We start from the raw sequence: 48,379 nt of genomic DNA, 5'->3' as shown, positions 1-48,379 counted from the left end.
CCTTCAGTACCGCCCCCACACCCTCGACGGCTTCATAGCCGGCACCGGCCTCACCCTCGACGAATCGACGTCACCCTAACGAGCCGAAGTCAGTAACGCTGGTCGGAGAGTCGGAGCGCCCCGGCCCGCATCCGTCCCCTGCCGGGTGGATCCGTCCTGCGGCACGCAACCAGGTGGCCGCGACGCGCATAGTGCCAGGCCTGATGCCGATCACCGAAGCGGATGTCGCACAGCCAGGGCTGGTGGTCGTGCAGCCCGCGTGACTGAGTCGTCGAGAGCAGCGGGACGCCTGCTGGGTCGCCGGCGCCGTAGTTCTCGTGGATCGAGCTGTCGCAGACGGTCTTCTTCGGGGTGCCGGTGGAAGCGGTGGTCGTGCAGCCTGCGTGACTGGTTCGTCGAGAGCAGGCGTTGGCGCAGTAGGACGCCTTCCAGACCCCGGTCGCGCACGGCGTGGCCGCGACGGCGTCGGTGGCGGGCAGCGCGAGGCTGGCGGCAGCGGTGCCGGGCGCGAGCGCCGCAGCACCCGCCCGGTCTGTGTGAACCTGTGAAAGATCCCCTCCGTTGCGGAGGATCCTGGCCCGTGGACATGTAGAACGGACGTGCTTTCGAGGCGTGTCTGGGAGAACCCGACACTCCGTCCCGACGCTTCTCCGACCTCCGATCCCGCGTCATTCACCCACACCGGTCGTCGGCCGACTGTCCCTCTCTAGCGTCTCGGTGTACACGCGGACAGGGCGGCTCGTCCCCACGCCTCCCGTCGGCGTTCTGAGCGATCAGGAGGCGGACGGATGGCGTCGGTCGAGGCGGGCCATGAGCAAGTTCTTCGTGTCGGGCCAGTCAGGGCCGGTGATGCTGTAGAGCGCGGAGTCACGGACCCAGCCGTCACGCATGACCATGTGCTGGCGCAGGACCCCCTCATGGGTGGCTCCGAGACGAGCGATGGCGGCCCGCGAGGCGTTGTTTCGGACGTCCGTGAGGAACTCGACGCGATTCATCCCAAGCGTCTCGAAGGCGTGGGTGAGCATCAGCAGCTTGGCCTCGGTGTTGACCGCCGTACGCTGCCAGGACCGACCGAGGAAGGTGAAGCCGATCTCCAGCCTGCGATTCGGCAGGTTGACCGCCATGAACCGGGTTGATCCGGCGATGCGCCCCGTGGCCAGGTCGATGGTCGCGAACGCGAGCTGGCTGCCGGCCGCATGAGCGGCGAGTGCGTCGTCTATGAACGCCCCCACGTCGCGGGGATGGGGGACGAGCGTTACGTTCAGCGTCCACAACTCACCGTCTTGGACCGCCTCGCACAGGCCACGGTGGTGCCCTGGTGCGAGCGGTTCCAGCCGTACGTGTGTGCCCGCCAGCTCCACGGCTTCCAGATCCATACCCAACCCCCGGTGATCAGTCCGTGCTGGGACGCTAGCGGCGCGGGCCGACTGGGTGCCGCGTCGACCAGAATGCGGGCACAGCTCACGGGAGAGCATGCCTCAGGCGGCTCGGGGTTCAGCTGGTGGCGGCGTCGCATCGGCCACGCACTCTCAGTCTCAACAGCGCAACTGTGCCCCCAACCACGGCTTTTGCCCTCGTCTACCGCCACACCAGGACTGCCGTCACCAACGAGGACCGCGCTTTGCTCCACCAACTGCACGCGGAAGATACCGCTTTGGCGACATGGTTCGCAGTGTCTGGTCGAGCCGCTCTGGCGAACGGAGACAGGCGTGGAGAGGCTCCGGCGACTCTCTACCGACGGGCGGGTGACAGGCTTCGATGTGCAGTGTGACCGTTCCGATGGGGCGGTGGCCGATCCACCAACAGCCTCTGGGAATGCTGTTGTTGCGTTCGGCGAGTTCGGTGAACACGTCCCAGGTCAAGGCGTTCAGCCGACGGGCGGTGTAGCCCACGGTCATGGCGCCGTTCGGTCAGTGTCCGGTTGCCACTGCTCCGAGGAGACGGGCGAGTTCGGCCGGCTTGGTGAACATCGGCCAGTGGCCGGAGTCGATGTCGACGAACTCGACCTGCTTGGCCCTGGCGAGCTCCGGCGCGTCGCCGGCGGCGATCCATTCGCGGGCCTGCTCCGGGGTGAACTCCGGGCAGACCACCACGACCGGAACGTCGTAGCGGCGCTCGTCCGACAGCCGGACCACACCCCTGGCCACCTGCTCGGGGACAGGGACGGCATCGGCTTCGATGCGCCGGCGCAGTTCCTCGTCGAGGTCGGCGCTGTCCGCGCCCTCGAAAGGGCCCCAGCCGGGGAAGTGCATGGCGCCGTCGCGCATCTCGAAGAAGTCGGCGTACGTCCGGCCGTCCGCCTTGGGGAAGCCGCCGATCAGCGCCAGCCCGGCCACCCGGTCCGGGCGCGCGTCGGCGGCCATCCAGCCGAGGGCGCAGGCGGCCGAGTGCGCCACGAGCAGGGGCTTCTCCGCAGTTGCGTCGATGGCGGCGAGGACCGTCGCCAACTGCTCGTCGAGCGTCGCGGAGGAGCGTCCGTCGCCCTGGCCCGGAAGGGTCACCGGCCGCGGGCGGTGACCGAGCTTCTCAAGGGGCGGTGTCACCGCGTCCCATGCGGTGCCGTCCAGCCACAGACCACCGATGAGCAGGATTTCCATAGTGAGGTCAACTTTCCGTCGAGGTTGCAGGCGGAGACAGCAGCCGAACGCCGAGTGGACGCGGCCGTGCGCGAGCGGGCGTTGCCATGCTAGGAGGGGTTCAGGACGATCTGCTTCCTGATTGCCGGGAAGCCGCCTACGCTGTCCGGGGTGGAGACCGGAACGAGCCCCACCGCCCGCGCACTGCGCACCCTGGAGATCCTGCAGACCCGTCCCGGCACGACGGCCGAGCAGCTCGCGGAGCGGCTCGGGGTGACCGATCGCGCCGCACGCCGCTACGTCGCGATCCTCCGGGAGGCCGGCATCCCCGTGGATTCCGTGCGCGGCCCGCACGGCGGCTACCAGCTGCGGCGCGGGACCAGGCTGCCGCCGGTGAGCTTCACCCAGACCGAGGCGCTCAGCCTGGTCATGGCCGTGCTCGACGGCCGGCCCGCCGCCACCGACCCAGGGGACCTCGTCGGTTCCGCCCTCGGCAAGGTCATCCACGCGCTGCCCGAGGGGATCGGGCGTCAGGCGGCCGCGCTGCGCGAGCACGCAGCCGCCGCGCCCGATCCGGGTGCGGCCTACGCCGATCCCGCCGTCACCAGCGCCCTGGTGGACGCGATCGCGTCCCGGCGGCGCGTGGTGATCACCTATCGCAGCGAGGCCGGCAACCAGTGGCAGGCGGAGGTGGACCCGTGGGCGGTCGTCGTACGCCGGGCCCGCTGGTACCTGCTCTGTCATTCCCATCGCGCGGACGCCGTGCGCACCTACCGGGTCGACCGGGTCCTGGCGGCCGAGGAGAGCGCGGTCGGGTTCCGCATGCCGGAGGACCTCGACCCGGTCACGGTGCTGGAGGAGAACCTCGGCACCGGATGGGCCTATCCCACACGGGTGCTCTTCGACGCACCGGTGGAGCGGGTCGCCCCGTGGGCCGGGCCGCCGATGGGACGGCTCGAACCCGTCGGGGCGGCGGGAGAGCAATGCGTGCTCGTCGGCACTACCCGCAACCCGGCGATGTACGCGTCGGAGTGGCTGGCGGCGGTCCCGTTCGCCTTCCACGTCGAGGGCGGGACGGAGCTTCGGGATGCGGTCGCCGACCTGGCGTCCCGCCTCGGCGCGGCCGTGTCCCGACCGGCCTCTGAAGGGGGTTGACCGCTCACCTTGCCTTTGTTGCGGAGCTGCGGCCCGTGCAGCTGGCACCGGTCGAGCGGGGTGATCCGATGTCGCCGTTACTGTGAACGGTGAAGTCGACCCGCACTCTTGCGCAGGAGCTGGCTCGGGCCGGCGCCGCGTCAGTCTTCCGGCAAGGGCACGTCGACGAAGCAACTGACGACGAGTCCGGTGTCCACGCCGATCGTGCCGGCCTATTTCGGGACCACCGCCACCCATCAAGCTCAACTCACAGTAAGGACACCGCTCGCGTCTCAGGATCCACAGCCACCCTGTGCGTCGGTTCGTCCCCCGATCCACTGGACGGCCAGAAGCCGAACACCCAGCGTTCACGCTTGCCTGACGGCGAGGCCACAGACTCGCGCGAAGGTCCGTGCATCTTCCACTGGGCAGCATCGGCTTCCTGTGACAGCAGGAACTCCACGGCCAGATCACGCGCTTCGTCATCATCCATGGGTGAACGATCCCCAACACCGCTGAGACCGGTCCATGGTGTGGTGAGCCACCGCGGTATCGACTGCCGTACGGTTCCCGCAGAGAACCCAATCCGCTGGCGGCGTAGGGGCGAACACAGTGCAACGGGTCAGTTCGGGCGCGGCCACCAGCTGCGATCTGACAACCGGGTTCGAGCAGGCGTGTTTCAGCGGCGAGACGACCATCGACCGCATCGATTGTGTGGGTGTCCGGCGTCGCTCGCCCGGTCATGCCGGTACGGCGCGATCTGGCACTCCTCAGCCCTTTGGACTCCGGCGGCGAGGAGAACACCCGGCTCGACAGCGAACGGTGCCTGTGCGCCCTCGACCGCGCCACCGGCCGGATCGACCGCTGGCTGGTGCCCCCGTGGCCCGACGGCCCGGGGTTCGGGCTCGCCCCGCACGCTCAGGCCGTCCAGGCGATCGCGGTGGAGGGTGCGCCCGGCGGCGACGCCTAACCCGTGATCGCCGTGCGCTTCTCCGACGGACACGCCGCGGTCTGCCGGCTCCCGCAGGAGCCCGACAGGCTGAGCCGCCGGGAGCGACGCCGACACCGCGCCGAGCAGGTGCGCCTGCGGCCCCGCCACCGCGCACCGCCCGCCTCGTGGCCGTCCTGGGCAGCGGTGACGCCCTCGACGCCGTACACCTCGCTCGGCACCGGATGGAACCAGTACGACGTGCTGACCTCGCCGGGTGACGTCAACGGCGACCGGCGGCCGGACCTGATCGCCCGGCAGGCCTCGACAGGTGACGTCTATCTCTACAGGGGCACCAGCACCGGCAGGCTCGCGGCGCGCCTGAAGATCGGCTCCCGCTGGACCGGCTACAAGAAGCCCGTCGGCGTCGGCGGCCTCAACGGCGACGGCCGCGGTGCCCTCCTCGCCCAGGACCGGTCCAACGAGCTGTGGCGCCTCGACGCCACTGCCACGAGCACCGGCGGGTTCGAGGCCAGGGTGAAGGTCTTCACCGACTGGGGCGCCTCCTGCAACGCGGTCGTCGGCGCGGGCGACTTCACCGGCGACGGCCGTACGGACATGGTGGTCCGGGACACCTCCGGCAGCTTGTGGCGCCTCAACGGCAACGGCAAGGGCTCCTTCGGCAGCCGCGTCAGGATCGCGACGGGCTGGCAGGTGTACCGGGCGGTCGGGTAGGGCACGCCCCGTTACCTTTCCGTGGGCCCGCAACGGGACGCCTCGAACGGGAGCGGGCTGTACCCGACGAGCCGGAGTCCGCAGCGCTCCAATGGCCGGGCGTAGCGGTCCGCGGTGCGCTCACGTCCACCGGTGTCGCACATCATGTGCGGGTCCGGCGCGGGCACCCGTCGGCGCCCTGCGTCATTGCGCTCCCCCGATGCAGACTCGGACGCCGAAGGCCCCGGTGCCGCCTGCTCGACCACTCGGGGGAATCCCGTGCGGATCAACCCCGCGACACCTCGCACGTCCGACACGAGCGGCCGGCTCCAGGCAATACTCAACGGCCTCGAAGCGGAGCAGCAGGCAGAGCGCTTCGGCATCGACACGGCGCCGAACGCCGTCCTCCTCTGCACCGCCGAGTGGCCGTCAGCACTCCCGCCGTCCGCAAGCGATCAGCACCGTCTTCGTCTCGGCCACCTCCGCCGACAGACGCCCCGACGCCCGGCGTCGAAGTCTGCCCGACCCGCCTCTTCGCCGCCGCAGGGAGCCCCTCATGTGCCCCTCTCCCGCAACGACAGCCACCGCACCGGCCACCGCAGGAACCCCACCGTGGGCGGATCTGACCCTCGACGCCCGCCTCGCTCTCATCGACGCGGCGATGACCGTGCGGCTCGACGCAGCGAAGGTCGCCTACGAGGTCAACACCGCCCACATCGAGACCGAACCCGTCAACCTGGCGGACGTCATCACCGGCCCCCTCGACACCGGACCCGTCCTCGTCCCGCAGCTGTACCCGACACCGGTAGCGGCCCTGCTGCAGCGCGCCCACCAGCGGCTGCTCACCGACGGCTGGTGCTCCGGCACGCTCGTCGACGAGAACGGCGCCGTCTGCATGCTCGGAGCCATCCGCGCCGAGGCAGGGGGCGACCGCGGACTGGAGGCCGACGCGGCCGCCGTGCTCCTGGACGCGATCCGCAGACGCTTCGCCAACGTCGACACGGTGCCGTCCTTCAACGACGCGCACGGATCGGGCCGCGTCCCGATCCGCATGGTCGACCAGGCCGCCGGCCTCGCCGACGCCTACGGCATGTGACGTCTCCAGAAGCCTCAGCCGAACATGAGGGGCGCTCGCAGCCGCGCCTGGGACCCGGCAGAGAAGAACCCCTCCGGATCCGCCAGAGACCGCACGTGCTTTTGATCTTGTGACAAGATCACGGGATGCTACGACTCACCGACTTCATCATCGACTGCCCGGACACGATGAAGCTGGCAGCCTTCTACTCCGACGTGCTGGGACTCCCGGTCAAGGAGGGCAGCAACGAGAACTGGGCCGGTATCCAGGTCGGCGAGATCGAACTGGCCTTCATCCAGGTGGATGACTACCGCGCCCCGCAATGGCCCGACAGCGAGCACCCCAAGCAGTTCCACCTCGACTTCGAAGTCGACGACATCGAGGCCGAACAGCGCCGTGTCCTGGCCCTCGGCGCGACCCTGCAGCGGGACTGCGTCGACCCCGACGGCTACGGCTTCCGTGTCTACGCCGACCCAATCGGCCACCCCTTCTGCCTGTGCCGCAACAAGGGTGTCATCTGGACCGATCAGGGCCTCGTCTGGCCCGAGCGCGGCTAGCAGGGCGGTTTCGAAGCAGGTGAAGCCCTTCACCGATGGCGTGATGCCGACGGTGACCAGACAGCGGGCGGCGGGCTTGCCGAACCGGGGCTACCACCCGGTGGCGTGAGAGGCGGTTGATGCCGCACCCCATGGCACGCTGGCCGCGGTATTCGACCGGGTCGGTCAGCTCACTCCCTCCCCACCAGGACACGCCACCGCTCAGCTCGCACGTGCGGGTGTCTCCTGATGAGGTGGGATCAGCGGGCGGAGACGGTGGTGAAGGTCTCGCGGACCGTCGCTCCGTCGGTGCCCTGGGCATGCAGAGCGCGCAGGAGGAGCCGCGCCTGGTACGGGCTGAGGTCTCCGGCGCCTACTCGCAGCACGACCGCGCCACAGGCTTCTGGCACCTGCGGGCCGAGAAACGAACCGGAATCAGCCACTCCGGCATCGGGACCGCACCCGCGCCGGTCTCGAGCATCCGCATGCGGAGCACCGCCGACACCTATCCCCTGAAGGACCTGGATCACCGCTTCGTCAGCATCGACGCCAGCGAGGTGTTCGCACGCGGAGGCGGACCTGCCGGAGCTCATTCCGGCCATGTACGGCCGGAGACGGCACATCTTCTCCTCACCCTGGCCGATCACTCGCGCTGACAGGGCCACCTTCATGGCGCGAGCGGGCAGCATAGAGCGCGGACACGGCCCGAAGACCCCCTTCCTGGTGTGGATCAGGAACCAGACCCAGGGGCCCCGAGAAGAGAAAGCAAGCATCGTGAACGAGCCCGCACGCACGCCAACTGCGCTGGTACTCGCTCAGTATCACCTCTTCGAGATCACCGACCCGGAAGGGCCCGTGGCCGACGACCTCTGCGCATCCCGCACCGGGCTCGTCTCCGCCACCGGCGGCGCCGTTGAGGTGATCACCGGGATCCACACCGGCGACGTCCACGTCACCGTCGAACCGCACTCCCGGCCGCCCGAGCCCTCCCCGGGCTGGGAAGAGATCGCCGAGATCTCATGCCACTCCCTCTCCGGGGGCATCCTCGTCACCCCCTACATGGACGACCCCGCAGACCTGCCGAGCCTGGCGTCGCAGGGCCCGGGCAGCTACCGGCTACGCGTCCACGCACGAGGCAGAGACCTCGCCACCGGACTGACCGTGGACAAGGCAGCCGAGTCGTACCTGATCCAGGCCTGGCCGGCCGAACACCGGGACGCCCTCGTGGTGAAGGCATCCGACGTCTACGGCGCCTACCGGCGCGCCAAGCCGACCCGCGACACCATCGTCGTCGACCACGAGGACTCCCCCGACGACCAGAGCGGCCGGGAACGCGACATCCTGCGCCGCGCCGAGCGAGGCGACTACTCCTGACCCACCCGCGCGGATCGGCGTCAGGCGGCTCCAGAACAGCCGCTCCCATCGACAAACGCTGGGTGCCGCCCGCTCGAGGCGCGCCAGCGCTCGCTTGGGAGAAGGAGCGCCGGAAGCGTCGTCTCTCGGTCAACGGCGAATGCCGGGAGGTGAGCATCGTTGTCGTACGGTTCCGGCGGTGTTCCGTGTGGTTACACCGCACCTGCGCCGTGTACTTCACCAGGGCGCCGTCTCCGGACGGCAGCGCCGTGTCGGGCAGGTGTGCGATGGGCACTGCTCGTTCACGGGCCCGGGGTGCCGTCGGCACGGCCATGTACGGGTGTCAGCCGTCCGCTTGTCGACAGGCTGTCCACAGACAGCCCCCGCCTCGCGCGCTTCTCGCGGGGCGGGGGCCTTTTGGTGCGACCGGGGCGGCCCTGACCCGGGGCGTCCCGGTTATTCGGTGCCGGTTTCGGCCGTGCTGAGCGCCTGGGCCAGCAGCAGGGCGCCTGTGGCCACCGCCCCCACCGCTCCCGCGGCCAGGAGACTGCGAGAGGAACGCCAGGAGAGCACCGACCACCGGGACTGCGCGGAAAGCAGCGATCCTGTGCTCAGCCAGGACCCGACGGAGATCAGCGACTGGGAGGAACCGATCGAGCCGACCGACAGGACGGAGCCGACGGACCCCACGGACAGCACCGATCCCACGGAGCCGATCGACAGCACGGAGTCCTGCGACCACAGCGACGGTACTGACCCCGTGGAGTCACGGCGGACCGACCGTGCGGAAAGTTTTGTCATGAGGCCATCCTGCCCGCTGGTCGCGCTGTGTCGCGAGATGCCGAAAGGCCCTGGCTCATGGTTGCCCGGCCTGGCCCGGTTCGTCATCTTGCCGTAGGTGAAGTCCTCCGTCCGGAAGCGGCGATCTGACTCGATACGCCCTTGATGACGGCTTCCAGCGGGGCTTGTCGGCTCTTGGCGTTGCCCCATTCAGGAGGTAGGCGTTCTCAGCGGATGCAGCGCCGCTCGGCCAGGTCTCCCCGCCTCCGACGGAACGCGATGGCCGGGCAGGTACTGCGACGCCCAGCCGGCAGCCAGTGCGAGGAAGCCATTCAGGTCAACCTCGGCGCCGTCGACCAAGCGGCGCAGCTCGGTGACGGACAGCCCGATCACCGGGCTGTCGTGCTGCTCGGCGTCGACGTTCAGCCGGACGGTGCCGTCCAGGCGCCCGGCGAGCGGATCGGGGTCCGGCCGAAGGAGGTGCGGCGGTTCCGGCGAGCGGATTCGACCGCGCTGATCGGCCAGCGGCCCGTGCCGTCTCAGACGCCTGTCCACGCCTGCTGGCGGCACGCCGAGGCCCTCGAGTGGTGGCATCGTGCGGTCTCTGTGGACCACCCCGATTCCGGCATCTGATTCCAGTAACCAGATCCCTCGCACGGAACGGGCAGCTGTCAGAGGCACTCGTGCGGTGCTGTTCCGCCGGGCCGGCAGGGTGAGAAGCGGCCGTGACCCGGCGGGTCGCCCCGGAACAGCGTGGCAGTCGGAGGCAGGATCTCCCACGCGTTTCCTGCTCATCACAGCTTTCGGGAGGCCCGATGAATGCGGCGGAACTGACGGGGACCTACACCTACCGGAGTTTCCTCAACCGGCAGGAGATGGTCGAGGACTTCAACAAACTCCGGTTCGCGGAACTGGAGCTGAGGCTCGCCACCGATCAGACAGGGGCGATCAGCGGTGAGCTGGTCTTCCCCGGCTCCTCGGACAGTGAGCCCCTGGCCATGGACATCGTCGGCCGTGTGTCGGCGTCGTCGCCACTGGCTTTCACCGTGACGGGCAAGGGCCGCACGGGTACGCCCATCGCCGATTTCCACTACGAGTACGACGGATTCGTCCTGCGCCGCTGGGAGTCGGGCGTCAACCAGCGCATGACACTCGCCGGGACCGTGCTGCGCGCCAAGGACCACGGCAGTGGTGGGACCCTGGCCCGGGCAGGTCAGACCGCCAGCTTCCTCGCGGTGAAGCGGGACGGCTGACCCCCCGGTTCGCCGAGCGATCCCTGGCACCGAGACTGCTCACAGGTCGGCGAGGACGGGGAAGCGGGCCCGTTCGCGGACGCCTGCCCGCTTGAGGTACTCGACCGTCGTCTCCAGGGCCTCCCGGCGCGTGGTGAGGCTGTCGGCCTCGCTGCTTCCCGGCCGGGCTCGCAGGATGAGTCCCGCCACGGGGTGATGGTGGTGGTGTCCGGCCGGACCGCTCCAGGGCGGGTCGAAACTCCAAGGGACCTCGCCCGTCAGGGCGTTGGCCGCCATCCAGTCGTCGAGTCGCGCGTCCACCCAGCCGTGGAGCTTCCAGAAGATCGGGCTCACATGGGCGGAGTAGGTGTCGGCGAGCCAGTTGTAGCTGGCGTCGTCGAACCGGGGGTCGACGTCGATGTCATCGTCGAGCCGGTACTCGGGCAACTGAGCCGACCAGCGCAGATGGAGCCGGTTGTGGATACTGAACTCGATCCGGGCGCCGAACTGCCGCAGTGTCCACTGACGCAGCCGATCAGGATTCGTGAAGTCGGCCTCCCACGCGCGGATCTGATGGAGCGATGCCTCGGTCTTTGCGCTCCGGATGGCGTTGGCGAACCCCGGGGCTCCGGGGATGTCGAACGGGTCCGGGACCGGGTAGTCATCGTCGTCCGGTGCAGGAATGGTGGGCCAGCCCTCGACGCGCGGGTGCTGGGGGTCGCCCAAGTCGGCAAGGATCTCGTTCACGGAGGCGATCATCTGCCGGTGCATGTAGAGGAAGTCCTCGCCCGATCCGTTGTCGAGTTCGACGGCAGGTGTTCCGGTCGGGTCCGGCGCTGTCAGGGACGGGCGCGGCGGCTCCCAGCCGTTCTGCCGGAGCGCGTCCTGCTCCTCGGGGGTCAGGACCGCCCAGTTGTCCCGGGCGTAGTGCCACAGCATGTGGTGCAGGCGCATAGCGCGGTCCGCCATGGCATCGATCACGGGCTTGGGGAAGCTGTTGTTCATCGCACTTCGGCCTTCCTGCAGCGCAGGGTGTACGGGCGGTGTGCTCAGGGTCGGCCATGGGGGCCAGGCGGCTGGGCTCGCACGGCAAGAGAAGGGTGCACGGCTCCGGCCACGTAGGAGACAGATGCTCTGCGGACGGCGGGCGGATCGCCGTCGTGGCACCGGCCCGGAGACGCGGAGCGGACGTTGTGCAGTTCGGCGCTCCTCAAGCACCATGGTGGCGCACGTGACCCGCAGGCGCATCCGGGCCCTGCCGCAGCAACCCTCCCGACCTGGGCCCGCCCCGCGGCCGCTTTCCCGCACCCGGACCCCGCCGGACGGTCCGGTCCGTCCTCCGATACGGCCGTGAGTACGACCTGAGCAGGGCGAGGGAGGCCGTCGTCGGGCCACAGCGGACATCCCGCTCCGCTCGCGCCAGATGCCTACCGACCTCGACCAGGACCTCGACCGCTGCAGCGGCAGCTCCTGGAGCGGCTTGCCGGAAGCGGGAACGCTCCGCGCGAACTCCTGAACACCTCCGCCCTTGCCGGCCGGACACGGTCGCCGATCACCTTACGCCCCCCGACACGCCGGTCTGCGGATCACGGGCTACCACCGAATACGTCGTCGATGTCCCCTCAGCCGACGCAGCACGGTGCCAGCCGTCTGATCCCAGCCACAATGCGCCGATCTCAAGTGGTGACCATCAGGCTCCGCAGACCTCGCTTGTGGAACGAGGAATGCCACTGCGGTTCCCCGTCCCGTGCGTCCAGTTCCAGGGCGGGGAACCGGTCGAGGAGAGCACGAAGAGCTACCTCGGCCTCCAACCGTGCAAGGGGGGCACCGAGGCAATAGTGGATTCCGTGGCCCAACGCCAGGTGTGAGGAACCACGGCCGACGTCGAAATCATGAGGGCGCTGGAACTCCCGCTCGTCCCGGTTCGCAGACGCGATCGAGACCCAGACACGGCCACCGGCGGGGATGACCGCTTCGCCGATGACGACGTCCTCGACGGCGAAGGGGCGCACCCCGAGCGGGAAGGGCGGGTTCCAGCGGAGAGTCTCCTCAATCACCTGCATCGCGGGGGTGGTGAACGCCTCGGCCACCATGCTCAGTCGTGCGCCTTCCTTGTCGAGGTCGCCCTTGGCGGTGCCGCCGAGGACCGTCGGCCGCCCGCCCGGCACATCCTGGCCAGCAGCGTGGACCGCAGAGCTGCGGCGACCGCTTGTTCAGCCGCCGCTGCGGCCCACCCTGCCCGGTGAGCTGCAGCCCTTCCCGACCCGTGCCCGCTCCAACAGCATCGCGGTCAGTCGATCGCCGGACGCGGGGCCGGACCGGTCGGCCCTGCGAGCCCTCCACGAGCTCAGCGGTCTTCAACTCTATTGAGATTATGGTCACTTGACGTTCTTCCCATGTCCTCCGGATCCACCGTTAGATTTACGATCCCCATGTTCGTTCACTCCAAGTACCTTCTCGTGGAAGGGAACTACGCGAGCCAGCCGGACACCAGGTGGACCTTCACCGGCTCCCACAACCTCGACCTGTCCTCGCTGTGTGAGAACGACGAGGCGCTGCTGCGCATAGCCGGCAACAACGTCCACGACGTGTACCGCGCCAACCACTACGCCATGCGGACGCACGCCACCCTGTCGTCCTGAACCCGTACACCCCGCCCGCCGCGGTGAACGGCGAAGAGGCCGCGGCGGGCGGGGTGTACGGGAGACGCGGCCTCGACGCCCGCGGACTTCGACCAGGCCGGATCGGGTCTACTCCACCAGACCGCGAGGAACGTTCCAACAGCGCACCAGGTCGGGCGAATGGGCAGATCGCTCACCATCTCGACGTCAGCGAAAGTCGATCCGCGTCAGGCGCCGTCAGCACCTCGGCGACTCCGTGCGGCGGAGCAAAGGGGGGCATGAAGGACACGGCCGCCCTGGAGCCCGTCGGTGGAGGACCGGGTCCTGGCGGCCCTCGCGTCCTGGCGGGGCGGGTGGCCGGTCGGGGCTCGCACCGCGCTTTGCGCCATCCGGTGCCGGATTTCCACTCGTTTCACGTCGGTTGCGACCGGTGGTGTGGCATTGATCACGGCTGACATGCTTCCGATTGAGGTGCCGGCAGATCGATTCTGACCGGACGAGAACTCGCTTCAGAGTCGAGCCCTTCTGCACGCCGTCGACGGCCAGAGCAGCGAACGGAGAACTTCGTGATTGTCGGAGCCCTCAAGGAAGCGCGGGCGGGTGAGAGTCGCGTTTCGGCCACCCCGGCCACGATCGAACAGATCCGCAAACTGGGGTACGAGGTCGTCGTCGACCCGGGCGCGGGTGTCGCGGCCGGCTTCACCGATGACGCCTACGAGGCCGCCGGCGCGACCGTCGGCGACGCGGCGGCCGCAGACGTGGTGCTGGGGGTCAATGCCCCCGGTCCGTCCCAGCTGGACCGGATCCGGCCGGAGGCGACAGTCATCGCCCTGTTCGCACCGGCCTTCGACCCGGACATGGTCGAGGATCTGGGCCGGCGCCCCTTCACCGCGCTCTCGATGGACGCCGTGCCCCGCATCAGCCGCGCGCAGTCGATGGACGTGCTGTCGTCCATGGCCAACATCGCCGGGTACCGGGCCGTCATCGAGGCCGCGCACGAGTTCGGGCGGTTCTTCACCGGGCAGGTGACCGCCGCGGGCAAGGTTGCGCCGGCGAAGGTGCTCGTCGCGGGCGCCGGCGTCGCCGGTCTGGCGGCGATCGGTGCTTCGGGCTCGCTCGGCGCGGTCGTACGGGCGACCGACCCGCGACCGGAGGTGGCCGACCAGGTCCGCTCGCTCGGCGGCGAGTACCTGTCGATCGCGTCCCCGGAGGTCGAGGTCTCGAAGACCGGCTACGCCAAGGAGATGGGCGACGACTACAAGGCGCGCGAGGCCGAGCTCTACGCCGCGCAGTGCCGCGACGTCGACATCGTCATCACCACCGCGCTGATCCCCGGGCGCCCCGCGCCGACGCTGATCACGGCGGAGATGGTCGCGAGCATGAAGCCGGGTTCGGTGATCGTCGACATGGCGGCCGCCAACGGCGGCAACGTCGTGGGCACCGTGAAGGGCGAGAAGGTCGTCACCCAGAACGGCGTGACGATCATCGGCTACACCGACCTGGCGGGCAGGCTGCCCGCACAGGCGTCGCAGCTGTACGGCACGAACCTGGTGAACCTGCTGAAGCTGATGACGCCGGACAAGGACGGCAGCCTGGTCCTCGACTGGGACGACCCGGTGCAGCGCTCGATCACCGTCGTACGCAAGGGCGAGTCGGCATGGCCGCCTCCCCCGGTCCAGGTCTCCGCGGCCCCGGCCGCGCCCACGGCTCCCGCGACGGAGCCTGCGCCGAAGAAGCCGCCGATGACGGCGAAGCAGAAGTTCGGCGGCGTGGCCCTGGGCGCGCTGGCGCTCTTCCTCACCGCCGGGTTCGCACCGGCGGCACTGCTGCCGCACGTGACCGTCTTCGTCCTCGCGATCGTGATCGGCTACTACGTGATCGGGCATGTGCACCACGCGCTGCACACGCCGCTGATGTCGGTGACGAACGCGATCTCCGGGATCATCGTCGTCGGAGCGCTCCTGCAGATCGGCCACTCGAACGCGGCGGTCACCGTGCTGTCGTCCGTGGCGATCCTTCTCGCCAGTATCAACATCTTCGGCGGCTTCGCGGTGACGCGTCGCATGCTCGCCATGTTCAACCGGAGCTGACATGTCTGCGACCCTCGCCGCACAAGCGGCCTACCTTGTTGCCGCGCTGCTGTTCATCCTGGCGCTGGCAGGACTCTCCAAGCACGAGTCGGCACGGCTCGGCAACGCGTTCGGCATGCTCGGCATGGGCGTCGCGCTCGTCGCGACGGTGGTGCTCGCGGTGGACGGCGACATCAGCACCGCCGGTCTCGCCCTGATGGCGATCGCGATGGTCGTCGGAGCACTGATCGGCCTGCAGCGGGCCCGCGGCGTCGAGATGACCGGCATGCCCGAACTCATCGCGCTGCTGCACTCCTTCGTCGGCCTGGCCGCCGTACTGGTCAGCTGGAACGGCTACCTGAACGTCGAGCACGACCCCGACGGCCACGAGGCCAGAGCCCTGGACGCACTCGGCACACTGGGCATTCACCACGCCGAGGTGTTCATCGGCCTGTTCATCGGCGCGGTGACGTTCACCGGCTCAATCGTGGCGTACCTGAAGCTCGCGGCGAAGATCGACTCCAAGCCGCTGGTGCTGCCGGGCAAGAACGCCCTGAACCTCGGCCTGCTGGTCCTGTTCGTCGCGCTGACCGTATGGTTCGTGATCACGCCGGAGCTGTGGCTCCTGATCACCGTGACCGTCCTGGCGCTCGCCCTCGGCTGGCACCTGGTCGCCTCCATCGGCGGCGGCGACATGCCGGTCGTCGTCTCCATGCTCAACAGCTACTCCGGCTGGGCCGCGGCCGCCTCCGGCTTCCTGCTCGGCAACGACCTGCTGATCATCACCGGCGCGCTGGTCGGCTCCTCCGGTGCCTACCTCTCGTACATCATGTGCAAGGCGATGAACCGCTCGTTCCTCTCCGTCATCGCCGGCGGCTTCGGCCTCGAGGCACCCTCGGGATCGGACGTCGACTACGGCGAGCACACCGAGATCACCGCCCAGAGCGCCGCCGAACTCCTGGGCTCGGCCCGGTCGGTGGTCATCACGCCCGGCTACGGCATGGCGGTCGCGCAGGCCCAGTACCCGGTCGCGGAGCTCACGTCGAAGCTGCGCGCCAAGGGCATCGACGTACGGTTCGGCATCCACCCGGTGGCCGGCCGTCTGCCCGGCCACATGAACGTCCTGCTGGCCGAGGCCAAGGTGCCGTACGACATCGTGCTCGAAATGGACGAGATCAACGAGGACTTCACCAAGACCGACGTCGTCCTCGTGATCGGCGCCAACGACACCGTCAACCCGGCCGGAGCCGAGGACCCCGGCAGCCCGCTCGCCGGCATGCCCGTCCTCACCGTGTGGGAGGCGGAGAAGGTCATCGTGTTCAAGCGCTCGATGGCCTCCGGATACGCGGGCGTCCAGAACCCGCTGTTCTTCAAGGAGAACACCTCGATGCTCTTCGGCGACGCGAAGGCTCGCGTCGAGGACATCGTCGGCGCGCTCTGACGCGCCGGTAGCTCCTGGGATCGGGGTCCGTCTTCAGGCGGGCTTTGCCCCGGGCAGGACGGAATTACCGGACCGCCGCCTCGCGGAAGGCGGCGGTCCGGTCGTTTGAACTGAACCGGAGCGGCACGCAAGAAGAAAAGCAAGTGCCATGCAGGCAAGATGCCTTCATACCCACCGAAGTCGGCTGGATGACCGAGTATCGGCCAGGCGCCCGCCTCTGGGGCCCCGACGACGAGGACTCCGTGTGGCAGGCCGCCATCGACCTTGTCCTGCTCGAAGGGAGGGGAGAACTTCAATCGTCGATGAGCACGCCGAGGTGGTCGGCGACTGCGGTCAGGGCCGTTCCGAGCGGGAGTTCGACGCGCGTCAGGGCGTGCTGATCGCCCCGGGTCGGGTCCCTGTTGACGATGAGCACCGGTGTGCCGGCCTGGGCGGCCTGCCGGACGAACCGGAGCCCTGACATCACGGTCAGCGAAGACCCCAGGACCAGCAGCGACGTCGCTTCACGGACCTTCTGACGGCACTGCTCCACCCGCTGTGCGGGCACGGATTCGCCGAAGAAGACCACGTCCGGCTTGAGGATGCCGTCACAGACCACGCACGCCATCACACGGAAGCCCCCGACCTGCTCGTCGCTCAGGTCGGCGTCACCGTCGGGGTTGATCCCCGCAGCCACCGGCTCGAAGCCCGCGTTGGCCTCCTCCAGGCGTTCAGCGAGTTCACGGCGCGAGCTGACAGCGCCGCAGGACAGGCACACCACCCGGGCCAGGCTGCCGTGAAGCTCGACGACGTCCTCGCTGCCGGCCGACTGGTGCAGGCCGTCGACGTTCTGGGTGATCACGCCCGAGAGCAGCCCCTCCCGCTCGAACGCGGCCACGGCCCGGTGCCCGGCGTTGGGGCGGGCACGGCCGAAGGTGCGCCAGCCGAGGTGGCTGCGCGCCCAGTACCGGCGCCTGGCCCGGGCACTCGCGGTGAAGTCTTGGTACGTCATCGGAGTGTGCCGGCCGAGGCTCCCGCCCTCGCCCCGGTAGTCAGGGATGCCTGACTCCGTGGAGATGCCCGCTCCGCTGAGCACCAGCACACCGCCCGCGCTCAGGGCATCGGTGACCGGGGCCAGATCCGTGGTGCCCGGCGGCAGGTCCTCGGTCGGGGTCCAGCTCAGGGTGGGCCGCATGCGCATGGGGCCAGGGTACGGAATCGGGCGGCGTCGCGGCCGTCCCCAAGGTGGGTGGAGGCCGCCGGGAGGCGCTGTTCGGATGTAGCGGCGGTCCTTCGGCGGTGTCGCGCCACCTCTGCGGCGGCGGTGCCGGATGCCGTCGGTGATGGGGATGCCGGCGGGACGTGACCGCTCCGCCCGTGTTGCGCCTGAGCTGGGCATCACGTCACGTGGACGTACCGTGACACCGCGGTTCGCTCGTCCTGACCGTGATCGTCGCGCGTCCCGCCGGCCCGGGGGTTCTGTCCCGCGGGTCCCGCCCAGGCCGAATATGTGATGCACGCCGCGTCCGCCCACCGCTAGGGTCGCGCCCGTGACGACGACCGCCTCGGCCCTGTCCGCCTATCCCCCGTTGAACGTGCGGGTGCACACACCGCGCCTGTCCCTGCTGGGGGCGACGGACGAACTCCTGGAACGCCTGGTCCCGACGGTGCGCAAGGGAGTGGCCACGGGCCCTCCGTGGCCCTTCGACGATCCGATGTCCCTCTATGAGGACAGCCCGGAACGCGAGTGGCGCTGGCTTCGGGGGGTGTGGTCCGGGCGGGGCCGGGTCAGCGCCGGCTCCTGGCGGCTGTACTTCGTCGTGGTCGTCGACGGGAAGCCGGTAGGCATGCAGGACCTGATCGGCGTCGACTTCGACAGGTTCAGAACCGTCACCACGTTCTCCTGGCTGAGTCCTGATGTGCGCGGCGACGGGTTCGGGAAGGAGATGCGCCAGGCGGTGCTGCACCTGGCCTTCCAGGGGCTGGGGGTCGGTGAGGCCGGCAGTGACGCGTTCGTCGACAACCACGCCTCGAACCGTGTCTCCGAGGCTCTGGGGTACGTGCCGAACGGTGTCTCCTGGGACACCCGGCGGGGCGAGCAGGCACAGATCCAATGTTGGCGGCTGACCCGCGAGGAGTGGACCAAGCGGCGGCGTGACGACATCCGACTTGTCGGTGTTGCGGAGTGTCTGCCTGTGCTCGGGATCGAGTCACCGCCGCAGAACTGATCAACAAGCCTGTTGCATACGGCCTGAGGGACGCGCTGGCCAAGTCCACGTCGGTGGCGGCTTGAACGGGGCGCTCCAGGACGTTTGTCACGGCCTTCGTTGATGGCTACTGGCGCTCAGTTGCGCGGCACCACCAGTGGCCTGAGCACCAGTGGTGTCACCCTCTTCGGCCCCAGGGAGTACGGCATCGCCGCAGGCTCCGAGATCGGCGCCACTCTGCTCGACTGAGGTCCGGCCCCGGACACGGACCGGCCTCAGCGTGTCCGGGACTGGCGGACTCCCGGCCTCGGCGCTCTTCACGCCGTGGCCGACAAGCGGTCGACGGAACGGTTGAGGCCGATGCGTAGCGGTCCTGCGTAAAGGCTTCACGATCCGCCGCGCCCGGCCGGGTCACCTGCCGCTGCGCAGCCCGGTCAGGTGGGGTGCCGCCGCCTCGGTGCGGCCCGTCAGGAGCAGCAGCAGGGCACCGATCGGGCCGGTGATCTCCTCGCCCCGGCCTCGGCTCCAGTCGATGTCGGTGGCGACGAGTCGGGCACGGGGCAGTGGCCAGGGGCGTGGCGGGATCCGCATGGTGCAGACGCGGTCGGCGGCGTCACGGGCCGGGGCCAGCGGCATCGGGCGGTCGCGGCCGAGGGCGAGGGCGATGTCCTGGCCGTGGACGAGCAGGTCAAGGAGTGGTTCGCGCGGGGTCGTGGTGGGGGCGAGGCGGCGGGATCCGATGATCGAGCGCAGGTCTGCGACGGTCTCGGCGACCGGGCGGCCGCCGTCGCGGACTCCCGTGTCGTGGATCATCCGGTTCCAGTTGCCGCGGGCGCGGATCATCTCCCGGACGACGTCACGGCGGCTGAAGCGGGCCGCCACGGTCAGATGGGCCGCGACGTCCCGCACCCGCCAGTCGCCGCATTGCGTGGGCCTGTCCCACTCCTCGGGCGCGAGTCCCTCCAGGAGGTCGGCCAGGCCGGCCCGCTCGCGGTCGACGGCCTGCCAGCAGGCCTCCTCGTCGAGCACGACTCCCACGGGAATCACCCGCCTACTAGAGTGGTCAGTGTCTCTGACCAAAGTAGTCAGAGAAACTGACCATCGTCAAGGAGGGCGGCCGAGCATGCCGGAGGGAGTGTCCTCGATGGAGGCGGAGGACGAACCGAACACGGGTGTGCTGCTGTTCCTCCCGTACCGGGCCCTGGAGAGCCGGGTGTTCGCCGCGCTCGCCGAGGCAGGGTTCGACGACTTCACCCCGGCCCAGGCCAGGGTCCTGCAGCGCGTCGGGCCGCACGGCACACGCCTCACCGAACTGGCCGCGCAGGCGCAGATCACCAAGCAGACCGCCGGGTTCCTCGTCGACCAACTGGAGAAGGCCGGCTACGTGACCCGCGTGCCGGACCCGCACGACAAGCGGGCACGGCTGGTGTGCGGGGCAGAGCGGGCCCGGGCGGCCAAGGAGGTCGCCGACGCCGTCGTCGCCGAGGTGGAGCGGGAGTGGGCCGCGCACCTGGGCGCCCACCGGATGAGGCAGCTGCGGGAGGCGCTGACACTGCTGCGGGAGATCACCGATCCGTGGGCGTGAGCACCGTCGGGTCGGCCCCCTCGACGGAACCCGCCCTTCACGTCCGCGTCAATCGTGAAGGGGCGCGACCAACCGGAACGCGGAGTCTGCCCGATAGAGCTCGGAATCCTCAAATGGATGCAACTTGAGCTGGAAGTTCTGGTGGCGCAGGAAGCGGCCAGGATAATTGACGGACTCCAGCATGACGGCTTGCGGGTGGATGGACGGACGTATACAGAAAGTGGCGTCCTGCCTGAAAAGTGGCGTGTTGTCGTTGCGTTCGGAGCGGAGAAGGAAATCACGGTGGCGCAGGTAGAAGCCGTCGCCGGTGGTGAAGGAAAGACACTCGTGATCCGCCAGTCCAGGAACCACAGCGAAGCCGAGGTAGGCCCGCGTCTTCGGCCCGTCGGGGGCTTCCAGCTTTACGAGGCCGTCAGAGATCCGCCAGTAGCGATCCGGGTAATTGACCGACCGGATCGAGCGGTACTCAGTAGCAGGAGCGGGCCGCGGCGTCGCGGAAGCGGGCTGAGACGGCTGCGCGGACACGGAGGCGGAGGCAATCGGCGCAGGACGGGGGGAAGCGTGGAGCACCTTGCGGTTTCTGCTGTCCGGTGAGGCAGACCCCCTCACCGGGTCCCGCCTCCCTTCTCCCGTCTTTACGTCGAGGGTCGGGGACGGCGCGTCGAGAACATCCAGATCGGGGCCGCTGTCCCTTACCGTCGCCGACGAGACCGGCTGACCCGAAATCCCGTCATCCGCGGCGAGGCCCACCGCCATCGCGAATACGGTCACCACGATCATCCCGCTCGCAAACCACAGTCTGCGTGTTCCAGGAACTCTGCCGTCCGCCTCGACATACCAGGCTTGATCCCAGCCCTCCTCGGATGACCGCGGCTCTTTGCCCGCCATGCAAACTCCCCCAGAAATATCGCAGTATCGGTCTGAAATTTGAAATACAAGCACTGAAACGCCCACGACTGGAGCGAGCACCAGAGAGTCCGCCCGTCTTCACGCCGGACACGCTGGACACTATCGACAGGAGCATGACAGCCGGTAGGGCGGTGTCGCGGGCGTTCCGCCGTGGCGGCTACGCCGAGGCCCGCATGCCGAGCACCACGCTGACGGCGAGCGCCACGACCAGGACGGCCAGGGCGACGTGTAAGGCCGGGGCTCGTCGGCGCGTGGCGGAGTGCCTGTTAGCGGGATCCTGCCCGCCTGCCGGAGGGTGTACGGGGACGACCCGTTCGGCGTACCTCAGACCGGAGTAGCCGATGAGAGCCGGGACGAGGGCGACGCGGGGAGCTGTGTACAGGGTGCTCAACTCGATCAGAGCGTGTTCGCAGCGCACACAGGCGCTGAGGTGGGCGTCGAGCTCAGGGCTCACCCCTTCCGGCCGGGCACTGCGCGCCTGCGCGTCCAGTATCCGCAGGTAACCACGGCATTCCGGCTCGTCGCAGCTGGCCCCGTACGTCTGCAGATAGCTGCGGAGCAGAGCGCGCAGTGCGTGATCGCGTTCGTAGGCGAGGTCGGTTTCCGCGATGCCCGCGTAGACCGCCGCGAGTTCCGTACCGCCTGGTTCGACCTCTGTGTACCAGAGGATCTCCTGCTCGTGCTGAGGCAGGTGCCAGAACGCCCGGAGCAGGTGCTTGCCGACGGCTGCGTGCCCTGCGCCACCGTGGCCGGTCTCGAAGAGCCAGCGGATGAACGCCGGTTCGAGGCGCTGCCGGCGTTCGTCGTCCGCCCATTCCGCCGCGTGCTGTTGGAGCAGAAGCACCAGGCTGTGCCGGACGCCTCCCGGCCGGACGCGGCCGGCCGCGGCGGTCCGGACAGCCGTGGACAGCGTCTGATGACAGAGCTGAGCCGCGTAGCGTTCCTCCGAAACACACAGTCGGGCGTAGTCGAGGAGGGCCGGCATGTGACGTCCCCTGAGCACCTGCAGCGACTCGAGGGCGACTGAACCGCCCACGGCGAGTCCGGCCACCAACTCCGCCTCCGAGGTCGTGGACAGGCGAGGTGTCCAGCGGTGGGTCTCATGGTGCTGGGTCATGTGCTCTCCCGCGATGACTGAAGGTGCGTATGAGGCAGCGACAGAATGGTCACCCCGCATCACGCTGCGGTGCCGGGACACTATGGCATCAAGTCAGCCACGAAAGACCCCTGTTGACGTGCGCCTTTGCCGCCACAGGGCGGCCGGTAGAGCTCGTCCGAACATGTCGGCCGACTGCGCTTCCGTATTTGCTGCGAACGGGTGCGCCTATGCTCGCTGAGCCGACAGGACGACACGGCATGGGCTGTGAACAGCGTGACGGTGACCGGCACTACGTAGGGACGAGTCAGTCGCTTTCGTGAACGGCGACGGCCAGGCAAGGCAAGTCCGGCTCGGCCTCGCGTCGATGCGTCCGGCGCGACGCCTACTGCCGCTACACCACCGCTCTCCTCGGCACTTGCATGGTGGCCGGAATGAGATACCCCTGGGCGACACCTCGAGCGGGCGGCCACCATGCCGGTACAGCAGGCTGCGACTCTTCGTCGCCCGCCCGACGGTTCCGGCCCAGCGGTCGTTCGTGGCCGTCGACGTCCTCAGAAGTGCTCGCACCCCGGACCGCCAGCCGCCACCTGCCACATCGCGTTCCCTCCGCCTCCGACGCCAGGAGCCGACATGACCGATCTTGATCCACGCGGCAACACCTACGGCCGGCCCCAGGCCTTAGGGCTCGGTGGGGCGCACACCAAGTACGGGACGTCCCACGCCTGGTCCTACCGCCGCGGCGGGGACGCGCGGCCTCGGCCGTCCGCGTTCGTATCGGCGCTCGCGCGAGGCGACTCCTGCGTGGACTGCAATCTGGCCGTCGGCCGGCATCTGCATCTGCACGTGGCCGCCGCCCCGGGGGAGGTGCGCCGGGTACGCACGGCCGTGCAGGGGGTTCTTTCGCGGTGGAACTGCCCGTTCGGCGTCATCGACGACAGTGTGCTGCTCGTCAGCGAAATGGTCACCAATGCCGTTCTGCACGGGGCCGACACGGCGATCACGGTCGATCTGGTGCACCTGGGGGACCGTCTCCTGGTGGAGGTCACCGACGCCTCCCCCGCGCGCCCCGTCGTCCGCCGGACTGGTGCGGACGACGAGCACGGACGCGGTATGCAGCTGGTGGAGTGCATCGCCACGGCCTGGGGTTCCCGACGCGACCGCGACCGGGGCAAGACCACGTGGTGCACGCTGGCGCTCGACTGCGGCGGCACCTCGCGCGGCGCCCGCTGACCGTCCAGGCCGGCCCATGCGGCCTGCGCTCGACCGTCCAGGCCGACCCGCCCGGCCTGCGCTTACCGCCGGTATACCGCTGCTCTTCCCGTCACCGGCACAGTGACGGGGTCATCGCCGCCCCCACGGCGGTCCCAGGGAGGAACAGTGACCGGTGCGACGAACGAACAGCAGCGCCAGGCCCCGCCCGGCCCGCACGACGACAGCGTCTACCGCTGGGACATCCACCATGTTTCCGCGAGCCGCCACCAGCACGGCCCCTGCGGCACCTGTGTGAGCGAGGACAGCGCCCGCGCCTGCATCGAGGCAGCGCTGTCCGCGGCCGCCGACGGGGACGGGTACGCCTGGGGTCTGCTCAGCCGCGTCCCCGCCGCCACCGCCGAGAGGCCGCACCGCACACCCCTGGCGTGGGCCGCGGCCGGGCCCGACGGCAGGATCAGCTGGCTTCCCCACGGCAGCCGGCCTTACGGCGACGTCGACCCGATGCCGCCGCAGCGGAACGAAAGCGTCTGGACGCTGCTCGAGCGATACGGCGGCGAACTGAACCGGCACCGGCTCAACGCGGGCCGCACCCAGGCGGAGCTGGCCCTGGGCACGGGCTGGCCGAAGGCGACCGTCGCGTGCGTCGAGCGCGCCCGGTGCATGCCGTCGTACGACTTCACCCGGCAGGCGGATCGTTTCCTCGGCGCCGACGGCGCACTGGTACGGCTGTGGCCGTCGCTCATCCGGCCCGCCTACCCGGACTGGTTCTGGCATGTGATCGAACTGGAGCGGCAGGCGGCGTTCATCCAGGAGTTCGAGTCCGTGGCCGTTCCGGGTCTGCTGCAGACACCGGCGTACGCGCGGGCGATCTCCACGGCGGCCCACCCGGTCGCCCCCGAACTGGAGATCCAGCAGCTCGTGGCCGCCCGCGTCGACCGGCAGCGCATCCTCGCACGCCGTGAACCGCCGCACATCGTGGTGACACTCGACGAAGCGGTCCTGAAGCGCAGCATCGGCGGGAGCCGGGTGATGAGCGAACAACTCGCGCACCTCCTGGACATCGGCGCCCGGCCCCGCGTCCACCTCCAGGTGATCCCGTTCAAGGTCAGAGAACACCCGGGCGGCATGACTCCGTTCCGTCTCATGGGGTTCCGGGACGGCCCGGACGTGCTCTACGGAGAGACGTTCACCGGAGGGCAGACCACCGTCGACGCGGCGCCGGTCCAGCAGCACAAGCTCGCCTTCAGCCTGATCCAGTCCAAGGCGCTCTCCCCGGACGACTCCCGGCTGCTGATCCGTTCGGTGAAGGAGGAACTGGACCGTGCGAGGGACTGAACCGGTCACGCCGGCCCCGCGCCATGCGCCGTCCGGGGTGAGGCGGACGAAGGCACAGAGCGGGCCGGTGTGGCACCGCAGCAGCCACAGCATGGGCAACGGCGGCAACTGCGTCGAGGTCGCGCTCGTCCGGAGCCCCCAGGTCCTGGTGCGTGACAGCAAGGATCCCGGCGGGCCGCGACTCCGGTTCGCACGGCGGGCATGGCGGGACTTCCTCGGCAGCGTGGCGGGCTGATGAGGCTACAGCCTTGTCCTCAGGGCGAATCACCGCCGACAATGCCTCATTTCCCGCTTGCGGGCGACGGCTTACGGAACGGGACATGAGGTATCGGATACTCGGACCGCTCGGACTCTGGCGCGACGACGAAGAAGTCGACGTGATGCCCGCCAAGTGGCGCATGCTGCTGGCCGTCCTGCTGTGCGAGGCGGGGCAGGTGGTCTCCACCGACCGGCTCGTGGAGGAGCTGTGGGGCGCGGGGCCCCCGCAGAGCGTGCAGAAACTGCTGCAGGGCTACGTCTCACGGCTCAGGCGCGCGCTGGGCGACGAAGCCGGTGAACTGCTCGTCACCCATGTGCACGGCTACCGCGCCCACGGCTACCGGCTCGTCGTCGCACCGGGCGAGGTCGACGCGCACCGCTTCGTCGACCTCGTCAGACAGGCTGCGCGGGATCTGGAGCGCAGCGGCCCCGAGTCGGCCGTCGAGAGGCTGACCGAGGCGCTCGGCCTGTGGGGGGACGTCCCGTTCGCCGATGTGCCGCCGACTCCCGCGGTGGAGGCCGAGGCGACCCGGCTGACGGCCACGTGGACGCAGGCGCGCGAGCTGCTCATCGAGGCGCGACTGAGGCTGGGCCGCCATGAGGCCGTTCTCGACGAGGTCGAGGCTCTGGCCGCCGAGCACCCGTTGCGTGAATCGCTGCGCGGGCAGCTGATGCTGGCGCTGTACCGGTCCGGGAGGCAGGCCGACGCGCTGGCCGCCTACCGGGATCTGCGCCGTCGGCTCGCCGAGGAGCTGGGTATCGAGCCCGGCCCGCCCGTACAGCAGCTCCATCAGCGGATCCTCACCGCCGACAGGTCGCTGCTCGTCGAGCCCGCGCCTCCCGCCGACCCGGTACCGCGACCGCCGGTGGCGACGGCGCGCGTGCCGAGAGAACTGCCGCACAGCGGGACCGCGTTCCTCGGCCGCGCGAGCGAGTGCTCGGTGCTGGAGGAGGTGCTCTGCCGCTCCGGCGAGCAGCGCACCGCGATCGCCGCGATCGACGGAACCGGCGGCATAGGCAAGTCGGCCCTGGCGCTGCACATCGCGCACCGGCTGGCCGACCGGTTCCCCGACGGCCAGTTCTACGTCGATCTGCACGGTGCGACGGCAGGGCTCACCCCGCTCGAGCCGGGCGAGGTGCTGGGGAGGTTCCTCAGCACCCTCGGAGTGCCGCACGTGTCGGTGCCCGCCGACACCGACGAGGCCGCAGCGGCCTTCCGCTCGCTCGTCGCCGATCGCCGCATCCTGCTCGTGCTCGACAACGCTGCCGGCGTGGACCAGGTCCGTCCGCTGCTGCCGGCGGGTGCGGGCTGTGCCGTCCTCGTCACCAGCCGGGAGATGCTCACCACCCTCGAAGGCGCCGCCCATCTGCATCTCGGTGTGCTGTTCCACGACCAGGCGACGGCACTGCTGGAACGCGCCCTCGGCACCGAGCGGGTCGCCGCCGAGCCCGAGGCCGCGGACGCGATCATCCGGATGTGCGGCGGCCTGCCCCTGGCCCTCCGGATCGTCGGGGCGCGCCTGGCCGCCCGCCCGAGCTGGCCCCTGAGCTCCTTCGTCGACCGGCTCACCCACACCCAGAACCGCCTCGACGAGATCCGGGTCGGCGACGTCTCGGTCAGAGCCAGCTTCGACGCCGGATATCACGCCGTCTGCCAGGGCGACCCGGCCGCCGCCCTGGCCTTCCGGCTCCTCGGGATCGTGCCCGGCCCGACCATCAGCCTGCACGCCGCCGCGGCGCTGCTGGGCGGACGTGCCCCGGACGTCGAGGACGCCCTCGAACGTCTCGTGGACGCCCACCTGCTGGGCAGCCCCGCCCCGGCCCGCTACCAGATGCACGACCTGCTGCGGCTGTTCGCACGCGAGGTGAGCGCCGAGGAGCCCGTCGCGCACCGGGACCAGGCCCTGGAACGTGTCCTGCGGTTCTACCTCGCCACCACCCGGCTGGCCGTGACGCACCTCGAGGTGCCACCGCACGTCGCCCGAGGGACCGACCGGCCACAGGCCCAAGGAACCGCCGCCCCCGGCGCTCCGACTGCCGTGCGCATCAAGGACCGTGCTCAGGCGGAGGCCTGGTTGGAAGCGGAACGGGCGAACCTGATCGCCGCGGTCCTCCACGCCTTCACCCGTTCCGCCACCACGGCGCGTCTCGGGCTGCGGCTGACGGGCCTGCTGCAGTGGTACCTGTATCCCCGCGCCCGTGCCCGCGAGTTGTGGACCCTCGGCGAAGCGGCCGTCCGCACGGCACGGCGGCTCGGCGACCGCGCCGCCGAGGCCTGGGCACTGCACAACCTCTCCGCCGTGTACTGGCTGCACCGCGGGTTCGACGGCATGCGGCAGTGTCTCGAGGCCGCGCTCGGGATCTGGCGGCAGATCGGCCACGGTGGCGGGGAACGCCGCTCGCTGTACTACCTCGCGGACGCGCTCGCCGAACTGGAGCTGTACGACGAGTCGATGACCGTGCAGAGCGCCCATCTGGAGCTGGCGCGAGAGGCCGGGGACCAGGTGGCCGTCGTGGCCGGTCTCGGCAACCTCGGCAGGGTCAACAGCGGACTGGGCCGTGCTCAGGACGCCTTGGCGTGTTTCGAGGAGGGCTTCAAGGCCGCGGAGGCGATGGGCGACAGGACCCTGCAGAGCTTCGCGCTGCACGAGATCGCCCAGGTCCACTTCGGCCAAGGGCGCAGCGAGGAAGCGTACCGGCAGATGCGGCTGGCGGGTGAGTTGGAGAACGACGCGAGCAGATACGTCAGTTGGCGTGACCACGCGTGGAGCGCCTACTTTCCCGCGGTCCTGAGCCTGCGGATCGGACCCCAGGCCCCCGGACCCCCGCCCGTATGAGCCGCGGCGGCGTCAATCTACCGCCGCTATACCGATCGCCCCCACAGTGGCGCAGGCTCCTGGTCCGGTCCGCGGTCTCCGGGAAACCCGGTACCACCTCGGCCACAGGGGCTTCCCTGAGCACCCCGCCCCCTCTAGGGTCGGGCGCCTCTGCAGCAGCAGTCCACCCATCCGACTCATAGGCGGTAGGCCACATGGACGCCCATCCATCCGGCGACGGGGGCACTCTGATCGTCACCCGCACCGTTGACCCGCCCGGACTGCGCCTGGAGGGAGAGCTGGACGCCGCACGGCACGCTGAGCTCTCCGAGGCGCTCACGGCCCTGGACGGCACAGGCGGTGACGTCCGGCTCGACCTGGCCGGCCTGCACTTCATCGACCTCGGCTCGCTGAGCCTCCTGTCCGGCTTCGGGAACGGACGCCGAGTCGTCCTCGACGGGCTGTCGCCCACGGTGGCCCGTGTGATCGAAACCCTGGGGCGGGAACGGCTGCCGGGCCTGGTCCGGGGTACGGAGGCAACGTCATGACCATCGACGCGACCAGCAGCCAGAACACCGCTGCGCACCCGGGGGACGAGCACCCGGGCGTCCGCCACGAGGCCTATCTCTACCGAGACGACGAGGAGTTCCTCGCCGGCACCATGCCTCATCTGCGCAAGGGCATGGAGTCCGGCGCCCCGACCTTCGTGGTGACACCCGAGCACGAGGCCGGCCTGCTGCGTGACGCCCTCGGCGCGGAGGTCCCCGCGGTCCAGTTCCTCGATCCCGCGGACCTGTACACGAACCCGGTGCGGGCCATGGCCGCGCTCACGGCCGTTGCCCGAACCCTGAACACCACACCCGCCTGGGTGGTGGCCTCCGACGACTGGAGCCGCTACCCGGACGAACTCGAATGGGTGCGCTACGACGCGGTGTTCAACCTGAGCTTCGCCCACATCCCCTTCCGCACCCTGTGCTGCTACGACACCGAGGCGCTGCGGCCCGAGACGATCGCCCTCGTGCGCCAGACCCATCCCAGGCTTCTGGAGGGGTCACAGATCGTGGACAACCCCGCCTACCGCAAGCCCGGGGACTTCGTGGCCGACCTGGACCGACGGCCCCTTGCCGCGTCCCCGCACTCGGCCGCCACCATGCAGATCCTTCCCGCCGACCTGCACGCCGTACGGCAGTTCGTCGCCGAGCAGGCCAGACGGTGCGGTGTGACGGCCGACGCGCTGCACAACCTGCTGGTGGCCGTCACCGAGGTGGCCACCAACGCCATCCGCCACGGAAAGGCACCGGTGACCCTGCGCACCTGGCCCGACAACGGGCTGATCTGCGAGGTCACCGACTCCGGTCACTGGCAGCCGGACGAGTTCATCACCTGGAGCCCGCCGGAGTCCTCGGCCGACTCGGGATTCGGGCTGTGGAGCGTGGGGATGCTCTGCGACACGGTCCAGGTACGCACCGGCGCCACGGGCACGACGGTGCGGCTGCGGACCTGCGCGGCGTAACCCGCGGGGCACACGCCTCGGCTCGAGGCCGAACGCGAAGGCCGGCTCGGTGAGTTCGAAGGACCCCGGGCCAGCCGGGGCATGTCGGAAAGCGCCGGCACGTCCCGTCCGGGGGCACCGCGCCCTCCCGAGTCCGCCACGGCAGGCGGTCTGTGGGCCTGGCCGGAGGGCGGCCCGTTCACCGAGCGTCCGGACGAGAGGCGCGACAAGAGGCGGCGGGGGGCACCGACACTCCCCCGCGCGGAGGCAGGCGCCCCGATCGACCGTCACCCTGGTACTCGGGCTCAGAGTTCACCAGCCGACTTCACACGGATCGACGATCTGGCTGTCCGGGGATCGCGGGCGGCATAGGCTCGCATCGCACAGGTAGGCAGCAGTGGAGGGGCCGCGATGCGGAAGGGCAGTGTCGAGTACGAGCAGGCGTTGGACGCCATGGTCGGGATCCTGCGGGATCGGGCACGCCGGGGGGCGGAAACCGTGCAGTACGGCCGGCTCAGCGCCGAGCTCGCACGCCTCGGCCACCAGGTTCCGCCCCACGAGGGGCCTATGCCCTACCTGTTGGAGGACGCGTCCGCCGAGGGAAACCCGGACGGATCGCTCGGCCTGCTCTCCGCCCTCGTGGTCCTGAAGGAGACGGGTCGGCCGTCGGCGGGCTTCTTCCGGCTGGCCCGCCGGGCCCCGTATCATCGCCCCGGCGACGACACGGAACTGTGGATCAGCGAACTGAGGACTCTGGCACGGCAGCACGCCGACCGGTAGCGCCGGCCTGCTCGAAGCACCTGCGCCCGGTTCGCCCCGGTGCGCTGCCATGCCCGCCGACGCAGCCCGCCGGCACTCTGCTCGATCGACTGCGGCGATCGTGATCACTCGCCCGGTCCGCGGACATCCCACCCCATGCGAACGGCTGCCGCCCGGCCTGCCCGTCCCACTGTTCAAGGAAGTACTCGTGAGCGCAATCGGCTCCGGCGGGAGAGTCCAGCCGGCTCGTCCCGGCGATCCCTCCCGTATAGGCCCCTACGTCATCATCGGCCGTCTCGGCGCGGGTGGTATGGGCACCGTCCACGCGGGAGTCGCCTCCGACGGGCTGCGCGTGGCGGTCAAGGTCATCCATCCCGAGCAGGCTCAGGACCCGGAGTTCAGGGCACGGTTCCGGCGCGAGGTGGAGGTGTCCTCCCGGGTCACCGGACCGCACGTGGTCCCGCTGCTCGCCGCCGACCCGGACGCGCAGACCCCGTGGCTGGCGACGGCCTACGTGCCGGGGCCGACGCTGAACGAGCACGTGCGCGCGCACGGGCCGCTCACGGAGGGAAGTCTCCACGCCTTCGCCGCCGCCACGGCGCACGCGCTGGCCTCCATTCATGCAGCGGGAGTGGTGCACCGTGACGTGAAGCCGCAGAACGTCCTGCTCACGCCCGCCGGTCCCCGCGTGCTGGACTTCGGCATCGCACACGCCGCCGACGGCACCAGCGTCACCCGGACCGGGGTGACGACCGGTACTCCTGGCTGGATCAGCCCCGAGCAGTACCGGCAGGGCAGTGCGGGTCCGGCGGGTGACCTGTTCGCGTGGGGAGCGCTCGTGGCGTACGCGGCCACCGGCCGGCTGCCCTTCGGGACCGGCGCGCCCGATGTGGTGGCGTTCCGTGTGATGTCGGGCGAGGCCGACCTGGACGGTGTCCCAGCCCCGCTGCGCCGGACCGTGGAGAAGGCGCTGGCCCAGGATCCGGATGCCCGCCCGTCGGCCGCCGAAGCCGCCGCGGAGTGCACGGCGCTGCTGGCCACTCAGGTCACGCAGGTGGCGCCGGCCGACACGACCCCGGCAACCGCCGTGGACCTGGTCACGGCCGTCTGGGAGGTGCCGGCCACCGAGGATCCCGCCTGGCACCTGCCCACCGGCCGAAGCCGGGGGAAGAAGCGGCTGGCCGGTGCCGTCGTTCTCACGGCCGGTGTCATCGGCGGACTGGCAGGAGGTCTGGCGGCTCTGCTGCCCGGCGACACCGGGGGCGGCCGTCACACGCCCACGTCCGCTGCCTCGTCATCGGCGTCGGCCGCGACCGGAAGCAATCGGTCCTCGACCGACACCGTGCAGCAGGACAAGGCAGGGGAACCGCAGGCCTCGACCGGCGACGCGGCGAGTGTGGCGAGCTGGCGGCAGGCGCGAGCGGCACAGGGCGCGGGCGAGCACGACGTGGCACGCGCCGTCCTGCACGACGAGGGTGTCACGGCGCAGGATCTCAGCGGCGGCGCCGACTTCGTCCCGGACACCGTGCGGTTCCACGACTCACGCGGGGAGGTCTACCTCTCGTACCGGCTGACCTCCGACGAACAAGGGGCGATGTACGCGGAGACGGAGATCGCCAGGTCGATGTGTCTGACGCTGCGGGACGTCGTCCTGCGCCTGCACCCGGACCTGCCGTACCGCACCTACGTCATGGTGAGAGAGGAACAGGGGCAGGACCCCCAGGTGACCTGGCAGGAGGACTTCGTCACCGACCCCACATGCCAGTCGGCCGCCGACGACAACCCGGGGCAGGACACGGACGTCGCTCAGGACTGGCAGCCGGACGAGGAGGGTCTGGGCCAGGCGATGATCCCCAGCACCGACAGCGCGGAGATCCGAGTGGCGGACGGCGCCGCCAGGAAGATCATCGCGGAGACCAACGCGATGCGCCAGACACTCGGAACCGACCGTGAACTCGGCAACGCGCACATCAAGGTCGGCTTCGACCCCGTCGACTCGGCGATGTACGTCTGGTCGGAGTACCTGCTGTGGAACGAGCAGCAGGTCGACACCTGGGCGGAAACGGCCGCAGGTGAGGCCTGCCGGGCCCTGGTCAGCGAGCAGGAGAGCGCGGGCAGCGCCTGGCCCTACCACCGCTACGCCGTGGCGGAGATCGGCGGGTCCGGCTACCTGATCATCCGTTCGGGCACGGCCACCTCGCAGGCCGACTGCCCGGCCTAGGTCCTGTCGTCGGACTCCCGTCGTCGCCCGGAGGGCGGCCCTGCGGCGTCAGGTGCGTGCTCTGGGGGTCCCCCCTCTGGGGGAGTGCCGGGTGCAAGCCCTCGTACTGGACGTACAAGGACACAGGTGGTGGTGCCCCTTCCGCTCGCCGACGCGATCCGGGCGCTGCTGACCGGCGAGGCTCCCGTGCGGCTCACGGTGGGCGGTGACCACGTCACGTTGGAGAGCGAGGCCGGCCAGACATACGGCCGGAGCCTCGGCCACGACTTCCCCGACTACCGACGCCTCGTCGACCTCCCCGCCGGTCGCCGGGCCCGCGTCGACACGGCGACCTTCCGCCACGCCCTGGAGACCGGCCCGGTCAGCGCGGGCGAGACGCGGGAGCAGGACGGCGGGACCTACGACCTGAGCGTGCTCCGGGTGGCGGAGAACGGGTCCGTGATCGTGTGCGACGACGCCGACAACGACCAGAACGACGTGGCCGTCAACCGCGAGTTCCTGCTCCACGCGCTCACCGCCGGAGCCCGGGACGAACTGATCCTGGAGCTGGGCGCCCCCACGGCACCCCTCTCGATACGTCGACCCGACGACGAGGGCACGTTCTCGCTCCTGATGCCGGTGAGGTTGGAGAACTAGCCTCCGTACGTATCGAATCGGCCCTCGCCCACGGCTCCTACGAGGGAACGGCGGTCTTCGCAGGCGGGGTTGTTTCAACTATCTGGCCGTGCCCCTCATCGCTTGCGTCGGCTCGGCAACTCCAGTCTCAGGGAACGGTGTTGGAGCCTCCGCGCTCTTGCACCGCCCGCTGCTGGTGACACACGGGAGGCGCCGCCCCGGCCCGAGTGGGCGGAGGCGGCGCGTCGGGGACCCGGCCGGCGATTCCGTACCGGTTCAAAGGTGGCGAGGCCATCGGTCGTTCCCGCTGGGACAACTCGGCGAAGGGTCGAGCCGACATGGACGCGCGAGGGGTCGCTATGAGCCCTGCTTCTCGACCCGCAAGGCGATGTCGCAGTCCAGCGTCTGCTCGAAGTCCCGCCCGTCCTGCCGGTACTCGAACCTGCAGCCGCCGAGGTTTCCGGAGATCCGCCCGGTGACCTTCAACCACGCCCCGTAGTAGACGTCGCTCTCGGCCTTCGCCTTCACCCGGTTGACGTCGCGCAGGTGGTTCTCGAGCTCGTCGAGCCTGGGCATGCCCGGCGAGCCGTGCTCCATCAGCATGACGACCCCGTCGGAGTCGTCCCGCGCATAGGCGGCGTACTCGACGATCTCAAGTCCCTTGGGCACGCGTAGGAACCGTGCGCTCGTGATCTCGACGGGCCTGCCGGACTGGTTGTACGGCACGGGGAGCGCGGCCCACCAGCGCTGGCCTCGCCTGACATGGTCGTTGCCCAGCGTCCCCGCGGACTGCATGCCGCCGTCCAGGGCGCCCCCGGCCACCCGACCGCCGTCGGACGAAGCGGGCGAACAACCGGTGAGCAGCAGCACGCAGGCGATCAGACCGGGGAAGCGGCCCGCCCGTCGGCGCGGGCGTGTCTCAGTACGAGAAGAAGAGACCCGGCCTGCCGGAGAGGCGCCCATTCTTCCCCCAGATGTCGTGCTCACCGTGCTTGCTTCCCGCCGTGATCCGCTGCTTGTGCTCCCGGTCGTACTGGGTCGAGGCGCCGAAGGTGATGTTGTACACCGTGGCCGCGCCGGTCCACTTGATGCTCTTGCCGGAGGACAGCTGGAAGTAGGTGTTGCGCTCGACGATGCCGCGGTTGGACCTGGGGGAACGGGCGTAATTCGTCGGACCGTCCTTGTACTTGACGTCCTTGCCCATGGTGCCGACCTTCCCGCCCGCCGGGATCGTGTACTTCCCAGCGATGATCTTCTTCCATGAGCTGCGGGCGATACCGCCGCAGTAGTGGGTGTACTTGTACTTGGTGTACTTGATCGGCACCTTGTACTGCTTGCCGAAGTACGGCCCTTGCGCGGTGAAGCCGGTGGAATGGCCGATGCTCCCGCCGAGCGAGACTCCGCCGTTCAGCTTCCAGTTCGAGCCCGAGGAGACCGCGACATCGACGTTGCTCGACATCTTGCTGTCGTAGTCGAAGGAGGCTTTGGCGTCCCAGTACGCATGGGCCTCACCCACCGTCGTATAGGCGATCCGGGACGAGAGCTTGTCGCGGAGCGTGTAGCAGGTTCCGCTGTTGTACGGCGTGACCCGCTGCGAGGAGACGTCGGTGCCGTTGACCAGGTACGGGTTGTGGTCGGCGGCCAGGCGGCTCCGGTCGCTCTGCCAGAGTGGCGTGGGCTCGTCGGAGTCGTCACCGGTGCGCTCGCGGACGGCCGCGTAGGTCCTGGCCGTCTGCTCCGGGGTCGGGTCCTGTGCGCCGGGGTCGGCGGCGTCTGCGGGCAGGGCCGGGATCAGGGCGATGCTGTGGTCCGGTTCGAGGCTTGCCGCGGCCGCGAAGGCAGTGGCCCGGCCCGTGGCGGGCGCCTCGGGTGCCGCGACGGTGTGGTCCAAGCCGACGAGCGGCACGCCCGACGGGGTCTGGCCCGCCACGGTGGCGCTGACGTTCAGGGCGCCGCCGTTCTCGTCCACGGCCGCGCGGACGTCGGCCGGCAAGGTGTCCGGGACCGTCAGCGACCAGCTGCCGTCGGGCGCGGTGGTCGTCCGTCCGAGGACGGGCGGCCTCGTCTCGCCCTCCGCGTCGTCACCGCTGTTCATGGCCTCGACGACGACCGGCAGGCCGGCCGCCGGGCTGCCGTCTCCCAGCGTGAACCTGCCGGACACGACGGCCGGGCCGTCCGCGGCACGATCGGGTTCGGACTCCGCCGGGGCGGTCTCGGTGCCCGTCGAGTCCGGTGCGGTGCCGAAGTACGGCTTGGCCACGGGGTCGGACGCCGTCAGGCATGCGGCGGTGTCGGGCAGGAACTCGCCCTCGATGCCCGTCCTCACATCGGCGTTGACCAGGGTGAGTGGCGTGCCGGTATAGCTCTTGACGGTGGTCGGGCCGTCGTCGGAAGCCGTGTAGACGGTGCCCGGCCCGGGGCTCCATGCCTGGGTCGCTCCGTCGAGGCCGGTGGCCACGACGGTTCCGGCGGCCGGCAGGACCGGGGTCGTACCGGACTCCTTGTAGGACCAGGCGCGGATCTCTCCGTCCTTGAGCGTGTAGATCGTCCTGCCGACGGCCCACACGTCGTCAGCGTTCCTGAACGCGACAACGGCCGGGCGGTCGAAGGGAACGGTGTCGAGGAGAGTCAGCTCTCCCTTGCCGGACTTGGGGTCACCCTGCTTGAAGATCTCCAGCTTGCCGCCTTCGTGCAGTGAGAAGATCCGGTCGCCGCCGGCCCAGACCCGCTTGCGCGTGGTCCAGTTGAAGCCGTCGTACACGCGCGCGGCCGTCAGCAGTTGGCCGCCCGTCGCGGTGTGATCCTTGTAGGACTTCAGCGTGCCGTCCGAAAGGATCTCGTAGATCACTCCGTCACCACCGGTGAAGACTCTGCTCCCTGCGGCGATCGTGCCGGTGTGGCCGGTGTCGAAGACGGTGCCGTCCGCGTCTCCGCCCTTCGGGTCCGAGTCGACGTACTTACGCAGGGTCCGCGGCGTCGCGCCGGACGCACCCGGCTTGGCTTCCAGTACGTACGTGGCGACGGCGGACGGACACGAGTCAGCTGCCAGCGCCGTGCCCGGAGCCAGCGCCGTAGGTACGGCGAGGCCTCCTGCGAGCAGCGCCGTGAGGCATATTCCGTGGGTCATTTTTCGGGTAGCGCGAAGCGCCATGAACTCCCCCAGTTCTCGCACACAGGGTGGTCAATCCTGTGATCGCGCGGTGAGGTCCGCGAGACGCCATGAATGAAAACACGCGCCACCGAAGCCAGTTGCCAGAGAAGTAGACTTCGGCATTCCGCTTGATGTCCGAATCGTCCGCCTGAAGCACGAAGAACCCGATCTCGGAGCTACCGTCTCTGAGCTTCCCTTGAGGCCCCTTCTGCGTGATTTTGCCGCGTATTTACCCAACCGAACTCCCCCTTGAGGGCTCCTGGATGCCCTCTTGTGGCTGCACCGCGACGCCTGCATCACCACTGCGACCTGGTGTCGATGGCCGAACACCACGCACTGACACGCCACCGGGCACGTCGTGGACGACAGTGCCTTGCCGCGCCGCTGTTCGCCTCTACTTCGGAACGGTGGAATTCCGATCGACGGCTACGCCACGGTCAGGCGCGACTGGGCCTGCCGCCGGCCAAGGAACCGCGTCGACACGGCGATCACGCGGCCCACGTCAGCGTCTGACGAGCGAGAACCCACCAGGGCGCGGCCCAACGGCACCCCCGGCACGCTCGCTCCACGCCGTATACGGACACCGCCTGGGTGATCAGGGCCGACAGGCAGGGACCAGCTCGCCCAGGGTCCGGCGATCGGAACGGGCCTGGCGCGGTGAGGCGCCGGGCCCGTGGGTGCCGTACGGCCGTGACGGTCTGCTGGTGCGCGGTGTCAGAGCGAGGCGGCCGCGGAGGCGATCGCCGAGGCGAAGGTGGACACCTCGGAGTAGACGCCCGGGGCGTTGGGGCGGGCGCATCCGATGCCCCAGCTCACGATGCCGACCTGGATCCACGCGTTGCTCGCGTCGCGGCGGAACATCGGACCTCCCGAGTCGCCCTGGCAGGTGTCGACGCCGCCGGCCGCGTACCCGGCGCAGATCTCGTCGTCGGCGACGAGCCCGCTGTAGCCGCGGTACGTGCGGCAGGTCGCGTCACTGATGAACGGCACGGTCGCCTTCAGCATGTACCGCTGCTGGGCGCCGCCCTCGGAGGCGGCGCCCCATCCGGCGACGGTGAAGGTGCCGTTGTTGTATTCCGTGGTGGTGGCGATCTTCAGCGTCGGCAGGTTGATGGGCTGCGCGAGCTTGATCAGGGCCCAGTCCTTGCCGTTGCCGTTGTAGCCGGGGGCCCGGTAGACGTACGTGGAGCGGACCTGGACACGGCCGCTGGTGGACTGCAGGTCCACGACGCCGGCGGTGGCGGTGATGCTGGTGTTGGCGCCGGTGCGGCCCACGCAGTGCGCGGCGGTGAGCACGATCTGCTGGGTGTAGAGCGCACCTCCGCAGCCCATCGAGAGCCGGACCATGAACGGGAACTCGCCCTGCGCGGCGCGGGTTCCGCCTACGACGGGCAAGGGGGCGGCCTGCGCGGCCGAGACCGGCTGCAGGCTGGCGATGGCGAGCGCGGCGGCACCGACGGCCGCGAGTCTCTTGAGCACGGAAAGGAACTTCTTCAAGGCGCTGCCTCCGTGTGGGGGGTGGAGTGTGAATGACATGGGCATGCCACTACTTGCGCCAAAAAACAGGCCACGCCGTGGCATGGTCAGGTCAATCGGTGGATGGATTATGGGAACCTTGTGAGCCCCCGCACAAGGGACCGATTCGGCCACCGTCCCAACGGCTGTCCCGTATGGCGTGTGCGTCATCTCGTGAATGCCACGTCGTGCAGCCGGGCAACGGCGAGCACGGCCTGGTGAACGCCGTTGCCCTCGAGTCGGCAGTCCCGCAGGACTCTTCAGCGCTTCAGACGGGAAAGGGCGTGTTCCGCTCACGTCCGGGCCCTGAGGGCCTCGGCGCGCTCCTCCCTTGACGCATCAGCCTCGCTCACCGCCCGGTCAAGGGCGCGGCGCACAGCCTCTGTAACGTTCGAGGCCGAAGGAAGGGGCTCGCTTGTCACGCGATACGGCCGAAGCAGAGGCAGCGATGAAAGGGATCACGTTTCCTGCCTGGCAAGGCCAGCACTACGTCACCTTGGCTGAACTGCTGGTCCGCCTCGGTAGCTTCGGCCTCGGCCTGACATGGCGCGTCGAGTTCGACGAGATCGTCGATCTCCGGTGCGTCGAGTTGGAGAGACGGTCTGCCGACACCGGCATGGACACATTGACGTTGTTGTCGCTGACGACCCCGTTCCTCCAGCTGATCGACGCCGAGGCACGTGGATTCGCCGATGACAGGCTGGTGGTCGTCCTGACCGAGGCAGACAGCTCGTTGTGGGACGTCAGGGCCGCCGACGAGCACGTACTCCGCGAACTTCGCCACGCGTATCAGGAGGCAACGGACCTCTGAGCGGGGCGTTTCACCACTGGGTGGGGCCGCGGCCACGCCTCGTCAGCGCATCCGCGTCGGTCCCCTTCTTCGGCACATGGTCGAAGAAGGGGGCCCCTCAACTCGGCGAACGGTCATCCCCCATTGCGTGCGTCCACCGCTTGCCGTGCCCTTCCCCGACCGAACAGCTCAAATGTTGCTCTGAACCCCGAAGAACCGGGTTGCGTTCCCTGCTGTCCGGCGACACTCCCGTCAGACGGGATACCCCGAGGGGGTCTGGTATGCGTATGAGGTTTTCGCAGTCAGTCACGGCGGTGGAGGAGCCACAAGTCCTGGGCGCCTACGACTTCGCCTATCTGGCAGGCGGGGCGCAAAGAGTGGCGGACAGTGCGGTGATCGCGCTGTCCGAACGCGGGCTGCTCAAGCTCAGCGGCCCACGGGTGCGTGCCGTGGGCGAGGTGCTGCCCGAGCATCCGGTCGAACGCGCTCTGGTCGCCTCGTGCCTGCGCAACAGGAGCACCGCCTCTGTGCAAGCCGCCTTGCAGCGCGCCCCCGAGGTCGAGGCGATCGGCCGTCGGCTGGCTGCGCAGGGTTTGGTGAAAGGTTCTCGGTGCCGGTTGACCCGGCTGGGCAGACGGCGACTGCGGGAGGCCGAAGGCACAGGGTTGCCGGCCTACGTCCTCGGCGGTCTCCCCGTCCTCGGGAACGGCCCGGTTCGACGTTGCGCCGTCGGAGACCGACCGATCCCCTCGGGTCTCGGCCGGTCTCCGATCCGCCTGGGCATGGCCCTGGACCACGACTCCGACTCCACCTCAGAGTTGGGCAACACCTTCAACTGCGGCAGTGGAAGCGACAGTTACTAAAGGCTGGGCACTCCTCCCGCCCATAGTCACGCGGTGGATCCGCAGGAACAAGCCTTCCCTCGACGAGTCCATCCAGCATCGTTCCCACGCGCCGTCTCACCACGCCCCTCCCACCAGTCACCGCCTGGCGATCACGGCTCGATGCGCGACACCACCTCAGCGACGAGGAGTGGGATGTGCTCACCGGGCTGATAAACCGTTGGCGGAGCACGAACACCACTGCTACGTTTCCGGTGGCCGTGCAAGAGAACCAGGAGGTGGTACCCGTGAACACAGTTCTGACATGGGTGCTCCCCTCCGGAGTCACGGTCGGGCGATAGACAGGTCGTCCGGGAGCGCCGTTCCAGTGCACTCCCGAAAGGCACGACCATGCATCTCACTTCCGAGCAGCGCCTCGACGACGGCGTCCTCGAACGCGAATTCACCCTCGGCGAGATCCCGGGCATCCTGTGGACACCCGAATCCCCGTCCGCACCGGTTCCGCTGATCCTGCTCGGCCATCCTCCCCTCGGGCTGCACAGGATGTACCCCCGGCTGGTGGCCCGGGCACGGCACTGCGCGGCGGAGGGTTTCGCCGCGGCCACCATCGAGCTCCCCGGTAGCGGCGACCGGCCTCGTCGGCCGGACGCCGAGCGGGCCCGCGCCGACCTGCGCCGGGCGATGGAGGCCGGTGAGCCGGTCAGCGACGAGATCGTCGACGCCCTCGTCCTCCCGCTGGTCGAGAAGGCAGTCCCGGAATGGCAGGCCGCCCTGGACGCCCTCCTTTCGCTGCCCGGGATCGGCGGCCCGGTCGGCTACTCGGGAGGAGTGATCTCCATCGGCGTCCGGCTTGCGGTGGTCGAGCCACGTATCGCGGCCGCCGGTCTCTTCGCCGGGAGTTTCGTGCCTCGCGTCATGTTCGAGGAGGCCCGACGAGTCACGATCCCCCTGCACGTCCTGCTGCAGTGGGACGACGAAGCCAACGACCGACAGGCGGCCCTGGACCTGTTCGACGCCTTCGGCTCCGAGGAAAAGACCCTGCACGCCAACATGGGCGGACACACAGGCGTCCCGCAGTTCGCGGCAGACGCCGCGACCCAGTTCTTCTCCCGACACCTGAAGTGACGCGGGGCCGACAGGCCACCAGCAGACGGTAGTTGCCCCGGCTGGTCTGACGCTCATCAAAGACAGGTCCCAGCCCTGTGCAGCTCTGCATACCGCGGGCCTCTGCTGAACTCACGGCAGAGGCCCGTGCTGCCTGAAATCGTCAACTGCTCCACGCCAGCAGACCTCCCGACCGAGCGAGGCGGAGACGACTCGATGAAATGCGCAGCATTCATCGGCCGGTTCGCCTCACGTCCAACGCTCCGCTGGTTCAACGATTGTGGACCTACTGGGTCTCAGGAGACGAACGCACGCACTTGGGCCAGTAGGTGGTATGTGTACTCGCGGCCGTGGCAGACATGGACGAGAGAGTTTTCCACCAGCTCAGCGACCACGTCGAAGATCTCGGTGCTTGAGAGATCACTGTGGTGCGCGAGCACGCGTTCCACCTCGTCGATCGTGAAGGGGGACGGTATTTCGGCGAGTTCGCGCAGTACGGTCCTGTGCCGATCGTCGAGCAGGTCGAGGCTCCAGCGCACGCTGCCGGACAGCGAGCGCTGGTGTGGAAGCGTCGACGGGTCGGCGCAGCCGAGTTCATGGGTGCCGAACGCATCGGTCACGAGCCGGCTGACGGGGATCGCGCGCAGCTTCTCCGCGGCGAACTCGATGGTCCTCGGGATGCCTTCCAGGTGGCTGCAGAGCATTCGTACCGCGTCGAGGTCGTGCGACAGATCGAGTGCCGGACAGGTCGAGCGGACCCGGCTCAGCAGGAGTTCGAGCGCGTCCGGCGAGTCTGCCGGGAGCGGAGCGACCTCGTAGACCTGTGCGGAGGGGGCGGGTACCGACCGTCTGGTGGTGATGACCACATGGGTCCCGGGCCGCTCGCGCACCAGGTGCTCGGCAAACATCGCGGCCCCCTGTGGAAGGTGCTCCGCGTTGTCGAGCACCACCAGGGACTGCATGATCGACGCCCCGCCCCCGGTCGGCGGGGCATTCAGCAGCGCTGACAGTTCAATCCCGTGCCGTCCGCCGTCCGCCCGCACCAGGTCGTCCACGTCGAGGATCGGTGATCTGCTCTCGGCGGGCACCGCTCCGAGCCCGATCACGAAGACCGGGCCGTCCAGATGGGCGTGCAGGGACTCGGCCGCTGCGAGAGCGAGGCGGGTCTTGCCGACACCGCCCGGGCCGGTCAGCATGGTCACCCGGTTGTCGAGGACCGTGCCGGTGAGGGTCGCCAGGTCGCGTTCGCGGCCGATGAAGGAGTTGATCGGCGGCCTGGGTCCGTGCCATGGGCGTGCCCCGGTCCGAAGCGCGTCGAAGCCTGCACTCTGCACAGCCGGGGCGAGGTCGGCCAGCCGCAGCGAGGACGGCCTGTAGGGACGGTGTCCGCCACTCTCGTCCAGTGCGGCGAAGAGGAGATCGACCGAGGAGCGGCGAGGGTTGGTGATCCGCCCGCTCTCCAGGTTTCTGATGGTCCGGATACTGATGCCCGATTTCTCGGACAGTTCTTCCTGCGTCCAGCCCTTCTGACTGCGGAGTCCTTGCACGACAACACCCAGCGACACAAATTACCCCCTTGCTTTCCGTCAGTGCTGCGTGGAATCCCGCTCTCTGGTGACTGCGCGGAGCAGGCGTCCGGACGGCGGCTTCGACCTGAGGTCGCCAACGGAACAGTGAGACGGGAGCGCCCCCGCCGAGGCGTATCCCCACGCACCACTGGCGGCCAGAATATGCTCAACTACCAAGCTTGCCAATGCCTTTCACCTGCTTGCAGCAAGAACTTGCAAGTGACCATGCTGCATCTGCGGGCAGGTGCACCGAGCCTCTTCCAGTGCGCGCGGGCCGCCGACGGACGTGCCGCGGCCCGCCCGCGCACCGAACGGCATTCGGTCCCGGCGGCCGGACTTCGGCACCGGGGGCTGCCGCCTCTCCGGGCCCCACGCCACCCACTGCCGACTACTTGCCGCCCCACGGCAGGGAGCGGCAACTTCCTTGCCTGTAGTCGACTTTGAGTCGAACATTGATCAGAATCTGCACCGTTGTTGACAACGACGTGACGCGCGTAGCCGCTTCACTACGCAGCGTGCGGGACGTGCCCGGCCCCCTGGGCCGGTGGCGCCGAAAGGATGGCGCCGGTGGATCGGACACGCCCGCATCGATGTCAACTTGCCTGTTTCCAGAACTGTTTGGGTGCTTTTCGCGCGGCGCGGGTGGCGCTTCGTCACGTGGTTGGCCGTGGTCACGTGATCGTGGCTGCGACCCCTCCAAGGAGATGTAGTGACTTCTACGGGACATGCGGAGGATGTGGAGCGTGATGTGCTGGGCTACATCGCGCAGTGTCAGCGGACTTTGGAGCGCGCGCCGGTGGTGATGGTGCAGATCGCGGCGCTGGCGGCCGATGGTCTGCTACGTCTTGCCGGAGTGGACGAGGACCACGTGAGTGCTCTCGCCGAGAGCGACACCCCCTTCCCGCCGATCACGGTTCACCAGGAGACGATGCAGGTGATCGACGGTGTGCATCGACTCAAGGCGGCGCAGTCGCGGGGCCGGACCGATATCGCTGTGAGATTCTTCCGGGGTGGGCGCCAGGAGGCGTTCGTCCTCTCCGTCGCGGCGAACACGCAACACGGGTTGCCGCTGTCGCGGGCGGACCGACTGACCGCGGCGGGCCGCATCCTCGGTGCTCACCCTGAATGGTCCGACCGTGCGATCGCTTCGGTGTCGGGACTGTCGGCCAAGAAGGTGGGCGAGATCCGGCGCGATCGCACAGCATCGGCGGGCGCCTGCGTCTCCCGTGTCGGGATCGACGGCCGGGCACGGCCGGTGAACCGGGCCGCGGGGCGCGAGTTGGCCGGTCAGCTCATCAGGGCCAACCCTGGGGCTTCACTGCGCCAGATCGCCCGAGCTGCTGGTGTCTCTCCGTCCACGGTTTCGGATGTGCGTGCTCGTCTGCGTCAGGGCCAGGATCCCGTTCCCGTGGGCGTGCGCCGGCACAGCGTGCCTCGTGAGCGGCAGGACACCCAAGCCGGCGATCACGGGGCGCCGAAGAACGAAGCCCGGTCGCCGGGTGAGCTGTTGCCGCTCTTCGACGCGCTGTGCAAGGACCCGTCGTTGCGTTTCAGTGAGACCGGCCGCGTGATCCTGCGCATGTTCGACTCCTGCGCGGCGGCGAGCAGGGAGCGGTCCCGGATTCTGGACAGCATGCCGGCTCACTGCCGCGAGCAGGTCACCGAACTTCTGTTGGGATACGCCGAGATGTGGCGGGGCCTCGCCCTGGAGTTGCGCCAGGACCCCGGCGTCGTGTCACGCGAGGCGATATGAGCAACGGGGAGACTTCGATGCGTGTGGATCTGCTGACCCGGGAGTATCCCCCGCATGTGTACGGCGGGGCCGGCGTTCACGTGGGGGCGCTCGCACGGCATCTGCGTGGCCTGGTGGATGTGCGCGTTCACCGTTTCGGGCCTCCCGACACGGATCCGTCGGTAACGGCGCATGGCGTGCCCGGTGGGCTGGAAGCCGCGAATCCCTCTTTGCAGGCGCTTGCGGTGAACGCGTCGATGTCGCAGGCGGTGGCGGGCACATCGGTGGTGCACAGTCACACCTGGTACACGAACTTCGCGGGCAGGCTCGCCCAACGGCTCTACGGCGTTCCGCACGTGGTCACCGCCCACAGTCTGGAGCCCTTGAGACCCTGGAAGGCCGAGCAGCTGGACGGTGGCTATGAGGTCTCCTGCTTCATGGAGCGCGAGGCGCTGACCCGTGCCGACAGGATCATCGCGGTGTCCCGTTCAACGGCCGCGGACATCGCAAGGGCCTACCCCGATGTGGATCCGGCGCGTATCTCCGTGGTGCACAACGGGGTTGATGCAGCGGTCTACGCGCCGGATCCGGGCACGGACGCCTTGCGGGAGCACGGCCTGGACGGGGACCGACCGACGGTGGTGTGTGTGGCGCGCATCAGCCGCCAGAAGGGCCTACTGCATCTTCTGGACGCGGCGCGGCATTTCGTGCCGGGTACGCGGCTGGTGGTGGTCGCTCAGTTCGCCGACAGTGACGCCCAGCGTGCGGAGTTCGCCCGGGCGTTGGCGGCGCTGGACGGCGGTGAGGTCGAGGTCCGCTGGATCGGCGGCGAGTTCTCGAAGAGGGCTCTCGTCCAGTTGCTCAGCCATGCGCGTGTCTTCGTCTGCCCGTCGCTGTACGAGCCGTTGGGGATCGTGAATCTGGAGGCGATGGCCTGCGGGACCGCGGTCGTCGCAACGGCGACGGGCGGCAATCCCGAGGCTGTCGTCGACGGAGAGACCGGCTATCTCGTGCCGATGCAGCCGGGGGCGGGGACGGGCCGGCCGACGGACGACGAGTCGTCGTCAGTGCTGGCCAAGGAGCTGGCCGTGCGGGTGAACGCGCTGGTCGCCGATCCGGTGGCGGCGGAGAACATGGGGGTGGCCGGCCGGCGGCGGGTGCTGTCCCACTTCTCGTGGGAGCAAGCGGCACGTCAGGTCGCCGAGATCTACCGGTCGGTGGTGTGAAGCTCGCCGCGGACTCGTCGTCGGACGGTTTCGCGTGCTGCGTCGTGCGTGTAAGAAGCAGGGGGACTGTTTTGTCAGTAGGTGTTGTTCTGTCGAGTTTGCGCAGGCAGAAGGGGTGGACGCAGGAGGAGCTCGCCGAGGAGTCGGGGGTCAGTGTCCGGACCATCCGGAACCTGGAGAGCGGCCGGGTGAGCAATCCTCGTCAGGCGTCGGTCGAGCTGCTGTTCCTGGCGCTGGAGGCCGACTTCGGACGGCATGCGATTCCGGCGGTGGCGCAGTACGGCGGTGAGGGGGGCGAGTGGTTCGGTGTCAAGCCGCCCATCAACGCGTTCGTCGGTCGCAGCGGTGAGATGACGCATCTGGTCGGCACCGTCATGAAGCACCGGATCACCGTGCTGGCCGGGCCCGGCGGGGTCGGCAAGACCCGGCTCGCCCTCGAAGTGGCCCAGATGCTTCAGTCGCGACTGGTCGGTGACGTCTTCGTACTGGAGCTGGGCAAGCTCCCCGCAGAGGAGCGACAGCCGATCCCGGGGATGCAGCCGACGCTGGGACTGGTCGACGAGATGACCGGGGGCAAACTGCTCGAAGGCCTGGCGAACCCGGCGGCCGGACACGAGAGCCCCGGACGCCAGACCCTTGTCGTGCTCGACAACGCCGAGCACGTTCCGCACACGGCCGCGACGCTGGCTGAGTATTTGGTGCAGGAGCATCCGCAGGTGCGGGTCCTCATCACGAGTAGGCGGACCGTGCCGGCCCCGTCCGCCCAAGTCCACGACGTGACAGCGCTCGACCCCAGGGAAGCGCTGGAACTCATGCTCGGCCGGGTCAGGTCCAAGTGCCCACACTTGAATCTGTCGCAGGATCTGGAGGCCGTGCGCGATCTGTGCCACCGTCTGGAGGGCATGCCCAGGGCGATCGAGTTCGCCGCCGAGAAGCTGCGGGCGATCCCGGTCGGCAGACTTCTCACCGACATGTTCACCCCCCAGGTGCTCGCCTCGTCACCTCCTGGTGCTCTGCCGCATCAGCGGTCCCTGTCCAGCAGTGTCCACTGGAGCGTGGGGCTGCTGGAGGACCGTAACCGGGACATGCTGAAGGTGCTGGCCCGTATGCCGCACAGCTTCACGATCGAGGACGCCGAAGTGGCGCTCCCACGCGGCGAGTTCACATCCAGTGAGATCTACGACCGCCTGGGCGACCTGGTGGAGAGTTCCCTGGTCCACGTGCGCCACGGCCGGCAGTACACCTACCAGGTGATGTCTCAGGTACGCGCGTTCGTGCTCTGAGCCGGTCACCGCACCGCAGATCTGTTCACTATCCGAAGCGAAGGGCACGGGGGCGATGGCAGAGTCCGAGGTCCACAAGGTGGATTTCAAGGGTGTCAGGTCGGGCGCGTCGGCATTGACGTGGGGACAGCGGTGGATATGGGAGGAAGTGGGCGCGCTTGCTCCCCACCACGCGCATCTGAACCTGCGGATGATCCTCGACACCGAGGGCTCGGTGACGCTCGATCACGTGCTGGGGGCGTTGAAGCGCCTGTTGGAGGAGCAAGAGGCCCTGCGCACCACCTTCGGCACGTCGGCGGACGGCGTCCCGCAGCAGCGTCTCGTCGCGGAGGGACGGCTCGCCGCAGAGGTCCGCCGGGTGTCGCCCGAGGCGGCCCGCCGCAGCGCCTACCGGCTTGCGAGCGATCTTCAGGCGGTGCCCTTCGAGATGGGGGAACTGCCGGTCAGGGCCGGGGTCGTCGTCGCGGACGGCAGGCCGCGACACGTGATTCTGGTGGTCTTCCACATGGTGGCCGACGGCTGGAGCCTGTCAGCACTGCGCAGCACACTGCTCGGCCTGCTGCGCCCCGCCGGGTACGGAGCGGCTCCGGCCGCTCCCGCGGGCAGGCAGCCGTTGGACCAGGCGGCGTGGGAAGCGACCCCGACGGCGCAAGCGCTCTCGGAGAGGGCGCTGCGGTTCTGGCAGCGTCAGTCAGAGCGCAGACCCGCCGCCCTGTTCCCGGTCACCCACCGCGCGCCGGAGTCGCCGCGGTACACCGATGTGTGCATGGTGTCGTCGGCGCTCGGCACGGCCCTGCCCGCCCTGGCCGAGCGGCTCTCCGTGAGTCAGACGACCGTCTATCTGGCCCTGATCGCCGTGGTCATGGGCAGGGGTGCGCAGGCCGACGTGTGCGGTTTCACCCTTGCCTGCCGCAACCGCACGACCGACCAGGACGAGGCCGCGGGAGGCACGTTCGTCCAGGACGCGCCTGTACTCGTCGCTCTGGGCGCGGGCTCGTTCCAGGACGTCGTGCGCCGCACGTGGAACGCGGTCGTTTTCGCGTACGCCTCCGGCGCACACGACCCGGCGCGCGTGCCGGCGGCAGGGCGGGACTTCGCCTGCACGGTGAACGTGGAACTCGCGGTGGACGCCGCACCGGCGGACGCCGTCGAGCAGCTGACGCAGGCCGGAAGGGACGGCACATTCGTGAGCACCGCTGGTTTCTACCGCGGCGGACGGGATCACGACCGGCCGGGCCGAAAGATGTATCTCGCAGCCAACGGCTCTGGCGGCCATGTCATCACCAAGATCGTCGCGGACACATCGGCCCTGGGAACCCAGGCAGTGGTGGACTTCCTGACGGATCTGGAGCAGCTCGCGGTCCGTGCCCTGGCCGACGAGGGACTCGACCCGATGACGACACCGCTGCCCCGGCAGTGGACGGTCGACTCGCGGCTCTCGGCACACGAGGAACCGTCACCGCACGCCGAAACGCCGGAGGACGGTGACGACGAAGCCGTGTACCAGGTGATCGTCGACGATCAGGAGCAGTACTTCCTCCTGCCGAAGGGCCGGGAAGTCCCGGACGGATGGAAGGCGGAGGGCACCACCGGCGGAGTGGAGGTGTGTCTCGCGCATGTGGTGGACGTCGTCAACGGATTGCGTCCGCTGAGCCGTGCACGGCAGGCCGGCCCGGTGCGGTGAGCGCACCCGTACGCCCCTGTCCCGACACCTCGGGGCAGCTTCTCTTCGATGCAGGAAGAAATGGATACGCATGGCAGCGCACATGAGTGGGCGCGGGCCCGGTGCGGCGCTCGCGTCGCGGTGGGTGGACGATTCCCTCGACAGTCTGGTGGCGGGCGACTGGCTGTTGCCGGCCACCGGTCGGGGTCTGGTGCTCTTCACGGCCAAGTTCGAATCAGCCGTCTCACGCCTGAACACGGCGATCACCGGTATCAGTCCTTCGGGTACGGCCGGCCCCCAGTGGTGTCCCCCGGTGATGTCCCGTTCGGACATCGAGCGGGCGGAGTACGACCAGGCCTTCCCGCATCTGCTCGGCGACGTGAACGCCATGGCTCAGCAGGGCGGCCAGGACGGCGTGGCCGGTGACGATGGGTCGGGTGGCACCGTCCTGGTGCCGGTGACCTGCTACCACGTCTATCCCCAGCTCGCCGATCGTGTGATCGAGCGGCCGGCGCACTTCGACCTGGCGGGCCACTGCTACCGCCATGAGGCGACCTCT

The 48,379-nt window shown here is 69.4% G+C and carries 46 protein-coding genes and 1 pseudogene (1 of these 47 only partly in view); 32 read left to right on the top strand and 15 right to left on the bottom strand.

The window, feature by feature from the left end:
* Positions 1-773: 773 nt before the first annotated feature.
* A complete protein-coding gene (locus ACFYR0_RS22680; RefSeq protein ID WP_389330862.1) occupies positions 774-1,376 on the bottom strand; it encodes a GNAT family N-acetyltransferase in 603 nt (200 codons plus the stop codon).
* 534 nt (positions 1,377-1,910) lie between these two features.
* Positions 1,911-2,597 carry an alpha/beta fold hydrolase gene (locus ACFYR0_RS22675; protein ID WP_389330859.1) on the bottom strand — a complete coding sequence of 229 codons (687 nt, stop codon included), beginning with the start codon at positions 2,595-2,597 and terminating at the stop codon, positions 1,911-1,913.
* 150 nt (positions 2,598-2,747) lie between these two features.
* On the opposite strand from ACFYR0_RS22675, the gene ACFYR0_RS22670 reads away from it, so the two are divergent.
* Positions 2,748-3,731: a helix-turn-helix transcriptional regulator gene (locus tag ACFYR0_RS22670; RefSeq protein WP_389330857.1), complete on the top strand. Its 984-nt coding sequence runs from the start codon at positions 2,748-2,750 to the stop codon at positions 3,729-3,731.
* 247 nt (positions 3,732-3,978) lie between these two features.
* Here ACFYR0_RS22670 and ACFYR0_RS22665 read toward each other — a convergent pair whose 3' ends face one another.
* Complete coding sequence (locus ACFYR0_RS22665; protein WP_389330854.1) at positions 3,979-4,203, bottom strand: hypothetical protein; 225 nt, start codon at positions 4,201-4,203, stop codon at positions 3,979-3,981.
* Between the two features lie 225 nt (positions 4,204-4,428).
* On the opposite strand from ACFYR0_RS22665, the gene ACFYR0_RS22660 reads away from it, so the two are divergent.
* From ACFYR0_RS22660 to ACFYR0_RS22635, 6 genes are all read left to right on the top strand, one after another.
* Positions 4,429-4,680 (top strand): hypothetical protein, encoded by a 252-nt coding sequence (locus ACFYR0_RS22660; protein WP_389330851.1) that lies wholly within the window; start codon positions 4,429-4,431, stop codon positions 4,678-4,680.
* Between the two features lie 3 nt (positions 4,681-4,683).
* Positions 4,684-5,373: an FG-GAP repeat domain-containing protein gene (locus ACFYR0_RS22655; protein ID WP_389330848.1), complete on the top strand. Its 690-nt coding sequence runs from the start codon at positions 4,684-4,686 to the stop codon at positions 5,371-5,373.
* A gap of 535 nt (positions 5,374-5,908) precedes the next feature.
* On the top strand, positions 5,909-6,448 hold the full coding sequence (locus ACFYR0_RS22650) for a hypothetical protein (RefSeq protein ID WP_389330845.1): 540 nt from the start codon (positions 5,909-5,911) through the stop codon (positions 6,446-6,448).
* Positions 6,449-6,573: 125 nt separating this feature from the next.
* A complete protein-coding gene (locus tag ACFYR0_RS22645; RefSeq protein ID WP_389330842.1) occupies positions 6,574-6,984 on the top strand; it encodes a VOC family protein in 411 nt (136 codons plus the stop codon).
* A 299-nt stretch (positions 6,985-7,283) separates the two neighbouring features.
* Positions 7,284-7,619 carry a hypothetical protein gene (locus ACFYR0_RS22640; protein WP_389330839.1) on the top strand — a complete coding sequence of 112 codons (336 nt, stop codon included), beginning with the start codon at positions 7,284-7,286 and terminating at the stop codon, positions 7,617-7,619.
* 118 nt (positions 7,620-7,737) lie between these two features.
* Positions 7,738-8,337 (top strand): hypothetical protein, encoded by a 600-nt coding sequence (locus ACFYR0_RS22635; RefSeq protein WP_389330836.1) that lies wholly within the window; start codon positions 7,738-7,740, stop codon positions 8,335-8,337.
* Between the two features lie 435 nt (positions 8,338-8,772).
* Here ACFYR0_RS22635 and ACFYR0_RS22630 read toward each other — a convergent pair whose 3' ends face one another.
* A complete protein-coding gene (locus ACFYR0_RS22630; protein WP_389330833.1) occupies positions 8,773-9,117 on the bottom strand; it encodes a hypothetical protein in 345 nt (114 codons plus the stop codon).
* A gap of 258 nt (positions 9,118-9,375) precedes the next feature.
* Here ACFYR0_RS22630 and ACFYR0_RS22625 point away from each other — a divergent pair, with 258 nt between their 5' ends.
* The gene (locus tag ACFYR0_RS22625) at positions 9,376-9,729 is read left to right on the top strand and encodes a hypothetical protein (RefSeq protein ID WP_389330830.1); all 354 of its coding nucleotides are present in this window, start codon (positions 9,376-9,378) and stop codon (positions 9,727-9,729) included.
* Between the two features lie 182 nt (positions 9,730-9,911).
* Positions 9,912-10,349, top strand: a complete 438-nt coding sequence (locus ACFYR0_RS22620) for a hypothetical protein (RefSeq protein ID WP_389330827.1) — start codon at positions 9,912-9,914, stop codon at positions 10,347-10,349.
* Between the two features lie 39 nt (positions 10,350-10,388).
* On the opposite strand, the gene ACFYR0_RS22615 is transcribed toward ACFYR0_RS22620, so the two are convergent.
* Positions 10,389-11,333 carry a hypothetical protein gene (locus tag ACFYR0_RS22615; RefSeq protein ID WP_389330824.1) on the bottom strand — a complete coding sequence of 315 codons (945 nt, stop codon included), beginning with the start codon at positions 11,331-11,333 and terminating at the stop codon, positions 10,389-10,391.
* Positions 11,334-12,004: 671 nt separating this feature from the next.
* Positions 12,005-12,496 (bottom strand): cytochrome P450, encoded by a 492-nt coding sequence (locus ACFYR0_RS22610; RefSeq protein ID WP_389330821.1) that lies wholly within the window; start codon positions 12,494-12,496, stop codon positions 12,005-12,007.
* 228 nt (positions 12,497-12,724) lie between these two features.
* Here ACFYR0_RS22610 and ACFYR0_RS22605 point away from each other — a divergent pair, with 228 nt between their 5' ends.
* The 3 genes from ACFYR0_RS22605 (at position 12,725) to pntB (ending at position 16,459) form a co-directional block, all read left to right on the top strand.
* Positions 12,725-12,970 carry a phospholipase D-like domain-containing protein gene (locus ACFYR0_RS22605; protein ID WP_389330818.1) on the top strand — a complete coding sequence of 82 codons (246 nt, stop codon included), beginning with the start codon at positions 12,725-12,727 and terminating at the stop codon, positions 12,968-12,970.
* Positions 12,971-13,515: 545 nt separating this feature from the next.
* Entirely contained in the window at positions 13,516-15,039 is a 1,524-nt protein-coding gene (locus ACFYR0_RS22600) for a Re/Si-specific NAD(P)(+) transhydrogenase subunit alpha (protein WP_389330815.1), read from the top strand.
* 1 nt (position 15,040) lies between these two features.
* A complete protein-coding gene (pntB, locus tag ACFYR0_RS22595) occupies positions 15,041-16,459 on the top strand; it encodes a Re/Si-specific NAD(P)(+) transhydrogenase subunit beta (protein WP_386382208.1) in 1,419 nt (472 codons plus the stop codon).
* Positions 16,460-16,751: 292 nt separating this feature from the next.
* On the opposite strand, the gene ACFYR0_RS22590 is transcribed toward pntB, so the two are convergent.
* Positions 16,752-17,639, bottom strand: coding sequence for an NAD-dependent protein deacetylase (locus tag ACFYR0_RS22590; protein WP_389330810.1), 888 nt, complete (start codon positions 17,637-17,639; stop codon positions 16,752-16,754).
* A 349-nt stretch (positions 17,640-17,988) separates the two neighbouring features.
* Between ACFYR0_RS22590 and ACFYR0_RS22585 the strand changes: the two genes are divergently transcribed.
* Positions 17,989-18,666 carry a GNAT family N-acetyltransferase gene (locus tag ACFYR0_RS22585; protein ID WP_389330807.1) on the top strand — a complete coding sequence of 226 codons (678 nt, stop codon included), beginning with the start codon at positions 17,989-17,991 and terminating at the stop codon, positions 18,664-18,666.
* 102 nt (positions 18,667-18,768) lie between these two features.
* Positions 18,769-18,894, top strand: a complete 126-nt coding sequence (locus ACFYR0_RS22580; RefSeq protein ID WP_389330804.1) for a hypothetical protein — start codon at positions 18,769-18,771, stop codon at positions 18,892-18,894.
* A 162-nt stretch (positions 18,895-19,056) separates the two neighbouring features.
* Here the strand turns inward: ACFYR0_RS22580 and ACFYR0_RS22575 are convergent, their stop codons facing one another.
* Positions 19,057-19,692, bottom strand: a complete 636-nt coding sequence (locus ACFYR0_RS22575; RefSeq protein ID WP_389330801.1) for a maleylpyruvate isomerase family mycothiol-dependent enzyme — start codon at positions 19,690-19,692, stop codon at positions 19,057-19,059.
* A gap of 97 nt (positions 19,693-19,789) precedes the next feature.
* On the opposite strand from ACFYR0_RS22575, the gene ACFYR0_RS22570 reads away from it, so the two are divergent.
* Positions 19,790-20,230: a MarR family winged helix-turn-helix transcriptional regulator gene (locus tag ACFYR0_RS22570; RefSeq protein WP_389330880.1), complete on the top strand. Its 441-nt coding sequence runs from the start codon at positions 19,790-19,792 to the stop codon at positions 20,228-20,230.
* Between the two features lie 48 nt (positions 20,231-20,278).
* Here ACFYR0_RS22570 and ACFYR0_RS22565 read toward each other — a convergent pair whose 3' ends face one another.
* Both ACFYR0_RS22565 and ACFYR0_RS22560 read right to left on the bottom strand, forming a co-directional pair.
* The gene (locus ACFYR0_RS22565; protein ID WP_389330798.1) at positions 20,279-21,118 is read right to left on the bottom strand and encodes an AbfB domain-containing protein; all 840 of its coding nucleotides are present in this window, start codon (positions 21,116-21,118) and stop codon (positions 20,279-20,281) included.
* Positions 21,119-21,296: 178 nt separating this feature from the next.
* Positions 21,297-22,256 (bottom strand): hypothetical protein, encoded by a 960-nt coding sequence (locus ACFYR0_RS22560; protein ID WP_389330796.1) that lies wholly within the window; start codon positions 22,254-22,256, stop codon positions 21,297-21,299.
* A gap of 612 nt (positions 22,257-22,868) precedes the next feature.
* Between ACFYR0_RS22560 and ACFYR0_RS22555 the strand changes: the two genes are divergently transcribed.
* The 9 genes from ACFYR0_RS22555 (at position 22,869) to ACFYR0_RS22515 (ending at position 32,967) form a co-directional block, all read left to right on the top strand.
* Positions 22,869-23,468, top strand: a complete 600-nt coding sequence (locus tag ACFYR0_RS22555) for an ATP-binding protein (RefSeq protein WP_389330793.1) — start codon at positions 22,869-22,871, stop codon at positions 23,466-23,468.
* Between the two features lie 147 nt (positions 23,469-23,615).
* A complete protein-coding gene (locus ACFYR0_RS22550) occupies positions 23,616-24,785 on the top strand; it encodes a helix-turn-helix domain-containing protein (protein WP_389330790.1) in 1,170 nt (389 codons plus the stop codon).
* The gene (locus ACFYR0_RS22545; RefSeq protein WP_389330785.1) at positions 24,772-25,020 is read left to right on the top strand and encodes a DUF397 domain-containing protein; all 249 of its coding nucleotides are present in this window, start codon (positions 24,772-24,774) and stop codon (positions 25,018-25,020) included. The genes ACFYR0_RS22550 and ACFYR0_RS22545 overlap by 14 nt, the downstream gene beginning before the upstream one ends.
* Positions 25,021-25,105: 85 nt before the next feature.
* Positions 25,106-27,880: a BTAD domain-containing putative transcriptional regulator gene (locus ACFYR0_RS22540; protein WP_389330782.1), complete on the top strand. Its 2,775-nt coding sequence runs from the start codon at positions 25,106-25,108 to the stop codon at positions 27,878-27,880.
* A 194-nt stretch (positions 27,881-28,074) separates the two neighbouring features.
* Positions 28,075-28,407, top strand: coding sequence for an STAS domain-containing protein (locus tag ACFYR0_RS22535; RefSeq protein WP_389330779.1), 333 nt, complete (start codon positions 28,075-28,077; stop codon positions 28,405-28,407).
* Positions 28,404-29,372: an anti-sigma factor RsbA family regulatory protein gene (locus tag ACFYR0_RS22530; RefSeq protein ID WP_389330776.1), complete on the top strand. Its 969-nt coding sequence runs from the start codon at positions 28,404-28,406 to the stop codon at positions 29,370-29,372. Before ACFYR0_RS22535 ends, ACFYR0_RS22530 begins: the two co-directional genes overlap by 4 nt.
* 390 nt (positions 29,373-29,762) lie before the next feature.
* Entirely contained in the window at positions 29,763-30,131 is a 369-nt protein-coding gene (locus ACFYR0_RS22525) for a hypothetical protein (protein ID WP_389330774.1), read from the top strand.
* A gap of 187 nt (positions 30,132-30,318) precedes the next feature.
* On the top strand, positions 30,319-32,331 hold the full coding sequence (locus ACFYR0_RS22520; RefSeq protein ID WP_389330771.1) for a serine/threonine-protein kinase: 2,013 nt from the start codon (positions 30,319-30,321) through the stop codon (positions 32,329-32,331).
* A 126-nt stretch (positions 32,332-32,457) separates the two neighbouring features.
* The gene (locus ACFYR0_RS22515; protein ID WP_389330768.1) at positions 32,458-32,967 is read left to right on the top strand and encodes a hypothetical protein; all 510 of its coding nucleotides are present in this window, start codon (positions 32,458-32,460) and stop codon (positions 32,965-32,967) included.
* 336 nt (positions 32,968-33,303) lie between these two features.
* On the opposite strand, the gene ACFYR0_RS22510 is transcribed toward ACFYR0_RS22515, so the two are convergent.
* From ACFYR0_RS22510 to ACFYR0_RS22495, 4 genes and pseudogenes are all read right to left on the bottom strand, one after another.
* The gene (locus ACFYR0_RS22510; RefSeq protein ID WP_389330765.1) at positions 33,304-33,816 is read right to left on the bottom strand and encodes a hypothetical protein; all 513 of its coding nucleotides are present in this window, start codon (positions 33,814-33,816) and stop codon (positions 33,304-33,306) included.
* Positions 33,817-33,865: 49 nt separating this feature from the next.
* On the bottom strand, positions 33,866-36,073 hold the full coding sequence (locus ACFYR0_RS22505; protein ID WP_389330762.1) for a hypothetical protein: 2,208 nt from the start codon (positions 36,071-36,073) through the stop codon (positions 33,866-33,868).
* Between the two features lie 738 nt (positions 36,074-36,811).
* On the bottom strand, positions 36,812-37,594 hold the full coding sequence (locus ACFYR0_RS22500; RefSeq protein ID WP_389330759.1) for a serine protease: 783 nt from the start codon (positions 37,592-37,594) through the stop codon (positions 36,812-36,814).
* A gap of 185 nt (positions 37,595-37,779) precedes the next feature.
* Positions 37,780-37,902: pseudogene (locus ACFYR0_RS22495) on the bottom strand (IS5/IS1182 family transposase); the annotation flags it as partial.
* Between the two features lie 125 nt (positions 37,903-38,027).
* Between ACFYR0_RS22495 and ACFYR0_RS22490 the strand changes: the two are divergent.
* The 3 genes from ACFYR0_RS22490 to ACFYR0_RS22480 all read left to right on the top strand — a co-directional run bounded on the left by ACFYR0_RS22490 (position 38,028) and on the right by ACFYR0_RS22480 (position 40,369).
* Positions 38,028-38,423 carry a hypothetical protein gene (locus tag ACFYR0_RS22490; RefSeq protein WP_389330756.1) on the top strand — a complete coding sequence of 132 codons (396 nt, stop codon included), beginning with the start codon at positions 38,028-38,030 and terminating at the stop codon, positions 38,421-38,423.
* Positions 38,424-38,689: 266 nt separating this feature from the next.
* On the top strand, positions 38,690-39,265 hold the full coding sequence (locus ACFYR0_RS22485) for a TIGR04222 domain-containing membrane protein (protein ID WP_389330753.1): 576 nt from the start codon (positions 38,690-38,692) through the stop codon (positions 39,263-39,265).
* Positions 39,266-39,634: 369 nt separating this feature from the next.
* Positions 39,635-40,369, top strand: coding sequence for a dienelactone hydrolase family protein (locus ACFYR0_RS22480; RefSeq protein ID WP_389330750.1), 735 nt, complete (start codon positions 39,635-39,637; stop codon positions 40,367-40,369).
* A gap of 275 nt (positions 40,370-40,644) precedes the next feature.
* On the opposite strand, the gene ACFYR0_RS22475 is transcribed toward ACFYR0_RS22480, so the two are convergent.
* On the bottom strand, positions 40,645-41,913 hold the full coding sequence (locus ACFYR0_RS22475) for a helix-turn-helix domain-containing protein (protein WP_389330747.1): 1,269 nt from the start codon (positions 41,911-41,913) through the stop codon (positions 40,645-40,647).
* Between the two features lie 751 nt (positions 41,914-42,664).
* Here ACFYR0_RS22475 and ACFYR0_RS22470 point away from each other — a divergent pair.
* The 5 genes from ACFYR0_RS22470 to ACFYR0_RS22450 form a co-directional block, all read left to right on the top strand.
* The gene (locus ACFYR0_RS22470) at positions 42,665-43,669 is read left to right on the top strand and encodes a ParB/RepB/Spo0J family partition protein (protein WP_389330744.1); all 1,005 of its coding nucleotides are present in this window, start codon (positions 42,665-42,667) and stop codon (positions 43,667-43,669) included.
* A gap of 17 nt (positions 43,670-43,686) precedes the next feature.
* On the top strand, positions 43,687-44,874 hold the full coding sequence (gene glgA / locus ACFYR0_RS22465) for a glycogen synthase (protein ID WP_389330741.1): 1,188 nt from the start codon (positions 43,687-43,689) through the stop codon (positions 44,872-44,874).
* The gene (locus ACFYR0_RS22460) at positions 44,823-46,157 is read left to right on the top strand and encodes an ATP-binding protein (protein ID WP_389330738.1); all 1,335 of its coding nucleotides are present in this window, start codon (positions 44,823-44,825) and stop codon (positions 46,155-46,157) included. The genes glgA and ACFYR0_RS22460 overlap by 52 nt, the downstream gene beginning before the upstream one ends.
* 55 nt (positions 46,158-46,212) lie before the next feature.
* Positions 46,213-47,841, top strand: coding sequence for a condensation domain-containing protein (locus ACFYR0_RS22455; protein WP_389330735.1), 1,629 nt, complete (start codon positions 46,213-46,215; stop codon positions 47,839-47,841).
* A gap of 124 nt (positions 47,842-47,965) precedes the next feature.
* Positions 47,966-48,379, top strand: partial view of an aminoacyl--tRNA ligase-related protein gene (locus ACFYR0_RS22450; protein WP_389330732.1) — the beginning only. The gene runs 429 nt beyond the window's last position; only the first 414 of its 843 coding nucleotides appear in the window; it begins with the start codon at positions 47,966-47,968; its stop codon lies off the right edge, out of view.

The organism is Streptomyces sp. NPDC005017 (assembly GCF_042873115.1).
Lineage (GTDB): Bacteria > Actinomycetota > Actinomycetes > Streptomycetales > Streptomycetaceae > Streptomyces.
The sequence above is the reverse complement of the archived record's forward strand: the minus strand, read 5'-3'. Positions and strand labels throughout refer to the sequence as shown.

Excerpts from the sequence above, each read along its gene's own strand:
- ACFYR0_RS22645 (WP_389330842.1), top strand. The coding sequence starts at position 6,574 with ATGCTACGACTCACCGACTTCATCATCGACTGCCCGGACACGATGAAG.
- ACFYR0_RS22560 (WP_389330796.1), bottom strand. The coding sequence starts at position 22,256 with ATGACCCAGCACCATGAGACCCACCGCTGGACACCTCGCCTGTCCACG.
- ACFYR0_RS22535 (WP_389330779.1), top strand. The coding sequence starts at position 28,075 with ATGGACGCCCATCCATCCGGCGACGGGGGCACTCTGATCGTCACCCGC.
- ACFYR0_RS22640 (WP_389330839.1), top strand. The coding sequence starts at position 7,284 with ATGCAGAGCGCGCAGGAGGAGCCGCGCCTGGTACGGGCTGAGGTCTCC.
- ACFYR0_RS22625 (WP_389330830.1), top strand. The coding sequence starts at position 9,376 with ATGGCCGGGCAGGTACTGCGACGCCCAGCCGGCAGCCAGTGCGAGGAA.
- ACFYR0_RS22530 (WP_389330776.1), top strand. The coding sequence starts at position 28,404 with ATGACCATCGACGCGACCAGCAGCCAGAACACCGCTGCGCACCCGGGG.
- ACFYR0_RS22680 (WP_389330862.1), bottom strand. The coding sequence starts at position 1,376 with ATGGATCTGGAAGCCGTGGAGCTGGCGGGCACACACGTACGGCTGGAA.
- ACFYR0_RS22485 (WP_389330753.1), top strand. The coding sequence starts at position 38,690 with ATGAGGTTTTCGCAGTCAGTCACGGCGGTGGAGGAGCCACAAGTCCTG.
- ACFYR0_RS22630 (WP_389330833.1), bottom strand. The coding sequence starts at position 9,117 with ATGACAAAACTTTCCGCACGGTCGGTCCGCCGTGACTCCACGGGGTCA.
- ACFYR0_RS22555 (WP_389330793.1), top strand. The coding sequence starts at position 22,869 with ATGACCGATCTTGATCCACGCGGCAACACCTACGGCCGGCCCCAGGCC.
- ACFYR0_RS22605 (WP_389330818.1), top strand. The coding sequence starts at position 12,725 with ATGTCCTCCGGATCCACCGTTAGATTTACGATCCCCATGTTCGTTCAC.
- ACFYR0_RS22665 (WP_389330854.1), bottom strand. The coding sequence starts at position 4,203 with ATGGATGATGACGAAGCGCGTGATCTGGCCGTGGAGTTCCTGCTGTCA.
- glgA (WP_389330741.1), top strand. The coding sequence starts at position 43,687 with ATGCGTGTGGATCTGCTGACCCGGGAGTATCCCCCGCATGTGTACGGC.
- ACFYR0_RS22620 (WP_389330827.1), top strand. The coding sequence starts at position 9,912 with ATGAATGCGGCGGAACTGACGGGGACCTACACCTACCGGAGTTTCCTC.
- pntB (WP_386382208.1), top strand. The coding sequence starts at position 15,041 with ATGTCTGCGACCCTCGCCGCACAAGCGGCCTACCTTGTTGCCGCGCTG.
- ACFYR0_RS22590 (WP_389330810.1), bottom strand. The coding sequence starts at position 17,639 with ATGCGCATGCGGCCCACCCTGAGCTGGACCCCGACCGAGGACCTGCCG.
- ACFYR0_RS22675 (WP_389330859.1), bottom strand. The coding sequence starts at position 2,597 with ATGGAAATCCTGCTCATCGGTGGTCTGTGGCTGGACGGCACCGCATGG.
- ACFYR0_RS22505 (WP_389330762.1), bottom strand. The coding sequence starts at position 36,073 with ATGACCCACGGAATATGCCTCACGGCGCTGCTCGCAGGAGGCCTCGCC.
- ACFYR0_RS22615 (WP_389330824.1), bottom strand. The coding sequence starts at position 11,333 with ATGAACAACAGCTTCCCCAAGCCCGTGATCGATGCCATGGCGGACCGC.
- ACFYR0_RS22570 (WP_389330880.1), top strand. The coding sequence starts at position 19,790 with ATGGAGGCGGAGGACGAACCGAACACGGGTGTGCTGCTGTTCCTCCCG.
- ACFYR0_RS22480 (WP_389330750.1), top strand. The coding sequence starts at position 39,635 with ATGCATCTCACTTCCGAGCAGCGCCTCGACGACGGCGTCCTCGAACGC.
- ACFYR0_RS22650 (WP_389330845.1), top strand. The coding sequence starts at position 5,909 with ATGTGCCCCTCTCCCGCAACGACAGCCACCGCACCGGCCACCGCAGGA.
- ACFYR0_RS22525 (WP_389330774.1), top strand. The coding sequence starts at position 29,763 with ATGCGGAAGGGCAGTGTCGAGTACGAGCAGGCGTTGGACGCCATGGTC.
- ACFYR0_RS22455 (WP_389330735.1), top strand. The coding sequence starts at position 46,213 with ATGGCAGAGTCCGAGGTCCACAAGGTGGATTTCAAGGGTGTCAGGTCG.
- ACFYR0_RS22540 (WP_389330782.1), top strand. The coding sequence starts at position 25,106 with ATGAGGTATCGGATACTCGGACCGCTCGGACTCTGGCGCGACGACGAA.
- ACFYR0_RS22580 (WP_389330804.1), top strand. The coding sequence starts at position 18,769 with ATGGCTACTGGCGCTCAGTTGCGCGGCACCACCAGTGGCCTGAGCACC.
- ACFYR0_RS22565 (WP_389330798.1), bottom strand. The coding sequence starts at position 21,118 with ATGGCGGGCAAAGAGCCGCGGTCATCCGAGGAGGGCTGGGATCAAGCC.